This is a genomic window from Gallintestinimicrobium propionicum, assembly GCF_025567525.1.
GTDB lineage: Bacteria > Bacillota > Clostridia > Lachnospirales > Lachnospiraceae > Gallintestinimicrobium > Gallintestinimicrobium propionicum.
Window position 1 is genome coordinate 1 of the sequence record NZ_JAOQJY010000023.1, and the last position, 57,671, is coordinate 57,671.

The 57,671-nt window shown below is 41.4% G+C and carries 58 protein-coding genes, 1 tRNA gene and 2 pseudogenes (1 of these 61 running past the window's edge); 4 read left to right on the plus strand and 57 right to left on the minus strand.

Going from position 1 to position 57,671, the window contains the following annotated elements; translation table 11 throughout:
* Both OCV62_RS14620 and OCV62_RS14625 read right to left on the minus strand, forming a co-directional pair.
* On the minus strand, nucleotides 1-1,630 hold a 1,630-nt coding region (locus tag OCV62_RS14620; protein WP_330667405.1), incomplete at its 3' end, for an autotransporter outer membrane beta-barrel domain-containing protein.
* Nucleotides 1,631-1,662: 32 nt separating this feature from the next.
* Nucleotides 1,663-2,352 carry a TetR/AcrR family transcriptional regulator gene (locus OCV62_RS14625; RefSeq protein ID WP_262587571.1) on the minus strand — a complete coding sequence of 230 codons (690 nt, stop codon included), beginning with the start codon at nucleotides 2,350-2,352 and terminating at the stop codon, nucleotides 1,663-1,665.
* Nucleotides 2,353-2,919: 567 nt separating this feature from the next.
* Between OCV62_RS14625 and OCV62_RS14630 the strand changes: the two genes are divergently transcribed.
* The gene (locus OCV62_RS14630; protein WP_465245358.1) at nucleotides 2,920-4,140 is read left to right on the plus strand and encodes an ATP-binding protein; all 1,221 of its coding nucleotides are present in this window, start codon (nucleotides 2,920-2,922) and stop codon (nucleotides 4,138-4,140) included.
* Between the two features lie 423 nt (nucleotides 4,141-4,563).
* Here OCV62_RS14630 and OCV62_RS14635 read toward each other — a convergent pair whose 3' ends face one another.
* The 16 genes and pseudogenes from OCV62_RS14635 to OCV62_RS14710 all read right to left on the minus strand — a co-directional run bounded on the left by OCV62_RS14635 (nucleotide 4,564) and on the right by OCV62_RS14710 (nucleotide 25,175).
* Nucleotides 4,564-6,141, minus strand: a complete 1,578-nt coding sequence (locus OCV62_RS14635; RefSeq protein ID WP_262587575.1) for a serine/threonine-protein kinase — start codon at nucleotides 6,139-6,141, stop codon at nucleotides 4,564-4,566.
* Nucleotides 6,142-6,252: 111 nt separating this feature from the next.
* Nucleotides 6,253-6,657 carry a dUTP diphosphatase gene (locus OCV62_RS14640; protein ID WP_262587577.1) on the minus strand — a complete coding sequence of 135 codons (405 nt, stop codon included), beginning with the start codon at nucleotides 6,655-6,657 and terminating at the stop codon, nucleotides 6,253-6,255.
* A complete protein-coding gene (locus OCV62_RS14645) occupies nucleotides 6,638-7,423 on the minus strand; it encodes an FAD-dependent thymidylate synthase (RefSeq protein ID WP_262587579.1) in 786 nt (261 codons plus the stop codon). The genes OCV62_RS14640 and OCV62_RS14645 overlap by 20 nt, the downstream gene beginning before the upstream one ends.
* The gene (locus OCV62_RS14650) at nucleotides 7,410-7,688 is read right to left on the minus strand and encodes a hypothetical protein (protein ID WP_262587581.1); all 279 of its coding nucleotides are present in this window, start codon (nucleotides 7,686-7,688) and stop codon (nucleotides 7,410-7,412) included. The genes OCV62_RS14645 and OCV62_RS14650 overlap by 14 nt, the downstream gene beginning before the upstream one ends.
* Nucleotides 7,689-7,856: 168 nt before the next feature.
* Nucleotides 7,857-8,462 carry a helix-turn-helix domain-containing protein gene (locus OCV62_RS14655; RefSeq protein ID WP_118057620.1) on the minus strand — a complete coding sequence of 202 codons (606 nt, stop codon included), beginning with the start codon at nucleotides 8,460-8,462 and terminating at the stop codon, nucleotides 7,857-7,859.
* A 128-nt stretch (nucleotides 8,463-8,590) separates the two neighbouring features.
* Nucleotides 8,591-9,034, minus strand: coding sequence for a ParB/RepB/Spo0J family partition protein (locus OCV62_RS14660; RefSeq protein ID WP_262587584.1), 444 nt, complete (start codon nucleotides 9,032-9,034; stop codon nucleotides 8,591-8,593).
* A gap of 666 nt (nucleotides 9,035-9,700) precedes the next feature.
* Nucleotides 9,701-9,859 (minus strand): annotated as a pseudogene (locus tag OCV62_RS14665) (helix-turn-helix domain-containing protein); the annotation flags it as partial.
* A gap of 67 nt (nucleotides 9,860-9,926) precedes the next feature.
* Entirely contained in the window at nucleotides 9,927-10,991 is a 1,065-nt protein-coding gene (locus OCV62_RS14670) for an FUSC family protein (protein WP_117471136.1), read from the minus strand.
* Between the two features lie 31 nt (nucleotides 10,992-11,022).
* The gene (locus tag OCV62_RS14675) at nucleotides 11,023-12,066 is read right to left on the minus strand and encodes a HAMP domain-containing sensor histidine kinase (RefSeq protein WP_262587587.1); all 1,044 of its coding nucleotides are present in this window, start codon (nucleotides 12,064-12,066) and stop codon (nucleotides 11,023-11,025) included.
* A complete protein-coding gene (locus OCV62_RS14680) occupies nucleotides 12,066-12,737 on the minus strand; it encodes a response regulator transcription factor (protein WP_117504378.1) in 672 nt (223 codons plus the stop codon). The genes OCV62_RS14675 and OCV62_RS14680 overlap by 1 nt, the downstream gene beginning before the upstream one ends.
* A gap of 18 nt (nucleotides 12,738-12,755) precedes the next feature.
* On the minus strand, nucleotides 12,756-14,189 hold the full coding sequence (locus OCV62_RS14685) for a phospholipase D family protein (protein WP_262587591.1): 1,434 nt from the start codon (nucleotides 14,187-14,189) through the stop codon (nucleotides 12,756-12,758).
* 79 nt (nucleotides 14,190-14,268) lie between these two features.
* Nucleotides 14,269-14,475, minus strand: a complete 207-nt coding sequence (locus tag OCV62_RS14690; RefSeq protein ID WP_262587593.1) for a hypothetical protein — start codon at nucleotides 14,473-14,475, stop codon at nucleotides 14,269-14,271.
* Between the two features lie 18 nt (nucleotides 14,476-14,493).
* Nucleotides 14,494-14,688, minus strand: coding sequence for a histidinol dehydrogenase (locus tag OCV62_RS14695; RefSeq protein ID WP_262587594.1), 195 nt, complete (start codon nucleotides 14,686-14,688; stop codon nucleotides 14,494-14,496).
* A gap of 205 nt (nucleotides 14,689-14,893) precedes the next feature.
* Nucleotides 14,894-24,451: an MBG domain-containing protein gene (locus OCV62_RS14700; RefSeq protein WP_262587597.1), complete on the minus strand. Its 9,558-nt coding sequence runs from the start codon at nucleotides 24,449-24,451 to the stop codon at nucleotides 14,894-14,896.
* Between the two features lie 15 nt (nucleotides 24,452-24,466).
* On the minus strand, nucleotides 24,467-24,811 hold the full coding sequence (locus OCV62_RS14705) for a response regulator transcription factor (protein ID WP_262587599.1): 345 nt from the start codon (nucleotides 24,809-24,811) through the stop codon (nucleotides 24,467-24,469).
* Nucleotides 24,786-25,175: a hypothetical protein gene (locus tag OCV62_RS14710; RefSeq protein WP_262587601.1), complete on the minus strand. Its 390-nt coding sequence runs from the start codon at nucleotides 25,173-25,175 to the stop codon at nucleotides 24,786-24,788. The genes OCV62_RS14705 and OCV62_RS14710 overlap by 26 nt, the downstream gene beginning before the upstream one ends.
* 230 nt (nucleotides 25,176-25,405) lie before the next feature.
* Between OCV62_RS14710 and OCV62_RS14715 the strand changes: the two genes are divergently transcribed.
* Nucleotides 25,406-25,918, plus strand: coding sequence for a hypothetical protein (locus OCV62_RS14715; protein ID WP_262587603.1), 513 nt, complete (start codon nucleotides 25,406-25,408; stop codon nucleotides 25,916-25,918).
* 309 nt (nucleotides 25,919-26,227) lie between these two features.
* Here OCV62_RS14715 and OCV62_RS14720 read toward each other — a convergent pair whose 3' ends face one another.
* The 23 genes and pseudogenes from OCV62_RS14720 to OCV62_RS14830 all read right to left on the minus strand — a co-directional run bounded on the left by OCV62_RS14720 (nucleotide 26,228) and on the right by OCV62_RS14830 (nucleotide 44,037).
* A complete protein-coding gene (locus tag OCV62_RS14720; RefSeq protein WP_262587605.1) occupies nucleotides 26,228-27,172 on the minus strand; it encodes a nucleotidyl transferase AbiEii/AbiGii toxin family protein in 945 nt (314 codons plus the stop codon).
* Nucleotides 27,153-27,824 (minus strand): DUF6088 family protein, encoded by a 672-nt coding sequence (locus tag OCV62_RS14725; protein ID WP_262587607.1) that lies wholly within the window; start codon nucleotides 27,822-27,824, stop codon nucleotides 27,153-27,155. The genes OCV62_RS14720 and OCV62_RS14725 overlap by 20 nt, the downstream gene beginning before the upstream one ends.
* Before the next feature lie 195 nt (nucleotides 27,825-28,019).
* Nucleotides 28,020-28,157, minus strand: coding sequence for a hypothetical protein (locus OCV62_RS14730; RefSeq protein ID WP_262587609.1), 138 nt, complete (start codon nucleotides 28,155-28,157; stop codon nucleotides 28,020-28,022).
* A gap of 136 nt (nucleotides 28,158-28,293) precedes the next feature.
* Nucleotides 28,294-28,554: pseudogene (locus OCV62_RS14735) on the minus strand (ParA family protein); the annotation flags it as partial.
* Between the two features lie 17 nt (nucleotides 28,555-28,571).
* Nucleotides 28,572-29,429: a ParB/RepB/Spo0J family partition protein gene (locus OCV62_RS14740; RefSeq protein ID WP_330667408.1), complete on the minus strand. Its 858-nt coding sequence runs from the start codon at nucleotides 29,427-29,429 to the stop codon at nucleotides 28,572-28,574.
* Nucleotides 29,430-29,964: 535 nt separating this feature from the next.
* Nucleotides 29,965-30,873, minus strand: coding sequence for a radical SAM mobile pair protein B (locus tag OCV62_RS14745; RefSeq protein WP_262587612.1), 909 nt, complete (start codon nucleotides 30,871-30,873; stop codon nucleotides 29,965-29,967).
* Entirely contained in the window at nucleotides 30,861-31,550 is a 690-nt protein-coding gene (locus OCV62_RS14750; RefSeq protein WP_262587614.1) for a radical SAM mobile pair protein A, read from the minus strand. Before OCV62_RS14750 ends, OCV62_RS14745 begins: the two co-directional genes overlap by 13 nt.
* Nucleotides 31,547-31,984 carry a radical SAM mobile pair system MarR family transcriptional regulator gene (locus tag OCV62_RS14755; protein WP_118301868.1) on the minus strand — a complete coding sequence of 146 codons (438 nt, stop codon included), beginning with the start codon at nucleotides 31,982-31,984 and terminating at the stop codon, nucleotides 31,547-31,549. Before OCV62_RS14755 ends, OCV62_RS14750 begins: the two co-directional genes overlap by 4 nt.
* Before the next feature lie 114 nt (nucleotides 31,985-32,098).
* Nucleotides 32,099-32,476 carry an SdpI family protein gene (locus tag OCV62_RS14760; RefSeq protein ID WP_117788293.1) on the minus strand — a complete coding sequence of 126 codons (378 nt, stop codon included), beginning with the start codon at nucleotides 32,474-32,476 and terminating at the stop codon, nucleotides 32,099-32,101.
* A gap of 132 nt (nucleotides 32,477-32,608) precedes the next feature.
* Nucleotides 32,609-33,319 (minus strand): succinate dehydrogenase/fumarate reductase iron-sulfur subunit, encoded by a 711-nt coding sequence (locus tag OCV62_RS14765; protein ID WP_330598412.1) that lies wholly within the window; start codon nucleotides 33,317-33,319, stop codon nucleotides 32,609-32,611.
* Nucleotides 33,316-34,860 carry an FAD-binding protein gene (locus OCV62_RS14770; RefSeq protein ID WP_262587619.1) on the minus strand — a complete coding sequence of 515 codons (1,545 nt, stop codon included), beginning with the start codon at nucleotides 34,858-34,860 and terminating at the stop codon, nucleotides 33,316-33,318. The genes OCV62_RS14765 and OCV62_RS14770 overlap by 4 nt, the downstream gene beginning before the upstream one ends.
* Complete coding sequence (locus OCV62_RS14775; RefSeq protein ID WP_262587621.1) at nucleotides 34,857-35,396, minus strand: pilus assembly protein PilX; 540 nt, start codon at nucleotides 35,394-35,396, stop codon at nucleotides 34,857-34,859. Before OCV62_RS14775 ends, OCV62_RS14770 begins: the two co-directional genes overlap by 4 nt.
* 10 nt (nucleotides 35,397-35,406) lie before the next feature.
* On the minus strand, nucleotides 35,407-35,925 hold the full coding sequence (locus tag OCV62_RS14780; RefSeq protein WP_117483065.1) for a DUF6921 family protein: 519 nt from the start codon (nucleotides 35,923-35,925) through the stop codon (nucleotides 35,407-35,409).
* A 16-nt stretch (nucleotides 35,926-35,941) separates the two neighbouring features.
* Nucleotides 35,942-38,065 (minus strand): heavy metal translocating P-type ATPase, encoded by a 2,124-nt coding sequence (locus tag OCV62_RS14785; protein ID WP_262587625.1) that lies wholly within the window; start codon nucleotides 38,063-38,065, stop codon nucleotides 35,942-35,944.
* 59 nt (nucleotides 38,066-38,124) lie between these two features.
* On the minus strand, nucleotides 38,125-38,484 hold the full coding sequence (locus OCV62_RS14790) for an ArsR/SmtB family transcription factor (protein ID WP_015512809.1): 360 nt from the start codon (nucleotides 38,482-38,484) through the stop codon (nucleotides 38,125-38,127).
* A gap of 335 nt (nucleotides 38,485-38,819) precedes the next feature.
* Nucleotides 38,820-39,719, minus strand: coding sequence for a flavin reductase family protein (locus OCV62_RS14795; RefSeq protein WP_262587627.1), 900 nt, complete (start codon nucleotides 39,717-39,719; stop codon nucleotides 38,820-38,822).
* Nucleotides 39,712-40,119, minus strand: coding sequence for a Fur family transcriptional regulator (locus tag OCV62_RS14800; RefSeq protein ID WP_262587629.1), 408 nt, complete (start codon nucleotides 40,117-40,119; stop codon nucleotides 39,712-39,714). The genes OCV62_RS14795 and OCV62_RS14800 overlap by 8 nt, the downstream gene beginning before the upstream one ends.
* 127 nt (nucleotides 40,120-40,246) lie before the next feature.
* Nucleotides 40,247-40,996, minus strand: a complete 750-nt coding sequence (gene yaaA / locus OCV62_RS14805; protein WP_262587630.1) for a peroxide stress protein YaaA — start codon at nucleotides 40,994-40,996, stop codon at nucleotides 40,247-40,249.
* Nucleotides 40,996-41,451 (minus strand): thioredoxin-dependent thiol peroxidase, encoded by a 456-nt coding sequence (gene bcp / locus OCV62_RS14810; RefSeq protein ID WP_262587632.1) that lies wholly within the window; start codon nucleotides 41,449-41,451, stop codon nucleotides 40,996-40,998. Before bcp ends, yaaA begins: the two co-directional genes overlap by 1 nt.
* Nucleotides 41,452-41,454: 3 nt before the next feature.
* Nucleotides 41,455-41,664: a DUF6219 family protein gene (locus OCV62_RS14815; protein ID WP_007886125.1), complete on the minus strand. Its 210-nt coding sequence runs from the start codon at nucleotides 41,662-41,664 to the stop codon at nucleotides 41,455-41,457.
* 264 nt (nucleotides 41,665-41,928) lie between these two features.
* The gene (locus tag OCV62_RS14820; RefSeq protein ID WP_262587636.1) at nucleotides 41,929-42,702 is read right to left on the minus strand and encodes a DUF134 domain-containing protein; all 774 of its coding nucleotides are present in this window, start codon (nucleotides 42,700-42,702) and stop codon (nucleotides 41,929-41,931) included.
* Between the two features lie 23 nt (nucleotides 42,703-42,725).
* Nucleotides 42,726-43,010, minus strand: coding sequence for a hypothetical protein (locus OCV62_RS14825; protein ID WP_262587639.1), 285 nt, complete (start codon nucleotides 43,008-43,010; stop codon nucleotides 42,726-42,728).
* A gap of 106 nt (nucleotides 43,011-43,116) precedes the next feature.
* Complete coding sequence (locus tag OCV62_RS14830) at nucleotides 43,117-44,037, minus strand: hypothetical protein (protein ID WP_178051919.1); 921 nt, start codon at nucleotides 44,035-44,037, stop codon at nucleotides 43,117-43,119.
* A gap of 134 nt (nucleotides 44,038-44,171) precedes the next feature.
* Between OCV62_RS14830 and OCV62_RS14835 the strand changes: the two genes are divergently transcribed.
* Nucleotides 44,172-44,831 (plus strand): Crp/Fnr family transcriptional regulator, encoded by a 660-nt coding sequence (locus OCV62_RS14835; RefSeq protein ID WP_262587642.1) that lies wholly within the window; start codon nucleotides 44,172-44,174, stop codon nucleotides 44,829-44,831.
* 117 nt (nucleotides 44,832-44,948) lie between these two features.
* On the opposite strand, the gene OCV62_RS14840 is transcribed toward OCV62_RS14835, so the two are convergent.
* From OCV62_RS14840 to OCV62_RS14865, 6 genes are all read right to left on the minus strand, one after another.
* Nucleotides 44,949-46,640, minus strand: a complete 1,692-nt coding sequence (locus tag OCV62_RS14840) for an FAD-dependent oxidoreductase (RefSeq protein ID WP_262587644.1) — start codon at nucleotides 46,638-46,640, stop codon at nucleotides 44,949-44,951.
* A 1-nt stretch (nucleotide 46,641) separates the two neighbouring features.
* The gene (locus tag OCV62_RS14845; protein WP_262587646.1) at nucleotides 46,642-46,962 is read right to left on the minus strand and encodes a rhodanese-like domain-containing protein; all 321 of its coding nucleotides are present in this window, start codon (nucleotides 46,960-46,962) and stop codon (nucleotides 46,642-46,644) included.
* A 12-nt stretch (nucleotides 46,963-46,974) separates the two neighbouring features.
* Entirely contained in the window at nucleotides 46,975-47,280 is a 306-nt protein-coding gene (trxA, locus tag OCV62_RS14850) for a thioredoxin (protein WP_262587649.1), read from the minus strand.
* 88 nt (nucleotides 47,281-47,368) lie between these two features.
* The gene (locus OCV62_RS14855) at nucleotides 47,369-48,115 is read right to left on the minus strand and encodes an SDR family NAD(P)-dependent oxidoreductase (RefSeq protein ID WP_262587652.1); all 747 of its coding nucleotides are present in this window, start codon (nucleotides 48,113-48,115) and stop codon (nucleotides 47,369-47,371) included.
* 234 nt (nucleotides 48,116-48,349) lie between these two features.
* Entirely contained in the window at nucleotides 48,350-48,748 is a 399-nt protein-coding gene (locus OCV62_RS14860; RefSeq protein ID WP_262587655.1) for a hypothetical protein, read from the minus strand.
* A 38-nt stretch (nucleotides 48,749-48,786) separates the two neighbouring features.
* Nucleotides 48,787-49,458 carry a hypothetical protein gene (locus OCV62_RS14865; protein ID WP_262587657.1) on the minus strand — a complete coding sequence of 224 codons (672 nt, stop codon included), beginning with the start codon at nucleotides 49,456-49,458 and terminating at the stop codon, nucleotides 48,787-48,789.
* A 114-nt stretch (nucleotides 49,459-49,572) separates the two neighbouring features.
* Here OCV62_RS14865 and OCV62_RS14870 point away from each other — a divergent pair, with 114 nt between their 5' ends.
* Nucleotides 49,573-49,791 carry a helix-turn-helix domain-containing protein gene (locus tag OCV62_RS14870; protein WP_262587660.1) on the plus strand — a complete coding sequence of 73 codons (219 nt, stop codon included), beginning with the start codon at nucleotides 49,573-49,575 and terminating at the stop codon, nucleotides 49,789-49,791.
* A 61-nt stretch (nucleotides 49,792-49,852) separates the two neighbouring features.
* Here OCV62_RS14870 and OCV62_RS14875 read toward each other — a convergent pair whose 3' ends face one another.
* From OCV62_RS14875 to OCV62_RS14920, 10 genes are all read right to left on the minus strand, one after another.
* Nucleotides 49,853-50,815: a replication initiator protein A gene (locus OCV62_RS14875; protein WP_262587662.1), complete on the minus strand. Its 963-nt coding sequence runs from the start codon at nucleotides 50,813-50,815 to the stop codon at nucleotides 49,853-49,855.
* A 63-nt stretch (nucleotides 50,816-50,878) separates the two neighbouring features.
* Nucleotides 50,879-51,787 carry a ParB/RepB/Spo0J family partition protein gene (locus OCV62_RS14880; protein WP_262587664.1) on the minus strand — a complete coding sequence of 303 codons (909 nt, stop codon included), beginning with the start codon at nucleotides 51,785-51,787 and terminating at the stop codon, nucleotides 50,879-50,881.
* Nucleotides 51,788-51,789: 2 nt separating this feature from the next.
* Nucleotides 51,790-52,575, minus strand: coding sequence for a ParA family protein (locus tag OCV62_RS14885; protein WP_262587666.1), 786 nt, complete (start codon nucleotides 52,573-52,575; stop codon nucleotides 51,790-51,792).
* A gap of 18 nt (nucleotides 52,576-52,593) precedes the next feature.
* Nucleotides 52,594-53,091 carry a hypothetical protein gene (locus tag OCV62_RS14890; protein ID WP_262587668.1) on the minus strand — a complete coding sequence of 166 codons (498 nt, stop codon included), beginning with the start codon at nucleotides 53,089-53,091 and terminating at the stop codon, nucleotides 52,594-52,596.
* Nucleotides 53,051-53,458: a ParB/RepB/Spo0J family partition protein gene (locus OCV62_RS14895; protein ID WP_262587671.1), complete on the minus strand. Its 408-nt coding sequence runs from the start codon at nucleotides 53,456-53,458 to the stop codon at nucleotides 53,051-53,053. Before OCV62_RS14895 ends, OCV62_RS14890 begins: the two co-directional genes overlap by 41 nt.
* A 315-nt stretch (nucleotides 53,459-53,773) precedes the next feature.
* Nucleotides 53,774-53,845 (minus strand) — tRNA-Arg (locus tag OCV62_RS14900).
* 506 nt (nucleotides 53,846-54,351) lie between these two features.
* Nucleotides 54,352-55,218, minus strand: coding sequence for a DUF3881 family protein (locus OCV62_RS14905; protein WP_317258853.1), 867 nt, complete (start codon nucleotides 55,216-55,218; stop codon nucleotides 54,352-54,354).
* Between the two features lie 60 nt (nucleotides 55,219-55,278).
* Nucleotides 55,279-56,562 (minus strand): serine--tRNA ligase, encoded by a 1,284-nt coding sequence (serS, locus tag OCV62_RS14910; protein WP_262587676.1) that lies wholly within the window; start codon nucleotides 56,560-56,562, stop codon nucleotides 55,279-55,281.
* Between the two features lie 12 nt (nucleotides 56,563-56,574).
* Nucleotides 56,575-57,084 carry a DUF4446 family protein gene (locus OCV62_RS14915; RefSeq protein WP_021914296.1) on the minus strand — a complete coding sequence of 170 codons (510 nt, stop codon included), beginning with the start codon at nucleotides 57,082-57,084 and terminating at the stop codon, nucleotides 56,575-56,577.
* 56 nt (nucleotides 57,085-57,140) lie between these two features.
* Nucleotides 57,141-57,671: the 3' portion of a ParB/RepB/Spo0J family partition protein gene (locus tag OCV62_RS14920; protein ID WP_021914297.1), read on the minus strand. It continues 369 nt past the right edge of the window; the window shows 531 of its 900 coding nt (coding positions 370-900); the start codon falls outside the window, past its right edge; its stop codon occupies nucleotides 57,141-57,143.

Here is a 57,671-nt window from a genome sequence, read left to right on the forward strand (position 1 = left end):
GAGCCTTGTATCCTGTGCTTTTTCCATTTCCCTGTACCGGCTCTGATGCAGATGTCTGCATTCTGTATTCCACAGGTGCTGCGGTTTCACCGGGAGATGCCGGCTCCGGTATTACCAGTGTTCCGATCGGAAGTTCCATTTCGCTTCCGTCAATCTTAATTATGCAGGTTACCGGATAGCTTCCGGGAACAACAGGTACAGTTTCGCTGCCATTGTAGAGAATCTTTTCTACGCTGCCCGCACCGGTTGCTTCTGCCTTAAAAATTCCATTTTCCATCCTGATATCCAGCTCCGTCAGGTTTGTCGGGTTTCCTTCGCTGTCCAGGTGCATATTGACGTACTTCTTCAGCGCTTCTGTGTCACTGCCGCTCAGGCTGTTGATCGTTACGTCTGATCCAAGGATATAATGTCCCTTACTGCTATTATGGTTGGAGTCTTGCCCGTCACCAATATAGCCGATACGGTTCGAAAGAACATTTCCTGCATTATCTACCATTCCGGTGTTCACAATGGCGTTGCCGACAATGATAATCTTTCCTGTCATATCCCATTCATCCTCTGAACCGATGGCTGCGCCCTGATCTCCGCCGTAGGCAGTGACCTTTGCATGATCCCGAATGATGATGATGCCGTTCATATTCTCACCATCTGAAGCGCCAATTCCGCAGCCTTCATCCGAGCCTGCAGCAATCACAGCAGCATTTCCGCCTATGGTAACTGTCCCGGTAAAATCCCCATCATCTCCAGCACCGATACCGGAGCCGTCAGAACCACTGTGATCTCCGCCTGCTTTGGCAGTAACCTTTGCGTTTCCATCAATGGTGATACTGCCTCTGAAATGGCCGTCATCTCCGGTGCCGATGCCCGCGCTGTCTTCAGCACCGGTTGCCGAAACCTGTGCATTCCCGCCAATCATAATGTTACCGCTTAGGTTCCCATCATCGCCGGAGCCAATGCCCGCACCCTGGTCATTGCTGGATACTTCAACCTGCGCATTTCCGTCAATGACAATGTTTCCGGACATTTCCCCATCTTCGCCGGAGCCAATGCCTGCTCCGTCTCCTCCGCAGTTCGGTGCTATATTGTCATCTGTTTTTACGGTTGCATCTCCTGTAATATGGATGCTGCCGGACATGTCCTCCTTCTCATGGCTGCCGATTTTGGCATTATGGTTATAGCCAAAAGGCTCATCCTGAATCTCGGCCTTCAGAGAACCGCTTCCGTTTATGGTGACATTGCCATCCGAAACATGCAGTGCAGAGCCGGTTTCAGAGAAGATCTTGTTGTCTCCCTCCAGTGTAATGTTGGCACTGGAACTTCCCTTCACATCAATCGCATCATTGCTGCTTTTAATATTGATATCCTTAATGGTCACATTTGCAGCTGCATTATCAGACGTGGATATCGCAATTGTGTTTCCTGTCTCTACAGAGCTCTCCCGCTGCGTAATCACAGGAGCCTCATCCGGCACGGCAGAGCCGCTGCCCTGCGTTACCGTCTGTCCGGAATTGTCTGCGTTTACCGTAACGCTGCCATTTTCCAGATACCAGTTGGCGGCATAGGTTGTCATGGGCAGGCTTACGCTCATGACCAGTGCGATCATACTTGCTGTCAGCTTTTTTCTCTTCATTGGGTTTCCTCCCTCTTTTCCTTTTCCATTTTTTACATTATCCCCTGCAATGAAAATTCATAGTGCATGGCAAGTGCTTTGAACAGCTTCTGCATCACCTGTTCAGAGATCGCGCGGATATCGAGTCCCTCCACGAATCGAATCACCCGCCCGATTTCTTCCTCTGGAACGTTATAGGCCCGAAGGCTCATCGTGAAAAATAAGCGAAGCTTCTTCTCCAATGTCAGCTCTGCATCACACGGATGCGCCATGTAACCTCGCATGATGCCTGCAGATCCGATCTCCAGCTCGTAAAAGTCACGCTCTGCCAGCTCCGGCTGATAGGATCTGAAAATCTGATACAGCTCTTTGGCTGTTTCGCGCTGAATATACTCACAGGCTTCCTTCTGGGTATAGGCTTCAATATAAATTTCCCGCAGGTTTTCATTCAGCTCTGTAAGCGTCATCTGGATCGCTGTTTCCACTGCATAAACATAAACCGGAGGGAGCATTGTGCTCGCTGCACTTCTTGCCATCGAAAACTGATTCTCAAACATGAACTGCACAAGCTCTGTCAGTACGCCGTCTTTTGCACGGAAAATGTTCTGAAAGCTGCTGCTGGACACGCTGGACTTCTCGATGATTTCCGCCATAGTTGTCTTTTTGTACCCCTGCTCCAGGAAGAGTTTTACGCATACCTGCAGGATGCGTTTTTTTGTTGGTTCGCTTAAACTTGTTGCCAATTGTCCCCGTCCTTATTCTATGTGACTATCTTTGTTTCTTCATCTGGTCTATATACCAAATATAGCAGGAAATAAAGGTTCTTGTCAAGGAGTTTCTGGTTCGTGTACCAGTGCAGTGTGACAGACCAGAATTTAATATTGCTAACAATCTTCAAAATCTGTCAATGTTATTTCGAGTGCTATGGTTAGTATATCCTAAGCAGAATAAAACATAAAAAAAGATCTGTCACCCTTAGGATTCTTCCCAAAGTCAACAGATCTTATTTTTACCTTACATCTTCACAGACTCGTCAGCAGGGCTGCCATCTCCGGATTTGCTGAGGATCTTTGCCAGAAGCTCAGGATCTACGCCAGCAGGGGCAGCCGGTCCCTTATCTTCCGGCTCTACCGGTTCCGCTGGGCAGCGGAGGATTTCATCGCGCAATCCCTTCAGGAACTTTTGTTCGTAACTGTCGAAATTTGCAGAAATATAGATTTTATCAGTTATATCTTATATTTTCATGAATATGTCTTTGAGTTTCAGACGTAAATGTGTTACACTAGGTTCAACCACAGGCAAGGAGGTTTATGATCGTGATTAAACGTGAAATGTATATGAAACGCATCCGTCCGTTTATCGGAACGGAGCTGATAAAGGTCATGACCGGTATTCGCCGGTGCGGTAAATCGGTCATGCTGGAGCTTATAAAAGAGGAGCTTTTGGAGTCCGGTATCAGCTCTGCTCAGTTCATCTCTATCAACTTTGAGAATTTGAACTTCTCTCATCTGCAAACCGCAAAGTCACTGCATGATGAGATTACTAAGAGAGCCGCAGAGATCAACGGCAAGGTCTATCTGTTTTTTGATGAGATTCAGGAGGTAAAAGACTGGGAGAAGTGTATCAATTCCCTCCGTGTATCCCTTGACTGCGACATCTATATCACCGGTTCAAACGCAAAACTTCTGTCCGGTGAGCTTTCCACCTATCTCGGCGGACGCTTTGTGGAGTTCGTTATTTACCCATTCTCCTTCGCGGAATTTCTGGAACTGTACCGTCCCATCGCACCGGATGAGCCGATCCAGAAATGCTTTCAGAAGTATCTACTATCCGGCGGTATGCCGTACCTTGCCAACATCCGCTACGAGGATGCTCCTTCCAAGCTCTACCTTCATGACCTGTTCAACTCTGTCCAGCTCAAGGACATTGTGAAGCGGAACAAGATCCGTGACGTGGACCTGCTGGAACGCATCATCGCTTATGTAATTGCAAATGTGGGTACGACCTTCTCCGCAACTTCTCTGGCGAAGTTCCTCAAAAACGAGAAGCGAACCGTTGCACCGGAGACCATCCTGAACTACATCAAATACTGCTGCGATGCATATTTGTTCTATCAGGTCAAGCGTGAGGACTTGCAGGGAAAGCAGATCCTTGCCTCCAATGAGAAGTATTACATTGCCGACCACGGCATCCGGGAGGCTGTTTTCGGCGGCAATATGCGTGACATCAACCTCATTTTGGAGAACATCGTGTATCTGGAGCTGCTGCGCCGGGACTACAAAGTGACAGTCGGGAGAACCGGAGACAAGGAGATCGACTTTGTATGTGACAAGAGTGGAGAAAAACTGTATGTTCAGGTTGCCTATCTGCTGGCATCCGATGAGACCGTTCAGCGTGAGTTCGGCGCATATGACAATATCCGCGATAACTACCCGAAATATGTTGTCTCTCTGGATGAGTTCGACATGAGCAGAAACGGGATCAAGCACCGCAACATCCGTGATTTCCTGTTGGCAGAGGAATGGAATTAAAATGAAATCAGCTTTTGGTGAGTCTATGGAAGTTTTTTCAGAAATATCGTTTTCAGCAAGCCACTGCTTTGCCGTAGTGCCTGCCGGTCTGTCCTGGCACTGTCGAATGATGTTTATCCAGTTCGACCTGCGGACAGTGTGAGTTAATTGGTCCATGCGCTTTAGCCTCCTCTAAAAAACTAATAGTTTTTTTCGTGTCATTTAGAGTGTGGCATAAAAAAACTAATTAGCCAAGGCGCAGGATTTGACGTTTACAAGGCTTCTCTGCAATCACTAACTTATATGACATTTCATTTCTCCTTTTGTGGTAAAAAAATAGCACCTTAACCTTTGGGCTAAAGTGCTATGTAAATTTGTTATTAAATTGTGTTGTTCATAAAGATACCCAACTTTTTTTCTTTGTTTTCTCAATTCTTCACAGCATTAGTTAATAAGTTGAGCAACTAATTCCATCAGTTTTTGTTTATCAAATGGCTCTACTTCCGAAGAATAAAAACTAAATGCATTAATACCCTTCAACGCCTCATCAAGCTCGTCAATTTCAAATGCAAAAGGTTCCTGTTTTGGCTCATATTGTGTCATATATATCCCGTTATTCTTATTTCTTAAGACATACCAATCACCATACATATCGTCCGTTTGTACCAACCAGAGGTTAAATCCTAAACCCTTGGTATTTTTAATTTCAACCCACCCCATAATATCCTTATTTTTATACTGTGGAGTATATACTACTTCACGCTTACCATACACAGAACCTTGCATATATGAAAAACCATAGACCCTATCCACATCAACAGTACGAGTAAACGAATTAGGCAAAATCACCTTACACTTAACTTCAATATTTGTAACAGAAGGAATTGTAAGTTCATATGAAAACTGTTCCATATGTTCATAACCTCGACTTGTTGATTGTAATCTACACTTATCATTTCCAGCCAAATGAATATTATATTCATCAGCGAATTGCTCAAAAAAATCTACTATAACTGATTCAAATTGATTCCTCACTAAATTGCAGAAATCTTCTTTTTCTTTTTTCTTTCGATTTTTCTCCTCGATTTGCTGTTGTATTCTCGTGTCAGTCTCTATTTTTTTCCCAATAGCTAAACTTACAATATTTCCTAACTCACTATTTGCTTCAAGTGATGGATTGCCTAGTTTTTCTTCAATCTCTTCCCATGATTTTAATCTCTTCTGAACAGGTTTTTCTAACATAGCTAAAATTATGGATGCTACATCTGCTCCTAAAACATTTTTTAAATCATTCGTTCTTTTTATTCTAGAAAACATATGTGCGCTTCTGTATGCATCCACATCGTTAGAAGTAATGTCATATGGATAATCTAATAAAGCTAATTCATAAAATACTATGCCCATAGAGTAAATATCCATCTGAATAGTATTCTTTTCTGATTTCCAGGCTTCAGGAGCAATATATTGTAATGTACCATATCCCTTAAATGACATGGTTCTAGTAGATTCTGAAGCCACCTTTGCAAGTCCGAAATCAGTAATTTTACATATTCCATCACAAATAAGTATATTCTCCGGTTTTATATCTCTATGAACTAATTTTTTATTAATTGACTTCATTCCAGCAACAAGTTGAAGAAATAGATTTCTCAATTCCTCTTTCGAATATGGACTATTTGTTTTTTTACGCTCTTCAATCTGGTCTGCTAGCGTTCCTCCCTCTGCATACTCCATAATAATATAGGGGGGTAGTTCAGGATATTCATCTCCATCATGTGCATAGATATAACGTATTACATGCTCCCCACTTACTTCTGATGAAATTCTTACTTCATTTTTAAAAGACGCTGCTGTAGCCTCATCGCCAAATGAATATAATAAAGTTTTCACTGCATACACTGATTTATCCGCTTCACATTCAGCTTTATATACGCATCCAAAACCACCATGACCTAATTCTTCTGTTAATGTATATGCATTTCCTTCTCCATCTTTTACCTTGGATCCAATTGTAATAATCAATGTCCCACCTCAATTCTTTAAACTTAACAAATAGCAATTATGATCAAAGTTCACTAAATTTCCTTTTTACCTAGTATAACACATACATAATATGTTCACCATCAATAATCCTTATCTTCCTGTCGAACCGAAAGCTCCCGTTCCACGCTCTTTCCAGTTTTCAAAAGTAAAGTCTGGTATCAAAACCGGCATGATCACAAGCTGTCCCACCTTATCACCCATCTTGATTTTACATTCCCTGTTTCCGACATTGGAGATGATTGCATGAACCTCTCCCGTATAACCGGAATCGATGGGAGGCAATTCACACACAATTCCCTGTGCACTCAATCCGCTTTTAGGAAATACAAAACCCGCATATCCATCAGGAACCAAAAGTCCAAATCCCAGAGGCATCTTGCAAATCTCTCCCGGCCGGATCACTGCATCCCTGGGACTGAATACATCAGCCCCTGCATCATTCGCATGTGCCCTTTCCGGGCACCTGCCACCATAATCAAGCAACCGTATCTTCATCTGACGCTCCTTCCCCAAATCCCATATCACATACTTTTGGTAAGTCTGTCCGGATAGTATCTGTCGGTGGCATCATATTCGGGATGCTTTTACCACAGGTCATCTTTCCTTCCTCACAGCCTCCATTCATACAGAATGGTCCACAATCAGAAAACAATTCTCTGTTCTGCTTCCAAAGCTGTTCCCAAATTTGCAGCATCACATATCTGGTTTCCTTCGTGTTTCTCCTGCATGTTCTCTGACGGATCATGCGCTTCCACTGATACGGTGTTGCACTGATCAGAAGAATATTTTTCATTCCCTGCGGTGCACAGTACCCGGCTGAATCATTATCAACTCCTGCAGAAATCATCTTCTGGTAATTTTTCATTGCCATACTGCACTGTTTTAAATATTCTTTTTCCGAACCTGTCCCCATCAGATCATAGGGAATGACAAAATCCTCTACCCCTGAATAGTCGCTATATTGCAGGCTTGCCGACATATACTTCACTTCATTCTGGTGCCTGGTGATCTGTGCCAGGAATCGCCTAGATGCTCCAACGATCACCACATTGATGATTCCAAATTTCTGAATGGTCGGATGAAGCAGCTTTACGAGATTTGCTACAGTAGATCTCCGGTAGGTCTTTTCATAAAGATCCATAAAATCACTCAGGCAGGAAATCTGATGTCCTCTCTGTGTCAGCCTTGCTGCGCAGACCATCATCTTTTCTGCCTGATCAATAGATTCCGGATTTAAGATTTTTACTTCAATTTTCTTCACTCAGTTCCTCCTCTACGATTGCCCGGAGAATCAAAAAATAGTTAATGCTGTCTGTGATTTTCTCATCCCACTGTTCTTTCGCATACTGTCTTTCTCCCGTGCACATATCTAACAATGAAATCAGATGTTTGGACAGCATCCCCATAAGGGCTGCTTTCGGTGTGGAATTCATTACCACCGCTGCTTTCTTAAAATGTGCCACTCTGTCCACGGCTGCATTCTTCAACGCTTTGGGAGCATATTCTGATCCCGTTGTCATCAGCATGGATTTACAGCGATCTGTCTATCGGCCGATCACTTCATTGAATTCTTTCTGATTCATGCCCGTTCCTCCTTTTGTGGTAAAAAAATAGCACCTTAACCTTTGGAGCTAAAGTGCTGTATAAAACGATTATTAAATTGTTTATGAGTCAGATAAACTGAAAGTTTCACCTTATCTGGTTAAAACATGTTTGCAATATTTTGTACATCCACATTTTGGACAAGTTAACTTTCTTTTGGTAATTGTATGAGGTCCCATAACATAGGATTTCATATCAGGAACAAATCGCTCCTTGCATTCAGGACATTCAAAGGCTCCTGCTTCTCTGTCTAATACACATGCAATAGCGATTCCCATTACCATTATTACAAATCCAATCCCCATCAATAGCACTCTAGTCCATACCTGCATTTCAAACATTCCCGCAACAACAAATAAAGGTACTGCTGCAACAATTACCAAAACACTAACCATTGCAGACATTATAATCTTCTTTTTACTCTCTTGAGCTTCTTTCACTAAATTCACCATATTTTCCTCCGCTTTCTTTTTATAATCCATCGCTTGCAATCTTTCACCAGATAGAAGTTCATTTACTGTAATTTCTAGTTCATTGCAAAGTGGAAGTAACAATGATACTTCTGGGAAACCATTACCCCTTTCCCATTTTGAGATTGTTTTATCACTGATACTAAGCTTATCTGCCAATTCCCGTTGAGTATATTTTTTTGCTTTTCTTTCTTCAGCAATAAATTTACCTATCTTAATTTGGTCCATAGGTTCGTGTCCTCCTTTCTGGATTCATTGTATAAATTCCCACTGTTTATTTACACCCACGTAACGTAGAATATGGTGAGTTTTAGCGGTTTCTATGCTCCGTAGAGTTGTAATTTACTTAAAAAACTTCAAATTTGTACATATCTTTTTGCACAGTATAACACATACCTATTCTTTCTGCCTGCTTTCTTTTTAATGGCATCATATTTCATCTTGTAGGCATATGCTTTTTCACTTGCTGTAATCTGCTCTCTCTGTAAATTAGAATCCACCATAGTTACTACAGCTTCATCATCCTGCATCATGCGGATGATCACAGGAATTTTCTTATACCCTAGTCGCTCCGCTGCATATTTCCTTCTGTGACCTGAAATGATTTCATAGTAACCTTCTTTTCTCGACCGGACGATCAATGGATTAAGAACTCCATATTTCTTAATACTATCCTGTAGTTCAATCATCTGACTGTCACCGATCACCTTGAATGGATGATTCGTAAAAGTTTTTAACCGCTCCATTTCAATTTCAACTACTTTTTCATCCGAATCTCTGATATCCGTCTTTTCTGTCAATGACATTTTCTCCTTTTCCCTGAACGAAAAAATCGCCCAGACTAGAATTTTTAATCTAATCTGAGCGATACTTCGTCAGGCCTGTTTTCTTCAAGCAGGAAAACCATTTTTACATTCATTGACAACCTAAATCTTATCCTACACTTTAGTTATCTCCATTGGGTGCTTGGATAGATTTAGTTCTCGGTGCCCGTTTTGTCTTTTCGGTGCTCCAATTACTCATTTTTATATTTTTTCGGTGCTCGCAAGCACCATAAAATAAAAAATGCAACAATGAATTTTTACGATCATTGTTGCAAAAAATCGATGTTCCCGGCGGGAATTGAACCCACAACTAGCGCTTAGGGGTTCAAGATCCCCATATAAACACGCATATACTTAAGTCAAGCTAAATCAAGGTAAAGCCTTAATTTTACTGACTATTCTGTTACATTTTGTCAAAATAAGAAAACCTGTTCTTCATCTCTGTAAAACACCTCTCGGTGCGCATCCGACGCTCGGTGCACCCGGAGGATTTAACTATTCGGTTCCATCCAGTTCATTCAGTTGGCCACCGTTACGAATCAGCTTCGCAACAATGATTGCTTGGTTTTCTTATTAGATTACATATATTATAACGTGTAAAGAGTCGGATGTCGATGTTTTTTGACCATATTTTGCTCTGGTTTACAGTTTGTCCAGCCACCCATCAAAACTTTTCTTTGAAATCCTATACTTGGTTCCAATCTGGATCCAGCGGAATTCATTTTTCTTTAAAAGCTCGTACACGGTAGGTCTGCTGATATCCAGAATATCCTGAATTTCCTTTACTGTGTAGCATCTTTTATACTCTTTGCCAGACTCGTCAGCAAAGCTGCCATCTCCGGATTAACCTTTTTCTTTCTAACCCACGTTATTTTGCAGCCACGGTTACCACTGTTTCCTTTTTTTTCGACATAAGCCAATAAAACATAGAACAAAATATTAATGCAAATACAACGCCAAAAACATTCTGAATCACTCTAAGACCAACTGCTCCTTTTAGTCCATAACTCTCTGTAGCAATGGCCAAAGCACCAAATGTGTTAAATACTGCCTGCCAGCCATATTTTGCAGAAAGTCCTACACCAATTCCGCCAAGGATTCCTATGTATGTATAGATGGATGACGGAAGCAGAAAATATAGTACTGTAAAGCATATTACACCTGCAATATTTCCGACAATCCTTTTGCGGACTCTGTATTGCATGTCCTCCATAAATGGTAAGATTGCTGACATTGCCGCAATTCCAGCCCACATTGCCCGTGGCATATTGCAGAGTTCCGCAATGCAGAGTACTGCCGGTACGCATATGATCTGACATAACTGCCACTTTGTTCTGGAAGAAGATATATCAAATTCCTGTACCAAATCATTCAAATTTCTTTTATACGTTCTGTTTTTATGATTTCGATAAAATACGAAGCAGGTAAGTGCTGCACCTAATGCCATTCCGGTTAATCGCATCTGATAACTTTTTCCTGTTACATCATATCCATACAATAAAAGATAACCAAGAACCAATGTGGATTGGTTAAACATGAATGGGTTATGACATCCGAACAGAATCAGCACTGCCAGTGCAGCAATGTTTAACAGCATTCCAAGTACCGGTGAAAGCTGGTTTGCTAAATGCGGACATACAGTCATAATTACAAAGAACAAAGCCAAAAGCATCGTAGATTGTCCGGTGTGGATCCCCAGATCCGCATTCCGAAATACCATAAGGCATAATAAAACTACTACACCCACAATACTATTCTCATTTCCAAATAAAATACTGAAAATAGTAACAAATAAAAAACAAAATGCCATTGTAACAGCTATCTTTACCAAATATACCAGTATATGATATGATTTTTCTTTCACTGTTTCACTCTTTTTCAACAGATTTTTAGAACCTGCCTGATTTAACTGCAATTCCTGATAAAATGTCATGTAATTCCTCCTCTATCTGTTTTTCTTAAACTTATATGACCTCATCTTTCTGTATTGGAAGCTCTACAACAAATCTGCATCCACCATATTCCCGGTTTTCTGCCTTGATTGTCCCGCCAGCACTATCTACGATCCGTTTCACAAGTGCAAGGCCGAGACCATTTCCTTCTGCTTTGTGAGAACCGTCTGCCTGATAAAATTTATCAAATATTCTGGTTTTCACATCATCCTCTATTCCCGGTCCTTCATCTTCCAGAATAAACATTACAGAATCCTTTTCCTGCTTCAGAAACATCATAATTGTCCCCCTTGCAGGACTGAACTTAATCGCATTATCTAAAAGATTCATCCATATATGCATAAAAAGTCCTTCATTCCCAGTATATTTAACTTCCTCCAGCTCTACCTGGAAACCAATTTCTTTTTCTGTCCATTTTGTCTCCAGGGAAAGAAATGCCTGACGGATCTGTTCATCCAAACGATATTCTGTTTTTTTCATTGGTATGTTCTGATTCTCTAACTTGGATAACAGCAAAATATTTCCAACCAATCCGGAAAGCCTTTGGGTATTAAACAGGATTTTTTCTACATATTCCTCTTGCTCCTGAGACAGTTCTTCTCCCTGAAGAAGCATGGTATACCCTTCAATGGCATTGATCGGGGTCTTAAACTCATGAGAAACATTGGAGACAAAATCCATCTGCAGTACTTCTGTTGCACGAAGCTCTTTTGTCATCACATTAAAACTCTGGTAAGATTCTCCAACTTCTGCGATACGGCTGTTCGTTTCCAAGTGCTGTTCAAAATCTCCCTGCGAAACTTCCTTCATTGCTTTACTGAGTCTGGTAATTGGTTCCAGCAACCTTGCATTGATAAAGGAAGTAATCAGCCCTGCAATCAATGTATTAAAAATCAAAAGCCAGCCAAGCACAGGTATGCTACCAGGCAGATTAAAAAAATGATTCAAAAAAGCAAATAATAACGCAGATATGACTGTTGAAAATACAAGTGCCAGACAGATTGCACCAGTCAGACAGGATCGGATCCGCAATCCTTTTTCTTTCTTTTGTTCCATTATTTTTTCACCACCTTGTATCCAATTCCACGCATTGTTACGATTTCAAAATCAGGGTTATCTTTCAAACGCTCCCTGATTCTTCCTATATGTACCTCTATCGTATGTGGGTCTGCCTCCGTCTCGTATCCCCATACTTCATCCATTAACTGTTGTTTTGTAAATGTTCTGCCTGGCGAAGCTGCAAGCTTATATAAAAGCAGGAATTCTTTTTTAGGCAAAACAAGACTTTCCTTATCAGTTGTAACCGTCATTGCATCATAATCAAACTCTGTTGAACCGATCACAATTTTGTGTTCATTCAGTATCTGTGCACGGCGAAGCAGTGCTCCGACTCTTAAAACCATTTCATTCACATTTACCGGTTTTACCATATAATCGTCACTTCCCGAAAGAAATCCCTGGCGCATATCATCAAAGGAACCTTTCGCAGTGATCATAAGTACCGGTATCTGATATCCTGCTGAACGGAGTTCCGACACCAGTTCATAACCATCCATAACCGGCATCATAATATCGGAAATGATCAAATCAATATACTCTTTATCCAATATTTCTAATGCCAGTGCTCCATCCGATGCACTTTTGACCTGATATCCATTCTTCTCAAGCACTTTTTGGAATAGCTGGCTTAATTCTTTATCATCTTCTACAATTAATATTTGAAACACGATCTTCTTCCTCCTTTATCAGAACAGATATCTTGCCCATCCAAGCAGATTCTGTACCAAAAGTACGTTTCTCTGACGCTTCTTTGTCAATTCAATTGGCTCTACATGATACGGATCACGATAGGTTCCATCTTCCAATACCTGTCGGGACACTCTTTCATATTCCATCATGCCTTCTTCCAACTGTTTATTAATCTCTTTGCTACGTATTACAAGCATCAGTTCCGTATCCAGATACGTGCTTCTCATATCCATGTTAAAGGAACCGATTACGGATAGATCATCATCAATCAGGATGCTTTTTCCGTGGTAAGAATAGCCGCCTTCATACTCCCAGATATCAATTCCTGTATTTAAAATTCTGTTTCTGTTTCTCGCATAATCAGCAGAACCAAACGGATTTCCATTGTTGGCAACCGAATTGGTCATGATAGAAAAATCCGGAACGCTCTCCGCAATCTCTTTCCATGTATTATACATCATATCATTGCAGATAATATATGGTGTATGAATTTTCACGCGCTCTTTTGCATTTTTCATTAGTTCTCCCAGTTGATACCAGACTACTGGTTCCTTGGGACCTGTGTGGATAGGATTTGACACTAATGCAATCTTTTCTGTCTCAAAAGTTTCGTCCGTGTAATCGGTACCGCAGATTCTTTCCTTATTCTCTTCAAAATATTTTTGATAGCCGTTCTGCAGCTCTAAAACTGCGTTCTTTACAGATTTTCTATTTGCCAGTTTTTTATTGTCATGAAAATAACCACTGTCTTCTTGTTCCCATATCGTTTCAAAATACTCTAACAACCGGTTAACTGAATTTTCTTTCTCAGGTTCATCGCAAACCACTAACACATCTCTGTCATAGTTCTTATGTCCCAGAAAATCACCCAGGAAATAATTGTATGTATTTCTTCCACCAAGAATATATGTCTTACCATCTGCAATCAAATATTTATCATGCATTCTCCCCATCATCTTCCATGGTTTCAACGGATTGGCCTTATTATACAGTTTAATTTCAACATTCTCATGGGAAGATAATCCATAGAAATACGGATTGCCTTCCATATCAACCCAGCTCTCCATTCCATCTACTAACAGACGAACATGCACACCTCTGTCTGCCGCATCATGCAGTGCTCCTAAGATCAATTTTCCACTTTCATCTGATTGAAATGCAAAAGTAGAAAGAATAATGTCTTCTTTTGCATTTCGGATCAAACGCACTCTTTGTAAAAGTGCTTCTGGATTTTTTTCTATGATCACTGCTCGTTCCATATTCTCGCTACGTTCGTTCCACGAATTATTTTGTGTTTCTTTTTTGATGGTATTGGACACTTCCGGCTGTTTTTTATATGCAATACAGATTCCAAATAATTCATAAAAAGCCACACATAAAAAAATTGACAGTATAACAAAAACAATTTTACATATCTTACGTTTTCCCATCGCACATCACCTGACTTTTTTTCATCTTATGTCTATACAATACAAAGTCAACCTCAATTTTACCTCAACAGAATTAATTTTATCCATGTAAATTTCCTGTACCGGCAATCAGACATAACAAAAACGACCTCTCAAAATCAACTATTTTTTGAAAGGTCGTTTCACTAAATTCTCCCATCATTCTTATCAGATCATTTTTAATTTCCACACCGGCTTTTACTCTCTCTTCCAGAACATCTTGAATCTTATGCCAAGCTTCAGCATCTTCTATCGCATGATATTCCATGAAGATAAACTTTTGTGCTTACATCCGTTTTTTTATCCATAAGGCTTCCAACGATTCCTCGGCACTCATATCCGGTTCTGGTAATGGCTCCAGTTCATCCAGTCTTTTCAATAATCTTATCACTTCCTCTGCGTCAAACTGATCATCCTCAGCCTCCATTGTGTAATAATCAAGTCTGTCTTTCAGCAATCTGATTTCCTTACTCTTACTCATGCTTAAAATCTCCCTTCACTGTATACGTGACAGTTTTCGACAAAATCTTACAAATTTTTTGAAATTATTTTCTATCATTTTTGACGCAAATAAGCGGCATACGTCTCTTTATCAAGACATACACCGCTTGTCATGTTTATACTGTTACACCCTTTGCCAGTACGCTCCCACGTTCCCACTTTTATTCAATTACTATGTCAGATACTTATTCTTCATCAGAACCACTCTTTTTTCTTACATAGAATACGGCTCCAAAAACAATCAGTATAATACAGATACCTATAATAATGATTATCGTATTATTCCATGCATATTTTGAAGTGCTGTCATCTGTCTTAGGTGCAGGAATGGATTTTCCGGCGTCGGCTCCGACTGTCACATCAAAATCAATATCTCCAGCTGCATCAGTAATATCCTTTCCATAAATCTTCCAGGAAAGACCATTTCCCATATCCAGAACAAGTGTTGTATCTTTGCCCTTGATACTGTCAATTACATCTTTCGGTACTACCGTCGTTCCATTCATGACAACTGTTACTGTATCGCCTGACTTAGCTTCTTCAAGCTGTGGCTTGATAACATCCCAGCCTTCCTTGCCGCTGTCGTCCTTGATGTATGGCTTAATTGAATCTCCTTTTTCCTTACCATTATCCGTATCAGGCTGTGGCTTCTGATTCTGATTACCATTGTCTGTGCCAGACTGCGGTTTCTGGTTTTGGCTGCCATTATCCTTGTTGCTGTCATCGGACTTAATCTTAGCGATCGGCTGTGTGTAACTGTGTCCGCACTTGGAGCAGGTGTAGGTCATGATGCCTTCCTCTGTTGTCGTTGCAGCCTTCGTCACTTTTGATACATAGCTGTGTCCTGTTGCCGGAATATTCTCCGTGTAGCTGTTTCCACAAGAACAGGTATACGTCCTTACCCCTGCCTCTGTACAGGTTGCTTCCTTCGTAATGCTTCCCGTATAGTTGTGAGTGTGCTTTTCCTCCGGCAGCTTCGCAATGCTCTCTGTGTAGCTGCTGTTGCATCTGGTGCAGGTGTAGGTTCTGATGCCTTCCTCTGTTGTCGTTGGCTGCTTTGTCACGGTTGCTTTATAATCATGTCCCAATGCTGCCAGCTCTTTTCCGGTACTCAGAAGTTTATCACAGTCCGTACAATAGGTATCTCCTGCGTATCCGGTCTGCGTACAGGTTGCTTCCCGCTGATTCCGTATTTCAGTATGTGTGTGATCACATTTGCTTCTTGTAATCGTAATGCTTACACTTTCTGTCTCGTAGTTGCCCTTGTCAGTTCCCGTATAAATTGCATTCGCTGTCACTGCCACACCATCTGCAAGTGCCGTGTCCTTATCAGCCTCCTGCCAGTTCCATCCATCCGGAAGCGTAATATCGCCAACCTTCTTTGTGCTGTGCGCCGGAGCCATTTCAGCTTGCGGCATGTTCGGTGCCTGAGCTGCCTTATTTACAGTGATTGTAAGCTTTGTATCAACAGCATTATAATTATCCTTGTCTGATGGTGTAAATGTTACATCATACTCTGTCTTTTTGCTGTCTGCTGCTGTAGGCGTGCTACTGCTGTTCTTCCATGCAAATGTTCCTGTGATTTCAGTTCCATCTGCTGTCTGATAAGTTGCTTTTCCTCCGGTCAGGGTACTGTCTGAAAGTTTCTGTCCGTAGGTAAGTGCGCCTGCTGTCGGCTTCTCTGCAATTACCGGTGTTGCCTTAGTTACTTTAACAGTTATTGTTCTGGTTACTGTATTGTAGTTGTCAGCGTCATCAGGTGTGAATACTGCCTGATAGCCTTTGTTGTTTACAGTCGGAATGATATTCGTTCCTGTAAAGCTCCATGTTCCGGCAAGTGATTTGCCATCTGCTCCGGTCACACTGCCGCCTGTCATATCAGAATCAGCAAGTGCAACAGCAGGATTGTATTCACGCTCTGCTACAGTTGGAACTGTTACTACTGCCGGTGTTGCCCTGGCTACTGTAATAGCCGCTGTTCCGGTAAGGTCCTCGTAATATTTGCTGTCATCAGGCTTGAATACCCAGCCCGCCTGTGTCGTTCCTGCAGTCGGTATGCAATCCGGATCAGCCCATTCGAGCGTTCCCTTGACTTCGGTGTTTGTATCTGCGTCCACAAAGGTAACATCACTAAATCCAAGCTTAGAAAGCTTGTCTCCATATGTAAGTGCATTGCTTCCATTTACAGATACCGTATTTCCGCTCTTTAATGTAACAAGCTTCTTATCCGTAATCTTGATTGTCATAGTATATACAGCATCTTCGTAATTTAGCATAGAAGCTGTCACTGTGATTGTAGCTGTAGCTCCAACCTGAGATTCATCTGCCTCTTTCACTTTATAGGTCAGTTTTCCGTCTTGATCTACTGCTACATCACTCAAAAGCTGCTCGTTATACGTATTTGTTAATGCGTATGCTGTAGTTCCCCTATCTGTCGGGAGCTTTCCTGCAATATCCACACCGATTGTCTTGCCGTCTGAACCGGCTGAATATGCATAACTCCTTTCCTCACCAGCTATGGTCGGCTCAGCTGCTTTGTTAATCGTAAATACGACCGGATCACTTGCAAGTCCTGCATAGTTCCCTGTCTCTGCAATATAAGCCTTTACGGCATAGATTCCTGCATTTACAGGTATGGCATCTGTATATGCAGATTCGTCTGAAGGTGCCGTATATGCAGTACCATCTGAAGCTGCTGTTGCATACTTATAAGTTACTGTGCCGAATTTTGCTGTTGCATTTGGTTCTGGTGTCTTATCCTTCGCATAAGTATAATCAGAACAGCTAAGTTCTGTAGTAAAACTATTTGCTGCCTGTTTTACTGTCAGAATGCCACTCTTGCCATCTGAACCGCTTCCGGTAAAGGATACTTCATAATTGGCACTATCTGATGAGCCTGTAATTGCATAGGTTCCAACATCTGAATTGCCTTTCGCAGTAGTTGATAAGCTGATGCCAAGTGCTTCTTCGGTATCACCTGCTACCAAAACATTGTCTAAGTAGGCATCACCTGAGGCAAGACTCCATGTAAGTACAGGGTTTGTCTCTCCATAGAATTTTTCTTTATCAGCAATCACTACGGTAATCTGCTTCTTGGAAACTACCGGTGTCACTTCACAAGTTACAGAATCATAAGTATCTGCATCACTTCCTGTCGGTGTAAAGACAAGCGTGTATTTCTCACTTGTACCGACTGTCGGAAGCTTATCTGCATCCTCAGATGCCAGAGTCCATGTACCCTCAATCTTCGTGTCACTGTTTAGTCCTGCTGTCACAACTGCCTTTGTCATATCTGCCTTTTCAAACATGGCAGATACCGTATTACCATAAGTACCGGAAAGAACTGGTGCAGTCTTTACATACGGAGTCGGCTTTGCAGTGGTAAATTCAATAGCAGGCTCCGTTAATGCCGTTATATTGCCTGCCTTGTCAATGGCTGCTATCCAGACTGCAGTTTTCTTACTTGGATACAATGGAAAATAAACGTCCGGCTTTCCAAAATTACCTATTTCAATTTTATTATCACCTTTTGTTCCTGTCGTTTTGAAGATTGAAGGTGTCCAACTCGCAACAAAGTTTTGGTTAGCATTACTATACTTAAGTCCCTCCGTACGAACTTCCCATTGTCCACAATAAAGATTTTCGTCCGGTTTAAAAATCCACCCATTGCGGGGCGCCCATTTTCCATCGTTTTCGACAGCGAACTGTGGGTACTTTGGCTCACCTTTCATATAACTTTCAATATCTCTTTTGCAGTCGTCGTAGGTGTAGTCAGTAACCCCGTCAAATACTCCTTCGGATACAAAGAACCACATCAGCGTTGCATCCTCGCTTAAATTAACCTTGAGTATCGCCTCTGTATCCTTCAGGGTACCGTCTTCTTTTTTCGGGTCAGCTATTTTTACTACAGGAGCCTGTGCATCCACCACAATGCCATCGGTACAGATATAATCACTCTGATTTCCCGCACCATCCACTGCATAGGCATAGACCACGTAATTTCCTTCGCTGCTCAGGCTGCCCGAAATGGTTGCGCCGTCTGATGATGGAAGAATAGTGCCTGTTCCTGCGGCTACTTCCGAAAACTTACCGCCTGCTGCCAGCGCATCCAGTTCATCCTTTGTCTTTACTGATGCCAACGCCGTATCTGAAACCTTCTCAACATAATAGCAATACCTGGAAATGCCGCTGACCTCAGCCACATCGGCTTTCTTATCATTTGCCTGTATCTTAATATCCAGTGTTGCATCATTATAAAGATAGCCAAAGCTGATGGTGTTCAAAAGCGACCGGAACCAGTTTTCCTTAATCTGGATACCATAGCCATCCGCCACGCCATCCTTATCCGCCCAGGTCGGCGCACTCTTATCAATGCAGATGGTTACCACCACCGGCTCGGAAAGACAGCCCTTTGCCGTATCCTTTCCATAGAGCGTTACCGTATTTTTACCCTCCTGCGTGAAGGTATAGCCCGGATTTTCGCCTGCAACCGCCGCCTCAAGACCTTCATAAATCTCCACGCTGCCGTTTAGCCAGGAATCTGAAGCAGCAGCTTTACTGTTTCTGTATAAAATCTGAGCTGCGTCATTTTGGTCATCAATCGCAAAGCTTACAGGCACATCCGCCCTGTACCATTTATCAGTGCCAGAAACTAACGTCTGCGCCAGCGTAAAGGCATACGGAATCTCAAAGCGTATCGCCGCATTTCCCGTATAATTGCCCTTGCCGGTAAGGTTAAGCTTTGCCGGCTTTGCATCTGTAGTGGGTCCGGTCGTGTCTTCCTCTGTTACCGTAAAGTCTGTGTCCTTTACCAGAACATAGCTGCCGCCATCCGCACCTGTAACGCCGCTGTCTGTCAGGATCTTTTTAAGGTCTGCAGCTTCCCAGTCAAGGTCATCAAAAGAATACGGCTTTCCGGTGTAGTAAGCACAGCCACTAAGCGAGGTAGAAGGAATTGATAACTTACTTAAATCTCTCGGCGTAATCTCCGCTGTCAGCGACATCTCAACAGACGGACAACTATTATTTTCCGCCATGACCATAATCGTAAAAGGATAGCTGCCTGCATTGGTAACCGTATAGGTATTTGCGTCCCCATACGCCTTTCCATCTGCTCCTTTGCAAGTTATTTGCAGCGGAAATGTATCCATATACTCACTGTCAAACCCATCCTTTGCAAGCGTCTTACCCGTGCAGGGCGCAATATAGCCGTCCGTTACCGGAATATGTGCATTCGCATCATACTTATCCGCTTTAAGCGTTACGCTTATCGCATCACTGTCAGCCAATGCCGTATGCGCCTTTCCATCATACTCTGTCGCAGCTGCCGTAGCGCCTGTTACCTGCATCTCACCCTGTCTGATTGCAAACTTAAATGCAACCGTACCATAGTAAGCGCCGCATCCGGTAATTATCGCTGTAGGCGCATCAGTTGACTCTTTATTTTCATTACATTTAATGTTGTTTTCATAGACTACCGTATAATCTGCGTTTGTAATGTCTGCATTGGCAGAGTCTGTGGAGTCCTGTGCCAGCTCTTTTCCAGATTTGTATTTTGGTCCGGTAAGCTTTACATCTCCATTTGCAGTTTTCAGTGTAATACCCGTCATTACCTGCGGATAGCCATCGTAAATACGTCCCTCCAGACCCTCAATTATCAGTCTGCTTTTCTTATAGGCTTCCGCAAGGTCAGTTCTTTTGCAGTTGCTGCAATAGCCATAGTCATCCTTCGTATGTGCCTTAAGGGTTACCTTAGAAGACGGCATCGTGAAGGAAAGGTCTGTCGTATCTATCGTTACTGCTTTGCCGCCATAAGGCTCATAAGAGCAGACCTCGCCCGTGACCTTAATTTTCTGGCCTGTCGCACCTCCATTGCTGTACAGTCCGTAGGTTACACCATCCCTCTGTGTGACATTCGTGTCATTTTCTCCACCTGTAGGCAGAGCGATACCACTCAGCTCTATCGGAAACCATACCTTAAATGCGCCAGCTCCCTTCGTTATTTTGCTGGAAAAATCAGCAGAGTCATGATTACAGTAGATGCTGGCATCCAGATTACTTTCATCTCCCGTAAACGCATCAGGTATTTGTGCTCCCTTCTCTATAACTATCTCAGCCTTGCCAGAAGGAACCGTTACATTCTCTAGTCCAGCTACACCCTCGCCCAGCCGCAGTACAGCGGTATCACCAGGAAAGCTTATGTTTCCGACCACGTTTATATTTTCTATGGTAACATCCTGTCTCCCTGTCATAAACAGGTAGTTTCCCTTACCCGTCAAGGTATGTGGCTCATCACCCTCTGAACGCAGCGTTATCTCAGCCGGCAAATATACTTTATCGAGCATCTTGTTTATACTCTTACCTGCTATCGTATCCTTCAGCAGCAGGATTTCCAGCTTCTTCCATAACTTGTATTCTTCATTCTTTTGATGCTCTTTCGATTCTTCCAGATAGAACATTGCTGCATCCCATGTCAGGAAATACATCGTTTTTGTCTCACCGCTATTTTTTTCTATCTGAAACTTTACAACGGCCTGAGATGTATCCTCCGGCATGTCAGCGCGAAGCACTTTTACACTGCCCTGACTTCTATCCGTTCTGCTTATATCGGTCTTAATACCGGCTGAATAAAAAGCATAGCCTTCTTCCAGCGTATCCGCAATAGCATAACCCTGCGTTTTATCAAGCAGAGAATCATCATTTTTACCAAAATTGCTCAGAGCAATCTCTCCATACTCACCACCTGAAAGCATTACTTTTGCACGTTTTATCTGGCTAAACTCTCTGTGGTCTATATGCAGAGCCTTTATCTTTGCAGTATCTCCGGATACGCTAAGGGTGGCACCTCCACATACCAGAACCTCTTCTCCCTCATACGTACCTCCGGTAATTGTACAGGAAATATCAGTATTGTGCATCTCACTAGCTTTTCCAATATAAATACTGTTGCTGTAATAACCATCTTTTAGCTTTGCAGCCGCACCACCCAAAAACCTCAAGACACCCTTATAATTACCATTCTCTACCGTAAGCTTTGCTTTGTTCTGAATAGAAACTGGGGCGATCAGTGTTCCATTCTGTCCCGTGCCTGCGTCTTTAAAGACTGCCTCCACACCTTCGCCAGTGATATAAAGACCCTTTCCTGTAACGGTACAGCCATTGAGATCCATACAAAAGCTGACATTTTTTGTACCCCCATCTATTTTCCACTCGCTTCCTGTCTCAGAAATATTTTTCAGGATTTTCAACGTAATTTCAAGGTCTGCATCAGCAGCATCTACTGCATCTTTCATTGCAGCTATTGCTTTCGTAAGTGTTGCATAACGTTTTGTATTCCCACCTACCGTAACTTCCGCAACACCTTCTTCTACCGTAAAGACAGCCTTTTTGGAGGTCGCCGTATATTCACCGCAGGTCGCTACACAGTAGTATTGATAAGTGCCTGCCAAAAGTCCTGTAGGAATCCTGTAGGTCGCAGATGTTGCATCCTGCCCCGTTTGTTTTACTTTGGTTGTTGTCCCATTTATTGTTTTATCAGCATACCACTGGTAGGAGATACTGCCACTGCCAGATTCCGCTTTTACGGTTAGCTTCGGCGCCTCGGCAGCGGTATAGTTTTCCATCACAGTTTCCGCTCCGCTTGAAATCGTAGGATGCGTCGTGAAATAGAGCGGACTTTTAACAGCCGTTACCTTTCTCCCTTCTTCTGTCCACCTGGCTGTTAGGTCTGCATAGGTACCATCATCATACTTTAAGGTATAGCCGACCTTCAGAAGGTCCTGCAGGGTTTTCTTAGGATTATTAACCCAAATCGCATTGCCTGAGGCTTGGGCAGGGGTAAAGGTTCCCTCTGCAATCTGGCTGTTGTCGGGTAATCTAAGACGTCCATTAAAGGTTCCACCCTCAATGTTTACAGCTAACTTTTTATATTCGTTATCCATTATAATACGGTTGCCAGCATTCGCTGTTAAAGTAGCGCCTTTTTTAACTGTAATTTTAATGCTACTATTATCGTAAACACCGATGCAGCGAGAATCCTTGTTATTGTTTTCAATAACTGCGCCGCCGCCAATGATACAGTCGGAGCAGCTGCCCATAAACATAATAGCGCCATATTTAAGCTTAACGTTTCCGGTCACCTTCGTATTGGTAATTGTACAGGCGTTACTGTCACAAATAGTAATGACGCCTTCCTGACTACCATTACTTCCACTAATATTTGCTTCGTCAATGGTACAGGTCGCACCTCCCCACATCGCAACTGTGGAACCGGTTCCAGCATTTTTGATTGTGACATGCTCAATTTTCAGCACGCTATCTACAGTTATCAGTCCATCTCCTTTGAATCTATTTTGCCCATATTGATAGTTGCCTGTAATTGTTCCCTCATTCGAGCCGGACGAGGTAATTGTTATATTTGCTCTTTTAAAATATAAACGCGCATTGTCAGCCAGTTTCAATGTATGGCCATTCAAATCCAGCTCTATCTCTTTTGCCAAACCGGTACCAATGGTAAGCGCACTTGTTATGGAGGCATCATCATTCAACAGTTTAATGGAAACTTTTTCCAGGTTTGCGTTTCCATGCCCGCCAATCCATGTTGCAAGGTCCTGAGCGTTGTATTTTTTCTGTACAGTCCCGTCAGCTTTCATTTCTGTTACTTCAATCGTTCCATCAGCCAGCAGCGCAATCCCATATTCGCCTACGAGCACATAGATGGTCGGAAGCTCCACGTCTTTACCCAATACGAGCTGGTTGCCGTCTCCATCCTCATCCGGCAGTACCGGCGTGTAGGCATAGCAGAAGCCGTTTGACACTTCACTGCTGTCAAATTCTTCTGCGTCGCTCTCTTCCACATTCAGCTCCCACTTGATGTTTTCCAGACGGATTTTCTCCGTCGTTGTCTCTGTCTCAGAGGAAGCTGCTGCGTCAGAACTGCCTGTCGTCTTTACACTGTCTGCATTATCGGATGTAGATGCTGTGTCGGTTTTCTTTGCATTGTCTGCACCGTCGGATGTGGCTGCTGTGTCAGAGGCATCGTCCTTCTCTGCCGCGTGTACTATGAGTTTATGCGGCAGAAGGGCATCCGCCATCTGGCCAATAAGCGCACCAAAAGCAGAGGGTAGGTCGGCACGTGCCTGTGTATCCTCTGTATCAGAGCTGCTAGAGCCATTTGGGTTGTTTGATTTGTCAGAATTTCCAGAATCCTTTGATGTATCCGAATCCTTTGTATCTGCATTTCCATTGTCAGAAGTACCAGACTTATCGGAAGCATCCGCATTGCCGGAATCGCCATCCTTTTCATCTGAGGATGCTGTATCTTTCTTATCATCAGAGGACGCAGTATCTCCATTACTGTCATCCTTCTGCGCATCGTCTTTCTCTGTATCTCCCGTCTCGGAAGCATCTTCTTCATCGTCGGCTTCCTTTTCATCCGCCTGCGTGGTCTTTTCTACCGTAACGGTCAGGCTAGTCGGAAACTTGATGTCGCTCTCAAGCGCACCGATGGGCAGGGTCTGCTCCGTGATGTCCTTTGAAAGCTCCTCAAAGGAAACTATAGTCGTTTTACCTGTCTCACTTTCATCGGTCTTTGCAGAAACCGAGAGTGCGGACAGGTCTACAGTATTGGCAACCATCGCAACGGTCAAGCCCATCACAAGTATGCGCTTACGCAGCTCCCTCCACCTGATTTTTTCATGGGTCTGCTGCCAATCCTTCTCTGGCATGGTGTTTTTCTTTTTCATGTAAACTCCTCTCTTTTACCCTTTTCCCTGAAGCAGCCGGGATACTGCCTCCCGCAGCTGATATTCCGTCACAGGCTTTACCAAAAAGGTGTCCGCCTGCATCCTGCGGCTTTGGGGTTCAAACTCTGCCTGGTCGCTGATCCACAGGAGAGGGACATCCCTGCTGTACCCTCGTATGCTCATGCAGAAATTCATCCCCCTGGCTCCGTCCTCCATGACCACCACAGCGTCATAAGGCCCATCCCGCTGCATGGCATAGGTACAAAACACGCCATTATCAAAGCGGTCTACTTTGCCCAGCTTCATCAGCAAAGCGGTTTCTTTTTCTTTCTGGCTATAACTGCACAGCGCAATTCGCATGTTCGCACCTCCATTTTGTGATGGGTTTTATCGCCTCATATAGCTCCTGATCGGAGCAGTCTGCCGGAAGAAACACAGGGATACGCAGGTGATACGCGATCAGGGCAAAGTTTTCATCATCACTCCACCAGACAAGCGGTACTTCCGGTGCCAGCCGCTTCGCCTGTATGGCCGCCTCCAGTCCCTTTGCTCCGGTCATGGCGATGACAACCGCATGGTAGCGGCTTCGCCGGAGTGCCTGAGCAAGCTGGTTCTCATTCCACAATTCGTCAATCGCAAGCTGCCCATCCCCATCAAAAAGGGAGCGCAGCCTGCTTTCAAACCATTCCACATTTCTCAGCTCCGTACAAAGTGCGATTTTCATGCTGAGCCTCCTTTCCTGAAAAGAAAAATAAAAAACCAGACCTTCTCATCGGAAAGTCTGGTACTATAATTAGGATAGCATCTTGTCAAGGGAAATGCAACCGACTTTGTTTAAGACGCAGGTTTCCTGTTTAAGACGCAAATTTTTTCCTGCGGTTTTATATTATACTAATAAATGATCCTACGGATCACAAGCCTTCCGAGCCATCCCGGGTTGGAAAGGATGATTCCATGGATATCGATAAAGACGATTTCCCATCGGAACAGGCAAACGGTGATACAGGGGAAGATACCGCTTTGCAGCTACCCCCTGAAGTGCAGACGATTGCCGGCGCTTCAGAGCTTACCGCTCCTGCCCGGAAGCTTTCGGAAAACAGGAAAGAGCCGGTGCAAAGCGCTATAACCGTTCCCCAGGAAGTCGCAGATTCCCAAAACTCTGCTTTTTCAGAGTTCTTCGATGAAACCACTGACCGGATTTCCGGCACACGCTTTTTGATGATACTGCAAACAGGGGAGCAAAGAGCCATCTTTTCCAAACAGGGAATCACTATCAGCATACCCAAAGACGCCTTGCCGGAGGGTATCCAAAACGAAGATCAAATTGATGTCATCATCCAAAAGGATACGGATGGCGGTTTTTCTTTTTCGTTTTCCATCAATGGAACTGTGCTCAACTCCCTGCCGGATAGAACTTCAAAAGTCATCGGTGCGCTTTCTGGTATCCGGCTGGGCATTTTATCCTGACGCACTTTTGACCCCGGAAGAAATACGGGATGAAAGCCATTATATGCGCTACCTTTCCATTGGAGAGCAGACCAATAAGACCTGATGGATGGACTTTGAAATAGATTTTTGCAACCTTTCGCACTTTTCTATTCCAATATTAGTATATCCAAAGCAGAATAAAACATGAAATACCACATCAGGCAGTCCCTGTTCATCAATAACCTTCTGCATTTGATCACGCAGGTGGCTTTCTCCGATAGGAGAACCAAGGAAAAAGCCAGACACTGCTTTTCAGTATCTGGCTTTTTATTGTAGATTTTTAATAACCTATTCACCTATGGAAGCAAACAGGTGACTGATAAATTCAAATGCCTGAATTGCTTTTTCAAAGCTCTGCCGATTGGATGTGTAGAGCAGATCTTCATGAAGAGTTTCATATCTTCCACGAATTTCATCGTTGAAATACTGTTTCCAGTTTTCAAAGGCATATGCCCCCAACGGATCATAATCTTCAGAAATATTACGTTTCTGAAGATAGAAGCTGTCCGTTTCTTTTGTGAGCTTTAGAAGCTGCTTCAGCCGTTCGGTATTATTCAGGAAATCCTGAATGTCACTGCGATCCAAAAGTACCGTAACATCATATATGTGACGCACTTTTCTTGGAAGAGTTCCGCAGATTGCATGCCTCTTGACTGACATTACCTTATCCAGGAACGTTCGTGTTATATCAAGTGTATTTACCTTGACTTCCTGCAGATCAAATTCGGTCACGACATCCTGCATGCCTTTCTCTTCGAGATATTCCTGAATATAAGTTTTCATGCTTCTCTTTGAAAAAGGATCCGGTCTTACACTGGAACCAATCTCCAGTTTTACCCGGCAGGTTTCCTTGCTTTCATTTTCAGGCCAAACAAATGCACTTTTGTTTCGGTCATTACGTTCATCTTCAATTTTCTCCATCAAAAAACCGGCTGAGATAGTATCTTCAACTCGTTTCAAAGCCTTGCTGTATTTCTTATTAGTCATATCTTCTACAGGTATGAATGTCAGATCAATATCTTCGGAAAAACGATTGATAGATCCTGGATAACATTTGCTGAGAGAAGTTCCTCCCTTAAACACACAAACTTCGGCGTATTCGCTGTTTTGAAGGTTTTGCATCATTTGAACAATATAGTAATCCCTGCGAACCGCATCAGCAGGAACTCCTATATAATCTGCTACAATGGCAATCAGTTCTTCAAATTCTTCTTTATGCTCGTGCAGGTTCATAGAATTCCTCCATTTCTGGAATTGCATACGATGAGAGGGCTGATAAAAACTGGTGCAATGTGTTTTCAACACCAAGATAATTCAGAAAGCGCTCCAGAAATGCAATCGTAGATTTCTTATACTTCCGATTTTTCAGGACAAACACCGCCGCAGTATCAGAGTATTCCGTCGCAAATTCTCTCATATATGCTGCTAATGCAGATTTTCTGATATCTTCAATGGACTTATAGTTCTGAAGAATCTCCATAGTTTCAATTACCGGAATCGTCTCCTGCGTCAAATCAATCCCACTGTTTGTCACACAAATATTTTGGATATTTTTCTTTTGTTCTGTAACAGCAGAAGAAAGAACCTCAACCCGTTTGCTTATCTGTGTTGTTAAGCCCTTTTGATTGTAAAGTCTGTAGCCAATTACAATTCCCCGGCCATTGTTCGTATAGTGACCAATAATCTCTTTTTCACTGATTGGAATTGTTCCAAAGCGAGATTTCTTTGGTCTGTAATAAAGACCCTTGGTAAGATGTACAAGGGAACCTTGTTTGCTCATTCTTTCCAATGTTTTATAGTAGGTCATTTCAGGAACAGTGCCGAACGATTTTTGATATAAAATGCTTGCTTCCAAAAGCTTGTTCTCAGGCTCCTGTTCGATCACAGTTTCAATATACTTTGCATAGCTATTCATACGACACCTCCTCAATCTCATTATATGTCAACTTTCCAATATGTCAAGTAGAATTCAATTTTACTTGATCGTTAGCAACTGTAATGATATCTTACCCTGTTGATAGCTAATTTATACAGCATCATGATCCCGCCACTAATGCAGAATCGAATCTCTGACCTGTTTTTAATTCAAGCTCTTCGCCAGGCTCGTCAGCAAAGCCGTCATCTCCGGATTTCTCAGAACCTTCATCAAAAGTTCCGCATCCACCCCTTCCGGAACAGCCACCGTGTTTGCTGTCTGATCAGCATCTGCACCATTCATCCTGTACCCTTCTTGCTGACCTTTTCTATTGGTAAATCCCATTAAAGAATTTATGCCTGTATTCTGTACTGACCCATTGAAAAATTATCCGAACCTTTCTAATGTAACTCAGCAAAGTGTAATTTCTATAATGAATGATGCCTTCCTTATGATGAAGGATTGTTTTTTCAATATTCAGTTTTTCATCATTTACAATATTCATCATGAGTGTTGCCAGAGAATACTCCATTTCATCCGGCTCCTCATATCCAGGGCTGATTGTCAGACTTCCCTGTGGATCTCCGTCTATCAGCAGAACTTTCTTTCCTTCCTGAGCCAGACCTATCCCCAGATTCACACATGATACGGTCTTTCCGACTCCACCTTTTTGATTTGATACTGCAATAACCTTACACATAACCTTTCCTCCTGTTTTTAATAATTCAGTACATACAATTTCAAAAGTTCAATTATTTCTCTCTTCATCTGTTCCGTAGAATAAATCTTTGGAAAATACTTATGAAGCTGATCATTCTTAAACACTACCCGGTCCGTTTCTTTCTGCTTTATTTCGCTTAGAATATCTTCAACTCTCTGGGTTGTTAGTTTCCCATCAGCACTCAGCTTTTTCATACGCATTGCCTGCGATAACGATGGCGTGCATAATGTTAATTCCATAGCATCAAGTACATCCTTCTGCTCTTTTTTCTTTAGATATGCTATCTGCACAGCCGGAGTAAATCCCATTGAACCATCATCTACCTTTTCCAATAATTCAGGAATCAGATCAGCCAGCTTGATATATCTCTGTACCTGCTTAGGACTGTCTCCAGTTTCCTCACTAATAATCTCCAATCCCTTTTTCCCTGAATTGTGGTCAACTTGGCCAGCTTTCCTTCTTCCTGATTTTCTTTTGAGCACATCATATTTCATCTTATAGGCAAATGCTTTTTCACTCGGTTGGATTCTTTCTCTTTGCAAGTTTGAATCTACCATTGCGATAACTGCCTGATCATCTGTCATGTAGCGGATTATCGTAGGTACTTTTCTATATCCCAGTTTTTCCGCTGCAAATATTCTTCTATGACCTGATATGATTTCGTAGTATCCTTCCTTTCGTGGTCTCACTATTACCGGAGTTATTATTCCGTATTGCTTGATACTGTCCTGAAGATCTTTCATCTGGCTATCCATTTCCACTCGAAACGGATGGTTTTCAAATACTCTTAGCCGTTCAATCGCTATTTCAACGATCTTTTCATTTGGATCCATCTGATCCACTTTTTCTGCCATAGGCATCCTCCTTCTTCCTGAAATAAAAAAATCCGCCCAGATTAGAACCTAATCTAATCTGAACGGAATACTCATTCAGGCTTGATATTTTCCAAGCAGAAATATTTTTTATCATCACCCTTTTGTTAGCTACAAGAATTTACAACCTTTTACACCAGCTGCATTATAGCTTTTCATTCCTGTTAGCAAATCTACAATATTTTTACTGTTAGCAATTTGCATTTTCTGTTAGCAGAAATGTTCATTTTTTGATTTGCTGTTAGCAGAAAAACAACAAAAAAACGGCAATGATTTTTCTCTCATTACCGCTTAAAATAGAGCGTTCCCTATAGGAATCGAACCTACAATAGAGTCTTAGGAGCTCGAGATACCACTGTAAATACATACAATGATTAGTCAACCTAAGTCAAGGAAATCCTTGGTTTTCTTATTAGATTAACTATATTATAACGTGCTGTAGGTCGGATGTCGATGTTTTTTTGACCATATTTATTGTTTTATATGTTACTTCTCTATTAGTTCTGCAAACTTAAAGTTAGCGATTTCTTTTTCCGGTATTCTCTGTCCCACGGATTTCCTCATGATAGAAATAATCTACGATCACCGGATGTCCCTGCGGGACTCTGCCATAAGGCATTTCATTATCCACAAAGGCACAATCATACTTCTTAGCCATTTTCTCAGCTTTTACTTCAAGTGCTTCAAAGTAGCTGCGGTTATGCTTGTTATAGATCTCGTCGTAAAGTGGTACAAGGTCAGGATATTTTCCGGCGATATAATCCATAACCGTCTTCTTGAAGCCGCCCCGAAGATTGAGGTTTTCGAGCCAGAACAGATCACACTGATCCTTTACCCGCTCAAAGATGGCTTCAAAATCCGTGATGCCGGGGAATACCGGAGATACGAAACAGACTGTACGGATACCTGCATCATATACTTGCTTCATAGCAGCGATGCGCCGCTCAATGCTCGAAGCAGAGTCCATATCGTTCTTGAAATTTTCATCCAGTGTGTTGATCGACCATGAAACGGTTACACGTCCAAGGTTTTTCAGCAGATCAATATCCCGTACCACAAGATCAGACTTTGTGCAGATCAAAATATCTGCGTCACTGCCGATCAGCTGCTCCAGAAGTTTTCTGGTATTCCCGAATTGCTCCTCCTGTGGATTGTAGCCATCCGTCACAGAACCGATGACCACACGCTGTCCGGCATATTTCTTCGGATTTTTAATTTCCGGCCAATGCTTCACATCAAGGAAAGTGCCCCATTCCTCCGTGTGTCCGGTAAAGCGCTTCATAAAAGAAGCATAGCAATACTTGCAGGCATGTGTACAGCCTACATAAGGATTGACCGAGTAACCGCCTACCGGCAGACTGGACTTGGTCATGATGTTCTTTGTTTCCACCTCACGAATGAGGATTCCATCGATTACTTCTGCCATGATCTCTGCACCTCCAACACTTTGTTGAATTCCTCCGGCATTTCCTGAATCATATTTTCATTCCCTATGATAGGGACAAGGTCTTCCTTCATAAACACCGGAATGCCGAGTGCGTGTGCCTGATCCGCCAGAGACCATGCCCATTCCGGCTCCGTATGAATCTTCCTGCTCTGAGCTCCGGTCATGGTGCCGACAACGATCCAATTGATTCCGGAAAGGTCAACTGTGCCGGGATCATCGAATAACGGCTCAAAGGTAACATGGTAATGTTTTGCTCTGACGTTTTTCCGAAGGGCGTCGATACGCCACAGTTCTGCTTTCCTCGTCACCGTAACGCCAAACCATGCGTTTTCCAGATCGGTATCAAAATCCAGCAAATCAGGTCGCTTGGTAAGGAACAGGAACTGATGCTGTGGATTTTCACGGATTTTTGCAAATACCTCGTCTCTCCATTCCGGCTTCCATCCGGAGAGATCGCTCATCCCGGTAAGAAGAAAGTTCTGCGGACGTTTCTTTTCCATCATCTTGAGCTTACCCGGAAAGAATTCCGGGTCAACGAAGTCATCAATCATATGCCAGCGTTTCACGTTGTTGCGGGCATAGCAATATGTACACCCCACTGTGCAGCCGATGACGATATTCATGTTCTGAATCTGATCTTTGATACAAATACTCATGACTTCTGCCACTCCTCAAGATTCTTTCTGATGCGGTCGAGGCATTCCTCAAACCGGGTAATTTCTTCCTTTGAAAAACCTTTGTAGTAAATATTGCCCATCTCATCAGATACAGAATCATACTCGCCCTTTAAGGTATGTGCTTTCTCAGTCAGAAACAGGAGTGTTTTCCTTTTGTCCGTTTCAGACTGAACACGGCTTATCAGCCCTTGATTTTCCATTCTTTCCAGCATCGTAGTAAGAGATGTTATCGCTAATCCGCATTTAGTCGAGAGTGACCTGATTGAGATACCATCCTCCTGCCACAGCACATAAAGAATACGTCCCTGGGCTCCATTAAACGCATCAATATTCTTTTCACTGAGAATCTTCTCGAAAATCCGGTCTCCAAGCTGTTTTATTTTGGTGACAAGAAATCCTCCATTCATTTCCATGCAAAAGCTCCTATATAGTAGTTTATCAAAAACATACTATATAGGAGCTTTATTGTCAAGAGTTTATATGTCTTAATAGGTAAATTCCGTTTTTTCAATTCTCCAAACTTGAAGTTATCGCTTTGTTCCATCCTCATTGAAATTGTTTTTTAATGACTTTTCCGTCGGGAAAATAGAGCCTATTAAAAATACCAGTTGTATTACAATGATAATAATGCTTAATATTCCTATTGTATCATCACTTGCTCCATAAAAAGGAATATGTATAAGCATTGTAGGTCCCAACAGACCAATACCGACTTTCCACCAAAGTTTTCCTGCATGGTCATGTGCAAATCTCCAAGTATCCATATTTATCATTGACATCTTAGTTCGGTATCCCACAACTCCATTGATCTTCTTTGGACAATGTTTCCACATCATTCTGCCCGCAATTATCATAATCGCTGGAATAAGACAATCACATATCAAAATAAACCACCAAAACCACATACTGTTTTCTCCTCAAATACATAATTTGTTTAAGAAATTACTGCATTCTGTCTCCTGTATGCATCATTATCTTAAAAGAGAATCAAGTTTTTGATTCTCTTCATACATTCATTATAACTTTTATCATCCATTTTATCTGCCCCAAACAGCCGCTGCATTCGACCTTACAAGCAGTTCTTCCACAGGCAGACCAATCGGACAAATATCATGACAAGATAACGACTTCCCGCATCCCTCAAAATATTTCTTCTTATATTCAGCAGAAATCTCATTCAAATGAGTGCTTTCCTGTTCTTCATTCAGAATCCGAAATGCGTTGACTGCAGCAACAGCGCCTGCGAAAGTCCCATTTGCAGAGAAGTTAGGACACACTTCAAGGCAGCAGCCACACATCAGACAGCGTGCCGACTGGTATCTCGGTTCATGTGTCCACGGATTCATATAAGCTTCACTTTCAAGCCAAAGGTTCAGTTTTTTCAAATTTTCAAACAGAATTGACCGGTCAACGATCAAATCTCTTACAAGAGGAAATTTGCTTAAAGGTTCCAAGGTGATTGTAGAACCTTTTAACGTATGTAGAAATGTAGAGCATGCCAGCCTCGGACGTTCGTTAATCAGCATGGCGCAAGCCCCACATTTTCGCACCATGCAGCTACATTCCCAGCTGATGGGAGTAACTATATTTCCTGAGTTATCTTTCAAAGGGGTTCTACTGTTCAATTCCTTTAGAACAGTGGCAACAGAGCTGTTTTTGCTTCCGTCATACTCAAATTCCTGCCAATAACTGTCTGATTTCTGACTCTCCTGCCGCCTGATTCTTATTTTATATACCAAGTGAATCACCGCCTTTCTGGAACAGGTACAAAGGAAATCTGTATCTGCTTTCCATCAAATCTGGCTACCGTTGTTTTAAGGTAATCATCGTCATTGCTCTTCGGATAATCCTCCCGCCAGTGTGCACCACGGCTTTCTTTTCTTGCAAGAGCACTCTTTAGAACTGCCATGCCAAGCAATGGAAGATTTCCTGTCAGCGCTTGTACCGTTTGAATCCCATTTAACAACGTATTCTCATTTCTGACAACGCCCATAGTCTCCTGCATCACTTTGTTTAATTGCTTTATTTCTGAAATTTGAGACGCTGGTGGAAAATCTATCTGTGTCGCACAAGATAGATCTACTACATCTGCCTGTTCGCATGCTGATTTTGCCGCAACACGTCCTCCGTATAACGCTCCTAACAGAGAATTTCCACCAAGACGGTTGGCACCATGATATTGGGCACAGCATTCTCCGGCAGCGTAAAGATTCTGAATCGGCGTTCTGTGCTGCTCATCCACCAGAATGCCTCCCATAAAATAGTGAATTCCCGGTAAAACAGACACCGGTTCCTTTCGTATATCTTTATGCAGATAGGTCATACAATCGTCTGCCAGACCAGATAGCTTATTTGAAATAATCTCCTCCGATATTTCCGTCATGTCAAGAAATACCTCTGATTCATGGCTGACCTTCCATATCTCTCTGGCGGTAATATCTCGTGGCATCAGATTTCCAAGCTCCGGGTATTTTTCCTCCATGAAATACCATTGTTTTCCATCTTTCATGGCAAACAACCTGCCACCTTCCCCTCTGGCCGCCTCGCTGATGAGCATGCGTTTTCCACCACATTTCACAGTTGTCGGATGATACTGGATCATCTCGCCATTTGCCAGAGGAACACCAAGCCGGAACAATTCTGCGGTGACTTCTCCTGTATTGCTCAGCGAACCCGTTGTATTTCCAAACAATCCGTGCATACCACCGGTGGCAACAATAACCGCATTCCCCGGTAATTCCACAGTCTCCTGACTGTATTCATCCCTGATTACGCAGCCACAACAAATATTGCCACACAGACGAAGTGTTAGGAAAGAATGATGGCTGAACCGTTCTACCATACCAGATGCTTCTTTCCTGCGAACAGCGTCTATCATAGCTGTCATGATCTGCTTCCCGGTATCGCTCTGTGCAAAAGCAGTCCGTTTCTTTTTCTGCCCGCCAAAATTTCGCAGATCCACATCATCATAGCCACTCATGTTAAATTTAACTCCAAGTTTTAGCAGCCAGTGCACCAGCTCCGGTGCTGCCTGTGTCATTCCCCAAACTGCATTTGGATCTGCCAGACCACATGCTGCCTTTATTGTATCTGTAAAATGTTCTTCGGGACTGTCGTTTTCATCTTTTGTATTCAAAGCTGTGTTGATACCGCCCTCCGCCATAACAGACTGTGCCCGCTCTGACGGAAGGGAGGAAACCAGTTTTACATTGCATCCATTTTCCGCTGCCTGCAAAGCCGCTGAAAGTCCTGCCAGTCCAGCACCTATAATAATAATTATCTTACTCATAGATATTGCCACCCAATATAATATAAAATAACCGCTCCCGCTATAAAAAGAAGAAGCACCGAAAGGATCAAATAAATATCGCTCCTTCGTTCTTTATAACTAATGATTCCCAGTGATACGAGCAATGGGCGTATATTGATAAAAATATGAACAAAGATTGCCGCTACGAACAAAAGCTGAGTTACCATCTTTACCGTTGTAAAAGGGAACAAAATATATGTCCCATTCTGCACCTTTCCAAACAAGCCAATATGGAATAACAGCAGAATCAGTATTGCCAGCCCACTGGCTCGTCTCGCCCAGAATATGACGTTTTGTTTCAGATACATTTTTCCTGATTGCTTCGCTGTCTGTAAACTCTGAACTGTCAGGATGACACCAATCACCGTATGCACAACAAGAATACCAACACCAATCCATGCAAGAAGTTTCCCTGCACTACTTCCAACTCCGTTCAGCATAAAGCTGCCCATGATTCCATGAATCATAAAAATGAGAAGCATTAAAACAGACAAAATCGTATTCCATTTTCTCATAAATTCCCGCTCACCTCATTTCTTCGCTGTCCATGATCATATAGTCCATCTGTGTTAGCGTTGTAACGTCAATAAAATCATCCGATGCCAGGAATACATCATACTTTCCACTTACCACTCTTGATAGCATCATTGTGTTACTGTACTCTTTCAAATCTACGGAAAAACCTGCCTGTTTCAACCTGTCACAGAGTTTCTTAGCATAACTGACGAGCGGATAATCCGTCTCAGATACATATAACCGAAAACTAATGTCCGTTTTCATGAGATTTGTTTCATTTGTTTCCGAATCGTCCAGTGCCAATTCTTTTAATTTATTCCGGGTGTTCTCGTTGTCGAGACCATCTGACATCATATTAATACCGAGAACATAAGAGCCTTCCAACTGTGCGGAGGCTTGAGCCGCCTTTTTTGACTTCGGTGTTGCTCCTGTGACTGCATCAATCATAGAAGGCGGTGAATGTAAAATGACACCAAAACCTACAAGAAAAACAATCGTAACAACTAACAGAATCAGTTTTCGTTTCACATTCCCACCTCATTTCCTATTTTTTCAAAATTCTCATTGCGTTCAAAACAGCAATTATGGTAACGCCTACATCACCAAATACAGCTTCCCACATTCCCGCAATACCAAGAGCGCCAAGAATCAGGAACACACTCTTAATCCCAAGAGCAATCACTATATTCTGCATGACAATCTGTTTTGTCGCTTTTGCTACTTCAATCGCGTCCACCAGCTTAGACGGTTCATCTGTCATCAGAACTACATCTGCTGCTTCAATGGCCGCATCCGAACCAAGCCCACCCATTGCAATACCAACATCTGCACGGGCAAGGACAGGAGCGTCATTGATACCATCACCAACAAAAGCCAATTTGCTTCCCGGTCTCTTTTTACTATCTAAAAGCTCAACCTTTTCCACTTTTTGGTCAGGAAGCAGCTGTGCATAATATTCATCCAACTGCAATTCTTCTGCAACGGACTTCCCAATTTTTTCATCATCACCGGTAAGCATGACTGTTTTTTCCACGCCGATATGTTTCAGGTCAGAAATTGCTTTTTTACTGTCCGGCTTCACTTCATCTGTTATCAAAATACATCCTGCATATTGACCATCTACAGCCAAATAAACTTTTGTACCTGCGTTTTCACAGGTTGTGTACTCTATACATTCTGTATCCATAAGTTTCGTATTGCCAGCAAAAACTTTCTTTTCCCCTGCCATTACACTGATTCCATATCCTGAAATTTCCTTATAATCAGAAATCACTGACTGATCAATTTCTTTTCCATAAGCAGCAAGAATGGATTTTGCAATAGGATGGTTAGAAAAACTCTCTGCCTCTGCCGCATACTCCAGAACCTGTTCTTTTGAAAATCCATTTGCAGGCAAAATATCCGTCACATTGAAAACACCTTTTGTAAGTGTTCCGGTTTTATCGAACACAATAACGCTGACATTATTAAGTGCCTCTAAATAATTGCTTCCTTTTACAAGAACACCTCGTTTAGATGCTGCACCAATGCCGCCGAAGAAAGTCAGCGGGATTGAAATAACCAATGCACATGGACAAGATACCACAAGGAAAACAAATCCTCTGCGAATCCACTCTGTCCAGCCTCCGCCAAGAATGATCGGTGGCAGAATCGCCAGAAAAGCTGCTAAGATTACAACCACAGGTGTATAATAACGTGCAAATGTAGTAATAAAATTTTCTGTTGGTGCTTTTCGGCTTGACGCATTTTCCACAAGATCAATAATCTTTGAAGCCGTAGATTCACCAAATGCTTTTGTTGTCTTAATCATTAAGACACCCGTCTGATTCATACAACCGGAAAGTGCTTCGTCTCCTTTATGAACACTTCTCGGAACCGATTCTCCAGTTAAAGCCCTCGTATCCAGCATAGAATCTCCATCCAATACCACACCGTCTAATGGGATTTTTTCACCAGGCTTTACAATAATAATCTCACCAATGGCAACACTTTCAGGAGATATGGTAATCAATTCTCCGTTCCTTCTGACTGTAGCACAATCCGGACGTATATCCATTAAATCTGATATAGATTTTCTGGAACGCTCAACAGCCAATGACTGGAAAAATTCACCAACTTGATAGAACAGCATAACAGCAACTGCTTCCGGATATTCACCAATGACAAAAGCACCAATCGTAGAAACGCTCATTAGGAAATGTTCATCAAACACACGTCCCTTTGAAATATTCCTCACAGCCTGCCATACAACATCCCCGCCAAGAATAACATAAGAAGCAATGAGAAAAGCTAACTCGATAGGCAGTGGCACTTTCGCAAAAACAGTCAATGCCATACCAATAGCATAGATTGCTGCACCAATCTCTAAACGAACTGTCAACTTCTTATCCTCATTGTTATAGGATTCATTGGCCTCCTGCTTTTTTTCCGGTATATAAGATTCCTGTACAATTTCAGAAACTTCCACATCTGGCTCATGACTATGAACAATCGTTTCAATCTGACTGGCTATCGTATCTGCGGCTGTCTGAGCAACATTGATTGTAAGCGTCTGCTTCATCAGATTTACCACTGAGGATTGCACTCCATCCAACTCTCCGACTTCTTTTTCAATTTTTGCGGAACAATTTGGACAGTCCAACCCTTTTAATAGAAATATGCGTTTCATGATAATCTCCTTATAATTTGTTTAATTGTTCAATTACTCAACTATAATGTTAAAAAATATTATTTCTGCCAAAGATGCTCAAATCCCTTGTCAATAATCTCTTTCACATGATCATCTGCCAGCGAGTAGTAAACTATCTGTGCTTCTTTACGGAATTTTACCAGATTCGCTAGGCGTAATGCCTTTAACTGATGCGAAATTGCAGATTTTGTTACCCCCAGTAGCACTGCAAGATCACATACACACATCTCACTCTGTTCTAGAGCGTGTAAGATTTGTACTCTAGTTCCATCTCCAAATAGCTTAAACAAAGAAGCCAACTGGATATAATCATCTTTTGGCTGCATCTTGGATTTCACATCATTCACAATATCCTCATGAATTACATCGCAATTACAAATATAAGACGTTTTTGACATATATTCACCTCAAAATAATAATAGTTGAACAATTACTCAACTATTATTATATTTATTTTTATATTTGTGTCAATAAGCTGATGTTAGTTCCCCATAAATTTTACAATTAAAACCAGCTCTTTATTCTTTTCTTAATCTTTTTTTCCCAGTATACCGTTTTGGCTTTCTTGTCACACTTCCTGTAAATTCCTATGTATAGACTTCTCGTATATATATTTTACCCCATACTTTTTCCAAAGGCACTGACTTCTCAACCCTTAATTTTCATCTCTGCTATTATACGTTCTTCCCTCTGTCTCTCTTCACAATAATCCCAGAAGTCTTTCAATGCTTCCTCATCCGATTTCCACGGCAATGGTATGGGATCTGTATAACTGTTCATTCTTAAAAACTACTCTGTCTGCTTCCTTCTGTTTTATCTCTCCAAGTATTCCTTCAGCTTCGCTTTCTGTAAGCTTTCCAGCCTCACTTAATTTCTTGATCCTTATTGACTGCGAAAGCGATGGCGTACATTGGGTTGCCTCCATTGCATCAATAATTTCTTGCTGTTCTTTCTTTTTCAGATAAGATAACTGCACCGCCGGGGTAAATCCCATTGATCCGTCATCCACCTTATCCAATAGAGCCGGTATCAGTTCTGTCATTTTGATATAACGCTGGACCTGCTTTGCACTGTCTCCACAAAGTTCTCCGATCACATCAATACTTCTCTTTCCTGTATTGTGGTCAACTTGACCACAATTCTTTCTGCCTGCTTTCTTTTTAATAGCATCATATTTCATCTTGTAGGCATATGCTACTGAAGGAACATTGCTTAAAACTTCCATATCGGTTATCTCACCGATAAACATCGTATGTGAACCCAAGTCCTCTGTTTTAGTAACTGTCACAGAAATGTATGCTTTTGTACCTTCTGTAATATAATAAATACCATTTGTGCCCCTGGCACACTGCTCAAATGCTTCAAACTTATTGGTATCTCTTCCTGATTGGAAGCCAAAATGTTTGAACAATTTAAACTGTGCCTTCTGACTTAAGACTGATACAGTAAATTTTCCGGTTCTTTGAATCATATCATGCGTGTAATTTGCCTTGTTGACGCAGATGCTTAACTGGTTCGGCTCTGAAGCTGCCTGAATGGCTGTATTAATAATACATCCATTGTCTTTTCCGTCTTCCCTGGCAGTCAGCACGAACAATCCATAACTCAGCTTATACATTGCTTTCCTATCCATATTTTTCCTCCTTTACCTTCTCTCTGCATTTCGGGCAAATGCCTTTAAATGAAATATCATAATCCACAAATTCAATTCCATGAGTGTTATGAATTCTTTCCAGCAAATCCGGTATTTGATCCATATCCACATCAAAAATTTCACCGCACTTTATACATTTTACATGGTAATGATTTTTCAATGTAAAATCAAATCGGTTCGGTCCATTCGGAACTTCAACCTTTCTTAATGCACCTTCCTCTACCAATATATCAAGATTTCTATATACAGTTCCTTTTCCGATTGTAGGATATGCTTCTTTTATAAATTCATACACTTCATTTGCCGTAACGTGTCTTCTCATTTCGTATACGGCATTTCTTACAAGATCTTTTTGAATGGTATTTCTCCTACTTGTCATTTGTGCTCCTTATTAGGATTAATTCTTAATAAGAATTATATACCACAATTATTCTGTTGTCAGCAAAAATAGTAATAATTCCCATTATTATAAAAGATGCCCAGTTTGGCATCTTTTATCTGAATAACTATTTTATTTTGCGTTCAAATACATATTCTGAATCTGAAGATAAATCAGACCTAAACGAATATCCGAGTCTGTCAAATTTCTGAATCTCCACCGGATTTTCAATATTATTTTCCGCTATGAATCTGACCATTTCACCACGAGCCATCTTGGCATAGGTACCTTTTGTTACCAATTTATCTCCGGATAACTCACAAAATACAATCGTAATATATCTGTCCTGTGATGTCAGATATTTTTCTATACATTTTGAGTATTCTTTTGATGCAAGATTAATGATAATCCTGCTGTCATCGATCACAGAGCGGTATAACAAGTCTTCCCAAAACTCATACAGATTTTTTACATCTCCAATGTCTGCTTTTGCCTGCATTTCAAGACGATAAGGCGTCACTCCATCCATCGGTTTCAGAACCCCATAAAATGCAGACAATATTCTTAAATGATTTTGCAGATACTCAAACTGCTGGATTTCAAACACAGATGGTGCCATATATTGAAATGCAATCCCTTCATATGCTAAAACAGCCGGAGTAAGTCTGTTATAAAGATCCATATTTTCCAATCTGTCAAAGTTCTGCTCTGCAATCTTGTCATTACATTTCCAGATAGCTTTCAGTTCCTCTTTTGATTTGCTTTTCATCCAGCTCAATATCTCTGCTGTCTTATCAATAAAGGCAGGCAGTTCAACCGGTGCTATGTTATCTGTATCTGCAATCATCTTTTTTGCAGGTGACAATATAATCTTCATCAATTTAATTCCTTAAGCATATTTTCAGGATCATCTGCCGCCTTGACTTTATCATTTGCCTTTATAATGATTCCCTGCTCGTCAATAAGATATGTGGTTCTTACCACACCCATAGAAACCTTGCCATAGTTTTTCTTTTCTTTCCATACATCATATGCTTCGATCACCTTGCGCTCCGGATCTGCCAAAAGCGTAAATGCCAATCCATATTTTTCCTCAAATTTCTTGTGAGAGGCTACAGAATCCTTACTGACTCCAAGGATCACCGCACCTTTCTCGGTGAATTGTGGATAACGCTCTGAAAAACCACATGCCTGCTTCGTGCATCCTGCCGTATTATCCTTTGGGTAAAAATATAAAATTACTTTTTTACCTAAATAATCACTTAATTTATGCATTTCTCCATTCTGATCCGGCAATTCAAAATCCGGTGCTTTTGTTCCTATCTCTAACATTTACTATTCCTCTGCTTCTGTATTTTCTACCTGTTTTCTTGTTCTCTTATTACCTGAAATCATTTTATGTCCCGTATACATGGACATGATCATACATATAAGAGTGCTGCATGCAAAATACTTATGACCTGATTTAGAGCCTTTATATCCAGTATAAAAAGTTCCAATCATAGTAATTAACGCTCCGATTGACCAATATTTATGTGCTTTCATTTTATACCTCCAAATTGATTAAGCTGTTTCCAAAATAAATATCTCTGGATCATTAACAATATTATACCTTCCATTCATCACTTTCTACAAGTAAGAAAAGAAAAATACTCAATCCATGTAGAGATCGATGCAGCATTCACAGTTTTTAACTGCCTTATTGAAAATGTAATCTGCCATCTTATCAAATAATACAAAAGGATGTATCACGATAATTCTCCCATTACCTTGACGCATCCTTTCGTATTGTATTTTTTGCTATTCTTCTTAATGACAGCTATGGTTTCCACATCCATGTTCACCACATGTATGTCCCTCTCCACGGCTGTGCTCATGTTGAGAACACTTCACATCTGGATTATAATCAAGTGTATCATTGATAAAAGCTTCTACTGCTTTATCTGCATCTCCTGAAACTCCGCCAAAAAGCTTAATGCCTGCTGCCGCTAACGCAGTCTGGGCACCTCCTCCGATTCCGCCGCAGATCAAAACATCGGCATTTAATGCATTAAGAACTCCTGCCAATGCACCATGTCCGCTTCCATTCGTATCTACTACTTCTGAATGTACCACTTTTCCTTCCTCTACATCATAGATCTTAAATGTCTCTGTGTGTCCAAAATGCTGGAAAATCTGTCCATCTTCATATGTTACTGCTATTCTCATGATACCTTCTCCTTTTTTCACTGCATATTTTTGGTAAATCTCCTGCTTGTAACAGCCTCCAAGGCTACAGTTGCTGCTCTGACCATCACAGATCCTAAAATCCCCGCCCTCGATTCTGAGCGGATGTCCATCTATGAGTGCATCTGCTATTTTCTTCCTGGCAATCTCGTAAATCCGTTGAACCGTTGTTCTTGCGACTTGCATAGATGCTGCACACTGCTCCTGACTATAACCTTTCTTGTCCAAAAGGCGGATAGTTTCATACTCATCCACGGTCAAAACAATCGGTGTGTGTTTCTCAGTACCATCTGCCGGAAGGAATTCTAAAACATTTGGGAAATGGCAGACTTTTCTGCATTTTACTGGTCTCGGCATAAACTGCTCCTTTCTCGCTTTTCTTATATGATGTTTAGAATTTCCTCAGTTGTTCGAATAATTTCTTTTTGTTTTTCTTTCATTGTTATAGATTTGCTTTCTTCTTCAGATAACAAAGAGTAAAGGTGAATGGTATTAGCATGATGCCATATCTCATCGCAAATTTTATCAATTTCATCAACACTCTGAAATGCCTGTTCTGTTTGTATTTGCAAGTGTTCTCGTTCCTCTTCCAGATGATTCATCCGTTCTTGTAACTGATCCCTTTCTTTCTGCAATTGATCACGCTGTGCTTGCAGTTGATCCATTTGTATTTTAATTTCGCTCATCTTTTCTTTCTGTCTCCGCATAAACATCATCAAATATACAACTATGAATGCAAATAATAGTGTTATATACAGCATAAACTTCTCCTCACGACACATATATTTTGACGGTTTTCCGCAAATCAACTATCGATAATGGCATAGAAAGAACGGTTAGTTTCCCAGGATCCTTTTTAATTTCAACAGCATCAGGATTGCCTGTGATTAAAATTACAGGTGTTGTCCTGTCAGCACGCCATGGCTGATTCGGTTGTCTCGTCATATCTTCGGTAACAATCCAAAGATCCGGCTTATGTTTGCCTAATTTTGTTTTAGTGCTTTCCGGTGTGTAAAACAGCATGATCTGCTCTGAAATAAACTGCAATGCTTCGTTTAATCCTTTTGCGTAGCGTTCATTGCCACAGATCAGTGCGATAATAGAAGCATCTTTCTTTTTTTGTGTTACCTGAATAAAATCCAAAACTGGTGTATTATAGAGACTAAAATCTTTTTCCAAATTAACTTTATCATAATAACTCTTTGCTGCCTTGCACATTCTCAGACAAAACTGTTCTATGTCTATACGAATATCGATTCCGTTCTCCTGTACGTTCGTGCTGTCCAACTGACAAACAGACATTCCACAGTTTAATCCAAGATGAAAGCGTATATTATTTTCATCATTCAAAAATCCTTTATTTTGATGAAGATATTCACACCGAAGCTGCCAACATCGTTCTCCGCAAATATATGGCTTTTCATCGGATTGAGATAGTTTAAAGTAGTCACCTGCATATTCATCAAACCAGCGGATATACTGGGTTCCCACATCACGGGTCGGATTCTTTTGCCGATCCAGCATAACCCGGCCATCTCGATAATGTTTAACAATTTCCGGGAAAGCAATCCCTCCACAAATATCTGGCAAAGTCAATGCCAGTGCCAGTGCAGACTGCCATCGTCTATCTAAAATATTCAGTTCTATTTCTTCAATTCGATCTAAAAATGTAAAACTGACATCTCCCCGCATTATTTATCCCCCCCGCATATTTACAACTGTCATGTACTATAGTCAGTATATTTTTATTTATGGCATATGTCAATTATGTAATTGACGCATCTTAAAAAGGTAAGTATACTATGTTCATAAAGGAGATAACTGTTATGAGCTTCGAAAATTATTTTCCACTATGGAATGACTTGAATACAGCACAAAAAATACTAATTTCAGATAGTTTGATCACGCAGCATGTGAAAAAAGGAACGATCATTCACAATGGGAACATGGATTGTACCGGATTATTACTGGTTAAATCCGGGCAGCTTAGAACTTACATACTTTCAGATGAAGGACGGGAGATCACACTTTACCGTCTGTTTGAAATGGATATGTGTCTTTTATCCGCCTCATGTATCATGCGGTCCATTCAATTTGAAGTAACCATTGAAGCAGAAAAAGATACTGATCTTTGGATCATCCCTGCTGAAATCTATAAGGGCATCATGAAGGAATCTGCTCCTGTCGCAAACTATACCAATGAGTTAATGGCTACCCGTTTTTCTGATGTCATGTGGCTGATTGAACAAATCATGTGGAAGAGTCTTGATAAGCGTGTTGCTTCATTTCTTTTAGAAGAGACCTCTATCGAAGGAACAAATGAACTGAAAATCACTCACGAAACTATTGCCAATCATCTTGGTTCCCACAGGGAAGTTATCACTCGAATGCTTCGCTACTTTCAAAGTGAGGGTCTCGTCAAACTCTCCCGTGGCAAAATCACCATCCTTAATTCAAAAAGGCTGGAAACACTGCAAAGATCATAAAACTGTTTTTCTGTAACATTTAAAGAATCCTCCATTTATCAGAATTATGAAAGTCATTCTAATAAATGGGGGATCTTTTTATACTACAGGAAAATTATAAAAATATTTTGTTTATTTCTAATAATCCATGCCACATGCATATGCCCCTTCGATCAGCGCACAATCATTGACCACTGCATCATAGAAGCGGAATCCGCCGGAGAAGTTGTACGTTTCATAACCGTTTCCTTCCAGAATACGACTGGCAATGTAACTGCGCAGTCCACTCTGGCATATCAGATAAACAGGCTTTTCCTTCTCAACTTCATTGATGCGTTCCCTCAGTTCATCTACAGGAATATTTTTGAATCCATCCACATGGCCCCTGTTAAATTCACCTACAGTTCTCACATCCAGCAACACCACATCTTTATCTTTAGAAATCTTGTCCATATCTTCCAGATGCCATTGTTTTAAGATACCTTTTGCTATATTGTCTATCATGAATCCAGCCATATTTACAGGATCCTTGGCAGAGGAATAAGGTGGTGCATATGCAAGGTCCAGATCTTTCAGCTGGGTTGCCTTCAGCCCTGCATGAATTGCTGTTGCCAGCACATCAATACGTTTATCAACTCCTTCATATCCAATAATCTGAGCACCAAGCAAACGATAAGTCTCTTTTTCAAAAACCACCTTCATGGTCATCACTTTTCCACCAGGATAGTAACCGGCATGACTCATAGGAGAAAGGATTACGGTATCTACCTCCAATCCTGACTTTTTGGCTTTGGTTTCATTGATACCTGTAGTGGCTGCTGTCATATCAAACACTTTGATAACGGAGCTTGCCTGACTGCCCAGGTAACGACTATCACCGCCACAAATATTATCAGCGATGATCCTGCCCTGTTTATTGGCTGGTCCAGCCAAAGAGATCAATGCATCATCACCAGTAACATAGTGCTTTACCTGAACTGCATCACCCGCAGCATAAATATCCGGTACAGAAGTTTCCATCCTTTCATTCACTACAATACTTCCCTTGATGCCAAGTTCCAGACCGGCTTTTTTTGCTAATGCTGTGTCCGGTGTAACTCCGATCGCCAATACCACCATATCAGCTTGGAGAGATGGATTATCTTTGAGCAGCACCTCTACTCCATTATCTTTTTCTTTAAATCCTTCTACTGTATAACCCAGTACCAGTTTTATCCCATGCTTTCTCATTTCATTATGGATCATGGATGCCATATCCGGATCAAAAGGATTCATCAGCTGCTTAGGCCGTTGGACAATTGTAACATCCATGCCAAGCTCCCTCAAATTTTCTGCCAGTTCCAGACCAATAAAGCCACCACCTGCCAATAAGGCAGATTTTGGATGATTATTATTGATATATTCCTTTATCTGAAAAGTATCTTCTACAGTACGAAGTGTAAAAAGTTTATCAATGCCTGCTCCAGGAAGTCTCGGCTGTGTTGGCTTTGCACCTGGAGAGAGGATCAGCTTATCATAGTTTTCTTCAAATATCTCACCGTTTTCCAAATTTTTCACCGAAACCGTTTTACGGTCCGGATGTATGGAAATAACTTCATGATGTATTTTCATATTGACATGGAAACGTTTAAAAAAGCTCTCTGGTGTCTGTAGGGTAAGTTCTTCCGGATCTGTAATCACGTCTCCAATATAATATGGAAGCCCACAATTCGCATAGGATATATATCCGGATCTTTCAAACACAGTAATTTCTGCATGTTCATCCAGTCTGCGTATTCTTGCTGCGGCTGTAGCTCCTCCGGCTACACCGCCTACGATTACTACCTTCATCTTATTTTTCTATCTTTCCTGTATAAGCAGCAATGCCACCGATATTCTTTACTTTCGTATATCCCATGTGCTGTAGCATACCAGTTGCCTGACGACTCCGGGCTCCTGAATAACAATATACAAATAATGGGATATCTTTATTTTTCACCACAGAAACAACATTGTTCAGTTGCTGTAACGGCATATTTTTACTTTCTGGTATATGCCCTTCCTGATATTCCTGTAGGGTACGAACATCCAGTAGAATTGCACCAGCAGTCGAACTATATTCCTCTATCCCTTGATTGATATCTGCCTGTTTAAAAAAATCTAAAAGACCCATAAACACATCTCCTTAAATCATTGTTAGAATGGCCTCCTTGGGTCTTGCACCCGAAACCTGTTGAACAATCTTTCCATTCTTCATCACCACCAAAGTCGGGATACTCATAATACCAAATTCACTTGCCAGTTCAGGCTGCTCATCCACATTGATCTTTCCAACTTTGATATCCGGACGTTCACTTGCAATCTCTTCTATGATAGGAACTACCATACGACAGGGAGCGCACCAGGAAGCCCAAAAATCTAAAAGGACAGGTTTATCAGTATTCATTACTTCGTTCTGAAAATTATTTTTATTGATATTAATTGCAGACATTTTACAATCCTCCTATCTTTTCTTTGTGATTTTATTATAGTCTGAATTTCATTTCTGTTCCGTGATGATATCACCATACTACATTGTCTTAACTTCTTGCCATACCGTCTACACTTAAGATAACACCTGTAATATAACTCGCTTCATCTGAAGCAAGAAACACAAATGCATTGGCAATATCTTCTGGCTGCCCAAGACGACGCAATGGGATTCTTTCAATCATCGGTTCGATAACTTCCTTTGGCACAGCTTTCATCATATCAGTCTCTGTAATACCTGGTGCAACTGCATTAACACGAATCCCTTTAGGACCAAGTTCTCTTGCCAAAGATACCGTCAAACCGTTTACTGCAAATTTTGATGCAGGATAAGCAAATCCACTTGGCTGTCCAGAAATACTCACCATAGAGGATGTTGAAAGAATTACACCATTACCTTTTGCCACCATACATTCTGCAGCTACACGAGTTGTATTGAATACACCTTTTACATTTAAATCCATGACCTTATCAAAAGTCTCCTCTGTATAATTCATGAATGGGGTATTTTCTGAAATTCCCGCATTATTTACCAAAATATCCACACATCCATATTTTCCAGTTACCTCTTTGAAAGCATTCCTGACAGACTCCATACTTTCCAGATTTGGACTGATTCCATCGATTATTGCGTTAGGATACTTTTCTTTCAGTTCAGTTACAGCATTATCTGCAGATTTCTGAGTACTTGCTGCTAAAATGACAGTAGCCCCTTCTTTCAAAAATTTATCAGCTGTAGCAAAACCGATACCACGACTTCCACCTGTAATAATTGCAACTTTATCTTTTAATCTCATTCCAAATACCTCCTTACTTAATTTGTGATTATATTATAAATATAAAATTACCTGTTTTCCGTGATATCATCACGCAATAATTGATTCATTTACAGCAAAAAATAAGAACCACCTTTCTGCCTTGATCTTGGTGGTTCTTTGTGTCATATATGAAATTTCTAAGAGTCTTAATAAAGAGATACACAAGATTAGTAGCAACGAGCTACTTGCTTTCTTTATTTTGTCACAATTTTTTTATGTGCCTAATATTTTTTCAAACCATGTATCTACTGCAAAGATAAACTTATCTGCATCCTTCCGTTCACCCAGCATTTCCTGCAAGGATTTATGGTGTACATATTTCTCCACATACACCCAGCAGGCAATACCGCTGGCCTCTGTGATAATATCTGCGAATATCTTCTGCATACTCATCTCTAAACCTGCTACTTCTTCTGCAGAAGCAATATCATAAAGATTCGGTCTTTGAAAATCGCTGTCTCTGCAGTGTTCACGGATTTCATCCATTTCTGATTTTACTTTTTCACGCACTTCTTCCGGAAGCTTCATATACTCCCAAATAAACGAAACCACATCCGCTGATGTGTCTTTTTTCATTGGCGGTAACTGTATGTAATCATTCTTTTCTCCCATATTTCATTCTCCCACGATACTTTCTATTTTTTATTATTTTAAGGATTGTATACCAAGTATACAATATCCCTATTGTTTTCCTGCTCATGATCAATATGAAGCCAAAAGTCATCTATGCTGCATTTTGTTATTGTGGATGATATCGGGTAAATATCCTCTGTCTCCATATTCATGAGCACATCACAATGATAAGTCCAGTCTTTTTCAAATCCAGTAGGCCAAAGTGCATCCGCAACTTTTTTGAAGCATTCCTGACAAAGCTGAGCAGATACTCTCTCAGGATCTAATATTGAGTTATCTCCATAAGTTAGTGTAACCGTTGCAGTATGCCGGATCGGATCACTTGCCACCATCCAGCTGCATTCATTCGCTCCATGCGTATTGATATTCGTGCTAAATCCGCTTGGTTCTTCTTCAATCCTTCCTCTGTCGTCATATTCATATACATTGGTGTCTGCAATATTCCATGTATTCAGGCAGACCAGCGCAATGCATCCATCCTTTTTATAATAATCAAAAATTCCGGGACGATTGGAACCACATAAAAAGCAGTTATCCTTGTCCGTCATTGAAACAACGTCTTCATTCTCCACCCTCGAAATTTCCTGATCTAATGTTTCAATCTCAGGTTCAGTCATGACCGTTCCTGATTCACATCCACATAACAGCATACCACCGATAAATATAGGCAGAAATTTAAGAATACTCATACTGCACCCCTGTTTACTGTATGGGATAACTGAATAGTTAGGCATTATTCAGTGAATTACTATTTACAGCCTCATTATATATAATAGCCCTATAAAAGTAAAGGAGATGAGCCTGTGGACTACGGAAGGTTAGAACTGAATATTGACCGCATTCTGAAGGAGAGAGGCATCTCCAAAAATCAGATATGTCGGGATTTGGATATACCAAGAACCAACTTTAACAGATACTGCAACAACAATTTTCATCGTCTGGATGCCGGCCTGATCTGCAAATTATGCCACTATCTGGATATTGAAGTCGGTGAACTGATCACATATAAGAGGGCAGACTAAACGGCATCTGACCGCGATACTCATTCTTACAATCAACTTCAAGACATTTTCTTTCTGTCCTTTATCTTCCACTCACGACAAACTGGGGCATGTCATGGTTAACCTCTGCCTGATAGTACCCGCTGATTGTACTGGGTGCATTGAACAACGCAGCCAGCAGATATTTTTTGATATTGTGAACTTTTGTGGTGTTCGTCCTCATACAATCCATGGCATATTGAACATGAGCACTGGTCAGTTTCAGAAATTTACTTCTGACCAGTTCTGCCGGATACTCGTTTGATGCAACAACAACAGTTTTATTTTTACAAAGCACCGTTTCCAGAATCAGGTCAAAGATACCTTCCAGCAATTCCCTGTCATACGGATATCTCTCAAGCAGGATTTCAAAATCCAGATTTTCCCTGATAAGTTCTGTGTATGCTTCCACTTCTGATCCCATCCCATCATTTCCTGATACGATATGATTAGATTCAGATTTACTTAACTCAGTATTATTTATATTAGTCTTATTAGTGTGTAATTTTTTCACTTCTTGATGTGTAAATTCTTCACTTCTTGACATGTCATTTTTACACTTCAAGACGTGTAAATTCTTCACTTCTGAAATTGCTGTTTTTTCATCAGAAGTGTAATTTTTACATTTCTGGAAATCCTGTATCACGAATTGTTTCAAATAGATCATGGTTGGTTTGCCCTGTCCCTGACGCTTCTTTTCTATCAAACCAATTCCGGCATCTGTATCCAATTCTTTCATAATGGATATCGCCTTTTTGTTGCTACATCCAAGAGCTTCCATAATGTCATCCAATGAATAATATATGTACGCACGTCCTTCCTCGTCCAGCCATTGGTTTTTCATGGATAATGACATCCGATCCAGCATCAACCCGTATAACACCTTAGCCTCCACTGATATTTTTTTGAAATACTCTTCTGTAAATAAGAGCTTTGGTATTTTATAAAATGAATACTGCTCTGCTTCCCTGCCATAAAAATATGAGAGCGTTATTCTGTCCTTCATCCTGTTCTCCTTCCTGTTCCAGAAGTGCGTTTTTTACACTTCTGGAACATGTTGTCTATATTATTATTCCTGCGCCTGCTGTGTGCTCCACTGCTCCAACAATTGAATAATTACATTCTCACGATCCTTTGCGGAGTAGTGTGGTGGGAAATACTTATCAAGCTTCTTCTCTGATAAAGATACCTTTGCCGCTGTGCTCTTCTTTGGGAGTGCTTCATTTAATATGGTAATTATCATGTGCTGTGAGGCATTGGATAAATTTGAATGATTCTTTAATGCTTCAACCTGCACTGGTTTTAAGAAACCATTTTCCTTGAAATATTCATACACCCATTTTTGTACCTGCACATCTAAGTAAGATAAATCTACTGCTATGACCAAACCTAATTTTTTATTATCTATACACTCCAACAATTCCGGAATTAGTTCTGTAAGCCTAATATATCTTTGTATGCTTCTTGCACTATCACCTACTTGCAATGCCAATTCTTGATCTGATCTTAAATGTGTGCCATTGTGGCACGCATTTTCTTTTGTAGGTCTTCCGGCTGTTCTCTTCATCGCTTCAAGCTTCATTTTATACGCAAAGGCTTTTTCACTTGGCATTATCTCTTCCCTTTGAATATTTGCATCCACCATTTTTATAATGGCTTCATCATCTGACATTTCCTTTACAATAGCCGGAATCTTGCTAAGGCCAACGATACCAGCTGCATGCAATCTGCGGTGTCCGGATATCATTTCATAATCACCATTTTTATCTGGTCTCACAATTACCGGATTTAATATGCCATTCTCCCTGATACTTTCAACCAACATATCCATTCTTTCATCATCCAGCACTTTGAACGGATGATTTGGAAATGCATGGATTCTTCCAAGTTCTATTTCCTGTGTGCCGGCAATCTCCGGTACTCCCAGTAATTCATCAACTGTCTGTAATTTTATTTTTCCTGCAACTCTTCCTGCCATGTTCACTCTGCCTCCTTTAATACCTCTTTTGTTAATGCCATATAGGCAAATGCCGCTTTTCCTTTTGGATCATATGAATAAATACTTCCACCCTCAACACTGACTTCTGATGCCCTGACTGACATTGGAATTCCTGTTGCAAACACCTTAATTGATGCAGAATATGTATCATATACCATTAGGGAAATATCCCTGGCATAATTCGTTCTGTTATCTACCATAGTAAGAAGAATTCCCTCTATTCTAAGCTTTGGATTCAGCTGCTTCTTAACCCTTCCAATTGTTTTAATCAATTGTTGCAATCCTTTAACCGGAAGATATGCTGCCTGCACAGGGATCAATACGGAATCTGCACAAGCCAACGCGTTAATAGTCATCATTCCAAGAGATGGCATACAATCTATAATGATAAAATCATAAAATTCCCTTAATCTCTCAACAAGTGACCTCATAATCAGTTCCCTGCTCATTTCGTTTACCAAAGATACCTCAATCGCTGATAATTCTATATTGGTCGGTATCAGATCCACACCTTCCTTATGATGAAGGATTGTTTTTTCCATGTTCAGTTTTTCATCATTCACAATATTTAGCATCAGCGTTGCAAGAGAATACTCCATTTCATCCGGTTCCTCATACCCTAAACTAATTGTGAGACTGCCCTGCGGATCTGCATCTATCAGAAGAACCTTTTTTCCTTCCTGTGCCAGTCCGATTCCTAAATTCACGCACGATACCGTTTTTCCAACTCCACCTTTTTGATTTGATACTGCTATGACCTTACACATATTCTGTTCCTCCTGTCCTTAAATCCAGTTACTGTTTCTCCATGATTTCAATATTTCTAATATCTCTCTTCGCATCTGTTCTGATGTATAAGTTGATGGGAAGAAACGGTATAACTGCTCATTTTTAAATATCACCCTATCAGTTTTCTTCTGCTTAACCTCTCCAAGAATCCCTTCTATTTCTGCTTCTGTCAGCTTTCCGGATTCACTCAGTTTTTTCATCCGGATGGCTTGTGAAAGTGATGGTGTGCATTGGGTAGAATCAATTGCATTCATTATTTCCTGCTGTTCTTTCTTTTTTAAGTAGGACAACTGTACTGCTGGGGTAAATCCCATTGTTCCATCATCCACTTTATCCAACAATGCCGGTATCAATTCTGTTATTTTGATATAACGCTGCACCTGCTTCGCACTGTCACCACAAAGTTCTCCGATTACGTCAATACTCCTCTTTCCTGTATTGTGGTCAACTTGACTACAATTCTTTCTGCCTGCCTTTTTTTTTGATTGCATCATATTTCATCTTATAGGCATAGGCCTTTTCACTTGGTGTAATCTGCTCTCTCTGCAAATTGGAATCGACCATGATCACGACTGCTTCATCATCTTGCAACATACGAATGATTACTGGGATTTTCTTATATCCCAGCTTCTCAGCCGCATATTTTCTTCTGTGGCCAGAAATAATTTCGTAGTAGCCTTCAATCTTTGGACGAACAATCAATGGATTCAGTACACCATACTTTTTTATGCTGTCCTGCAGCTCAATCATCTGACTGTCTCCGATCACTTTAAATGGATGATTTGGAAATGCTCTTAATCGTTCCATTTCAATCTCAACAACTTTTTCATCCGGATCTCTTACATCCGTTTTTTTATCCATAAGCTATCCTCCTCCAAAATATCTGTAACGAAAAAAATCCGCCCAGAATAGATTCTTAGTCTAATCTGAGCGGATAGATCCGTCAGGCCTGTTTTGTTCAGGCAAGAAAACCATATTTACATTCATTGACACCCCAATCCTTATCCTACGCTGTAGTTATCTCCGTTCGGTGCCAGGATTGAATTATTGCATTGGTGCCCGTTAAGAAATTTCGGTGCTCAATATCTGCGTTTAAGTGTTCTCTCGGTGCTCACGAGCACCGGAAAAAAGAAAAAGCAGCAATGAGCTTTTACGATCATTGCTGCAAAAAATGCACGTTCCCAGGGGGAATCGAACCCTCAATTAGTGCTTAGGAGGCGCTTGTTATATCCATTTAACTATGGGAACAAATGCCGTATTTTCGGGCTTTTCAGCCTTTTCGGTCACGGCGACCAACTTTATGAACTCAATCACTTTCGTGATGAATCATCTGATTTCTTATTTCGACATTTCTATATGCCATTGTTCAAATCGGACTCTTTGTTACCACCTTTTTAAGTTCCACGGCTTTAACTATGGTTACTTCTTAGGAGGACCCCGTTATATCCATTTAACTACGAGAACAAATGCCGTATTTTCAAGCTTTTCAGCCTGTTTCGGTTACGGTGACCTTCTTTATGAAATCAATCACTTTTGTGATGAATCATCGGTTTTCTTATTTCGACATTTCTATATGCCACAGTTCAAATCGAACTCTTAGTTATCGCCTTTTACTCACTCACGGCTTTAACCATGGTTGCTTCTTAGAAGTAACACCTATTCGATTCGTCACACAAAAAACAGTTCCATAAACAAATTTATTATACAGAAATTATCTGTACAAGTCAAATACTTTACGCTGTCCGTGAACTCTTCTACGACTTTTCCGGGAAATTCACCTGTCCCTGCAACCACACGCTGCCCTTGAAGCGGCGTCCGACAGCAGGTTCGCCCAGCAGATCAATGCTGTTGATTGCAACCTTTAAATTCAGGTCGTTGCAACACAGGGTCAGAATATGTACCTTTTCGCCCGTCAGTCCGTTGGTTACAAGCTTCATATCCGTGATTTCACCCAGAACAGAATACTGGTCACATTCCACACCATACGGCATGAAATACGTATCTACAAGACTGAAAATATCGGCTTTTTGAATTTTTCTGGAAATGGACGTGTAGGTGTCCATATCTTCTAACGTCAGGCTTTCCATCGCTTCTTCATCGCCGCCGCGTGCAGCCTGAATCAGACGGTTTCTCTGCACCGCGTCCTTAGCGATCTTCTTTTTCTGCCATTCCGTCTTCTGAATCGGCATCATGATCGTTCCCTGACAGGAAAGTGCGGAAAGGTTCAGAGAAGTGCCCTTTGCCGGGATCTTGCCCTCTCCCTGCAACTTCAGATAAGAAATCATATTTTGCAGGTAAAAAATCAGGGAAACACCAACCTTCGGATCGTCGCAAATTCCCGCATAGGACTCCTTCGCTGCGTGGCGCTCGATTGAGATATCCTCTGCTGTACTGACAAGATCGGAGCGCAGGTACGGAAGATAATAATCGAAACTGTACGTATCGTCCTCATCAAATTCTCCGCACACTGCTATTCCGATATCTTCGGCGAAATTCCTGTCAAATTCTGCAACCAGCGTCTTTTTCCCAACGGTCGTATAGCTGCGCTCATCCGCATGAATAATGATATCCCGGATCAGCTTTTGAACCTGTTTCTTTTCTGTATACTGACTGAATCCCACTGCTCTCAAAAATTTGTGCAAGAATCTCACCTCACTTTTTGTTTATTTTAGTTTACATAATTATTTTTTGCGAATTTCTTTCATTCCGCCCATGTAAGGCTGCAGCACTTCAGGAATTCTGACAGAGCCGTCTGGCTGCAGGTTATTCTCCAGGAAAGCAATCAGCATTCTCGGAGGCGCTACTACTGTATTATTCAGTGTATGTGCAAAGTATTTTCCGTTTTCACCATTTACACGGATCTTCAGTCTTCTTGCCTGCGCATCGCCCAGGTTGGAGCAGCTGCCAACTTCGAAATACTTCTTCTGTCTCGGGGACCATGCTTCTACGTCTACAGATTTCACTTTCAGGTCAGCCAGGTCACCGGAGCAGCATTCCAAGGTTCTTACCGGAATATCCATGCTTCTGAACAGATCTACAGTGTTCTGCCACAGCTTGTCAAACCACATCTTGGAATCTTCAGGCTTGCACACAACGATCATTTCCTGCTTTTCGAACTGATGGATTCTGTATACGCCTCTCTCTTCCAGACCGTGTGCGCCTTTTTCCTTACGGAAGCAAGGAGAATAGCTGGTCAGAGTCTTAGGCAGCTCTTCTTCCGGAATAATTGTGTCGATAAATTTACCGATCATAGAATGCTCGGAAGTACCGATCAGGTAAAGATCTTCGCCTTCGATCTTGTACATCATAGCGTCCATTTCTGCAAAGCTCATAACGCCTGTTACAACATTGCTTCTGATCATGAAAGGAGGTACACAGTAGGTAAAGCCTCTGTTAATCATGAAATCTCTTGCATATGCGATAACCGCGGAATGCAGTCTTGCGATATCGCCCATCAGATAGTAGAAACCGTTTCCTGCAACCTTTCTTGCGCTGTCTAAGTCAATACCGTCAAAGCTCTCCATGATCTCTGTATGATAAGGAATTTCGAAATCCGGAACAACCGGCTCGCCATATCTCTGAACCTCTACGTTCTCGGTATCGTTTTTACCGATCGGAACAGAAGGATCGATAATGTTGGGGATGGTCATCATGATTTTCAGGATTCTTGCCTGCAGCTCTTCTTCCTGTGTTTCCAACTCAGAAAGTCTCTTTGCATCTGCATTGACCTGTTCCTTCATCGCCATGGCTTCTTCTTTCTTACCCTGGCCCATCAGTTTACCGATTTCTTTGGAAATCTTATTTCTGTTGGCGCGCAGATCATCTGCTTCTTTCTGTGCAGTTCTGCTCTGTGCATCCAGCTCGATTACTTCATCTACCAGCGGAAGCTTTTCATCCTGGAATTTTTTCCGGATATTTTCTTTTACCACTTCCGGATTTTCTCTTAAAAATTTGATATCGATCATGACTCTTCCTCCTTAAAATCCAATCGCCATATTCAGCGCTTTTCTTTCTTCTTCACCAAGGGCGATTTCACATTCGCCGTTTTTGATTTCCTTCGTGTAGGTATAGCAGCCGTCACTGCTGTGTACGGAATTTAAAATAAATCCGCTGTTTCTCTCATTCAGCATGCACAGGCAAAAGCTCAGATTACCGCCCATCTGGTTATAGGCATCGTATTTTACCAGTCCGGCCTTCTGATAACAGAATTCCAGTTTTTTCAGGATATTGCGGATGTCCTTTCGATTCTTCTCGCTCTCGCTTTTGATAAATTTATTATCCTCAAACAGAGCGATAATATCCTTTTCCAGGCTCTTTCCGTCTTTGCCTTTCATAAATTTGTCGTACTTTTTCTTCAGCTTTTTGTACTTTGCAAACTGTACAATGATTAAAATCAGAAGAATCAGCAATACAACAAAAATTCCGATAAACAGCCACGCAATATCCAATCCTGCTATTCCGAGATATTCCATCAACGGGCTTGTCATTGTTTTTCTTTCCTTTCTTACGGTATTTCTGTAATTTGTCTTACCGTCTCACAATTTTAACCCGTGATCCGCTCCAGCAGGCGTTCCAGATCTTCATGATTATAAAATTCAATTTCTATCTTACCCGCGCCGTTCTGCTTTGCGCTCACAGATACTTTTGTGCTCAGACTCTGCTTCAACCGTTCAGAGATCTCCTGATAAATTGCCTGCAGCGTCTTATTTTCTTCCTTCGGCGGCTTCGGCGGCTTGTGCAGATCTTTTACCAGCTTTTCCACCTCGCGGACACTCAGCTTTTCATCAAAAATCTTCTGTGCGATCAGATACTGTTCTTCCGGATCTTCAATGCTGATCAGTGCTCTTGCATGTCCGGTGCTGATCATATCGTCCACTACCATCTTCTGTACTTCATCGCACAATTTGAGCAGACGCATGGAGTTTGTAACAGCTGTTCTGCTCTTGGAAACCCGCTCCGCTACTTCATCCTGCTTTAAATGAAACTCTGTCAGCAGTCTCTTATAAGCCTGTGCTTCTTCGATCGGATTTAAATCCTCTCTCTGAATATTTTCAATCAGAGAAATTTCAACTAT

Coding starts and splice junctions, on each gene's coding strand:
- OCV62_RS14630 (WP_465245358.1), top strand. CDS start 2,920: ATGATCGTGATTAAACGTGAAATGTATATGAAACGCATCCGTCCGTTT.
- OCV62_RS14640 (WP_262587577.1), bottom strand. CDS start 6,657: ATGAAGATACGGTTGCTTGATTATGGTGGCAGGTGCCCGGAAAGGGCA.
- OCV62_RS14650 (WP_262587581.1), bottom strand. CDS start 7,688: ATGCTGATGACAACGGGATCAGAATATGCTCCCAAAGCGTTGAAGAAT.
- OCV62_RS14655 (WP_118057620.1), bottom strand. CDS start 8,462: ATGGACCAAATTAAGATAGGTAAATTTATTGCTGAAGAAAGAAAAGCA.
- OCV62_RS14670 (WP_117471136.1), bottom strand. CDS start 10,991: ATGACATTTTATCAGGAATTGCAGTTAAATCAGGCAGGTTCTAAAAAT.
- OCV62_RS14675 (WP_262587587.1), bottom strand. CDS start 12,066: ATGGAACAAAAGAAAGAAAAAGGATTGCGGATCCGATCCTGTCTGACT.
- OCV62_RS14685 (WP_262587591.1), bottom strand. CDS start 14,189: ATGGGAAAACGTAAGATATGTAAAATTGTTTTTGTTATACTGTCAATT.
- OCV62_RS14690 (WP_262587593.1), bottom strand. CDS start 14,475: ATGGAATATCATGCGATAGAAGATGCTGAAGCTTGGCATAAGATTCAA.
- OCV62_RS14695 (WP_262587594.1), bottom strand. CDS start 14,688: ATGAGTAAGAGTAAGGAAATCAGATTGCTGAAAGACAGACTTGATTAT.
- OCV62_RS14700 (WP_262587597.1), bottom strand. CDS start 24,451: ATGAAAAAGAAAAACACCATGCCAGAGAAGGATTGGCAGCAGACCCAT.
- OCV62_RS14705 (WP_262587599.1), bottom strand. CDS start 24,811: ATGCGAATTGCGCTGTGCAGTTATAGCCAGAAAGAAAAAGAAACCGCT.
- OCV62_RS14710 (WP_262587601.1), bottom strand. CDS start 25,175: ATGAAAATCGCACTTTGTACGGAGCTGAGAAATGTGGAATGGTTTGAA.
- OCV62_RS14715 (WP_262587603.1), top strand. CDS start 25,406: ATGGATATCGATAAAGACGATTTCCCATCGGAACAGGCAAACGGTGAT.
- OCV62_RS14720 (WP_262587605.1), bottom strand. CDS start 27,172: ATGAACCTGCACGAGCATAAAGAAGAATTTGAAGAACTGATTGCCATT.
- OCV62_RS14730 (WP_262587609.1), bottom strand. CDS start 28,157: ATGAATGGTGCAGATGCTGATCAGACAGCAAACACGGTGGCTGTTCCG.
- OCV62_RS14740 (WP_330667408.1), bottom strand. CDS start 29,429: ATGGCAGAAAAAGTGGATCAGATGGATCCAAATGAAAAGATCGTTGAA.
- OCV62_RS14745 (WP_262587612.1), bottom strand. CDS start 30,873: ATGGCAGAAGTAATCGATGGAATCCTCATTCGTGAGGTGGAAACAAAG.
- OCV62_RS14750 (WP_262587614.1), bottom strand. CDS start 31,550: ATGAGTATTTGTATCAAAGATCAGATTCAGAACATGAATATCGTCATC.
- OCV62_RS14755 (WP_118301868.1), bottom strand. CDS start 31,984: ATGGAAATGAATGGAGGATTTCTTGTCACCAAAATAAAACAGCTTGGA.
- OCV62_RS14760 (WP_117788293.1), bottom strand. CDS start 32,476: ATGTGGTTTTGGTGGTTTATTTTGATATGTGATTGTCTTATTCCAGCG.
- OCV62_RS14770 (WP_262587619.1), bottom strand. CDS start 34,860: ATGAGTAAGATAATTATTATTATAGGTGCTGGACTGGCAGGACTTTCA.
- OCV62_RS14775 (WP_262587621.1), bottom strand. CDS start 35,396: ATGAGAAAATGGAATACGATTTTGTCTGTTTTAATGCTTCTCATTTTT.
- OCV62_RS14785 (WP_262587625.1), bottom strand. CDS start 38,065: ATGAAACGCATATTTCTATTAAAAGGGTTGGACTGTCCAAATTGTTCC.
- OCV62_RS14790 (WP_015512809.1), bottom strand. CDS start 38,484: ATGTCAAAAACGTCTTATATTTGTAATTGCGATGTAATTCATGAGGAT.
- OCV62_RS14795 (WP_262587627.1), bottom strand. CDS start 39,719: ATGGATAGGAAAGCAATGTATAAGCTGAGTTATGGATTGTTCGTGCTG.
- OCV62_RS14800 (WP_262587629.1), bottom strand. CDS start 40,119: ATGACAAGTAGGAGAAATACCATTCAAAAAGATCTTGTAAGAAATGCC.
- yaaA (WP_262587630.1), bottom strand. CDS start 40,996: ATGAAGATTATATTGTCACCTGCAAAAAAGATGATTGCAGATACAGAT.
- bcp (WP_262587632.1), bottom strand. CDS start 41,451: ATGTTAGAGATAGGAACAAAAGCACCGGATTTTGAATTGCCGGATCAG.
- OCV62_RS14815 (WP_007886125.1), bottom strand. CDS start 41,664: ATGAAAGCACATAAATATTGGTCAATCGGAGCGTTAATTACTATGATT.
- OCV62_RS14820 (WP_262587636.1), bottom strand. CDS start 42,702: ATGCCGAGACCAGTAAAATGCAGAAAAGTCTGCCATTTCCCAAATGTT.
- OCV62_RS14825 (WP_262587639.1), bottom strand. CDS start 43,010: ATGGATCAACTGCAAGCACAGCGTGATCAATTGCAGAAAGAAAGGGAT.
- OCV62_RS14830 (WP_178051919.1), bottom strand. CDS start 44,037: ATGCGGGGAGATGTCAGTTTTACATTTTTAGATCGAATTGAAGAAATA.
- OCV62_RS14835 (WP_262587642.1), top strand. CDS start 44,172: ATGAGCTTCGAAAATTATTTTCCACTATGGAATGACTTGAATACAGCA.
- OCV62_RS14840 (WP_262587644.1), bottom strand. CDS start 46,640: ATGAAGGTAGTAATCGTAGGCGGTGTAGCCGGAGGAGCTACAGCCGCA.
- OCV62_RS14845 (WP_262587646.1), bottom strand. CDS start 46,962: ATGGGTCTTTTAGATTTTTTTAAACAGGCAGATATCAATCAAGGGATA.
- trxA (WP_262587649.1), bottom strand. CDS start 47,280: ATGTCTGCAATTAATATCAATAAAAATAATTTTCAGAACGAAGTAATG.
- OCV62_RS14855 (WP_262587652.1), bottom strand. CDS start 48,115: ATGAGATTAAAAGATAAAGTTGCAATTATTACAGGTGGAAGTCGTGGT.
- OCV62_RS14860 (WP_262587655.1), bottom strand. CDS start 48,748: ATGGGAGAAAAGAATGATTACATACAGTTACCGCCAATGAAAAAAGAC.
- OCV62_RS14865 (WP_262587657.1), bottom strand. CDS start 49,458: ATGAGTATTCTTAAATTTCTGCCTATATTTATCGGTGGTATGCTGTTA.
- OCV62_RS14875 (WP_262587662.1), bottom strand. CDS start 50,815: ATGAAGGACAGAATAACGCTCTCATATTTTTATGGCAGGGAAGCAGAG.
- OCV62_RS14880 (WP_262587664.1), bottom strand. CDS start 51,787: ATGGCAGGAAGAGTTGCAGGAAAAATAAAATTACAGACAGTTGATGAA.
- OCV62_RS14885 (WP_262587666.1), bottom strand. CDS start 52,575: ATGTGTAAGGTCATAGCAGTATCAAATCAAAAAGGTGGAGTTGGAAAA.
- OCV62_RS14890 (WP_262587668.1), bottom strand. CDS start 53,091: ATGATGCAATCAAAAAAAAAGGCAGGCAGAAAGAATTGTAGTCAAGTT.
- OCV62_RS14895 (WP_262587671.1), bottom strand. CDS start 53,458: ATGGATAAAAAAACGGATGTAAGAGATCCGGATGAAAAAGTTGTTGAG.
- serS (WP_262587676.1), bottom strand. CDS start 56,562: ATGATCGATATCAAATTTTTAAGAGAAAATCCGGAAGTGGTAAAAGAA.
- OCV62_RS14915 (WP_021914296.1), bottom strand. CDS start 57,084: ATGACAAGCCCGTTGATGGAATATCTCGGAATAGCAGGATTGGATATT.